The organism is Lysobacter sp. cf310 (assembly GCF_900114355.1).
Lineage (GTDB): Bacteria > Pseudomonadota > Gammaproteobacteria > Xanthomonadales > Xanthomonadaceae > Lysobacter.
The window spans coordinates 313,898-370,233 of record NZ_FOSS01000002.1 but is presented as its reverse complement, the minus strand read 5'-3'; the positions used below and the strand labels follow the sequence as shown (position 1 = coordinate 370,233).

The window sequence follows — 56,336 nt, the reverse complement described above, 5'->3', positions numbered from 1 at the left end:
GGGCGAGCCGGGCCTGCCGAATATTCGCGTGTCCGACGGCGTCGAGCTGGTCGTCAGCGACGCCCACGGCCACTACCATCTGCCCGCGATCGACGGCCGCACCAGCTTCGTGATCAAGCCGCCGGGCTACCGCGTCGGCCTTCGCGACAACGGGTTGCCCGATTTCAGCGTCAACGTGCAGCGCGAGCCGGGCCCCAAGCTCAAGTACGGCGGCATCCCCGCGACGTTCCCGAGCTGCCGCGACTACGCCCTGACCCGCGAGGCCACGCCCGCGAGCGCGCCGCTGGACGTGCTGGTGTTCGCCGATCCCCAGCCCAAGACCGCCACCGACGTCGACTACTACCGCCGCGACATCGTCGAGCCGCTGCTGGCGCAGCGCAAAGGCGCCGGCGCGATCGCCGACCTCGGCCTGAGCCTGGGCGACATCGTCCACGACGACCTCTCGCTGTACCCGGCCTTGAACCGCGCCACCGCCCAGCTCGGCGTGCCCTGGCTGCACGCGCCGGGCAATCACGATCTGGATTTCGACGCCGGCCGCGACGAAGACTCGCTGCTGAGCTATCGCCATGTGTTCGGCCCCGACACCTACGCCTGGGAAGAGCACGCGGCCTCGTTCGTGATGCTGGACGACGTGATCTATCAGCCCGGCCAAAAGCCGGACTACATCGGCGGCCTGCGCGAGGATCAGTTCGCCTTCCTCGAACGCTACCTGGCCGGCGCGCGCAAGGACCGCCTGCTGGTGATCGGCGTGCATATCCCGTTCTTCGACGCCGCGCCCGGCCGCGAGACCTTCCGCCACGCCGACCGCGAGCGTCTGTTCGCGCTGCTGCGCGAGTTCCCGCGCGTGCTGCTGCTCAGCGGCCACGGCCACATCCAGCGCCACGTCTATCACGACGCCCAGGACGGCTGGCACGGCGCCGCGCCGCTGCACGAATACAACGTCGGCGCCGCCTGCGGGGCGTTCTGGTCCGGCGTCAAGGACGCCCAGGGCATTCCCGCCGCGACCATGGCCGACGGCACCCCGAACGGTTACGCGCGCCTGGGCGTAAGCGCCGATGGCGCCTACCGCCTGAGCTGGCATCCCGCGCGCCTGCAGCCCGCGGCCGGGTCGACCCAGGCGATGTCGCTGCATGCGCCGCGCACGCTGCGCCGCGGCGCGTATCCGGCCTTCGGCGTGTACGCCAACGTCTACATGGGCCAGGACGACAGCCGGGTCGAGTTCCGCATCGACGACGGCGCCTGGGCGCCGATGCGGCGGCTTCCCAAGCAGGACCCGGCGCTGCTGGCCGAGAACGCGCGCGACGACGAGGCCGCGAACCTGCGCGGTTACGATCGCTCGCCCGAGGCCGAACCCTCCGCGCACCTGTGGCGCGGCACCTTGCCGACCGACCTGGCGGTGGGCGAGCACCGCATCGAAGTGCGCGCGCTCGACCCCTGGCAGGGCGAGCAGCGCGCGCACACCGTTTATCGCCTGCAGGACGCGAAGGAATAAGCGCATGGCCGTCGAACTGCCGACCGACTTGCCGATCGAACTGTTCGCCGACGCCGCGGCCTGGGAGCGCTGGTTGGAAGCGCACGCGGACGCGCCCGGGCTGTGGTTGAAGATCGCCAAGAAGAACCAGGGCGTGGTCTCGGTGTCGTATCCGCAGGCGCTGGACGTGGCGCTGTGCCACGGCTGGATCGACGGCCTCAAGCGCAGCTGCGACGAGCGCTATTTCCTGCAGCGCTTCACCCCGCGGCGGCCGCGCAGCATCTGGTCCAAGATCAACATCGGCAAGATCGAGGTCTTGACCGCGGCCGGGCGCATGCGCGCTGGCGGTCTGCGCGAAGTCGAGGCGGCGCAGGCCGACGGGCGCTGGCAGGGGGCCTACGAATCGGCGCGCAACATGGAGGTGCCCGAGGATCTGGAAAAGGCCTTGAAGAAGAACGCCAAGGCGCGGCGGTTCTTCGAGCAGCTCGACCGCACCAATCGCTATGCGGTGCTGTGGCGCATCGCGACCGCGAAGAAGCCCGAGACGCGCGCGGCGCGCATCGAGAAACTGGTGGCGATGCTGGAGCGCGGCGAAAAGATCCACGGCTGAGCCGTTGGGCTGAACGCGCGCCATCGGCGCGCGCGAATTTACGCGGCGGTTACGCCCGCGCCGCCGCCGCGGCATGGAGGCTTTACGCCGCCCGCGCCTACAGTGCCCGCAAGCGCGCCGCCCCGAGCGCGCAGTGAGCGACAACGTGTCCATCGTGATCTTGCGCGGTCCCGACTCCTCCCATGCCGGCGCCGGCACGCGCGTGCCCGACGTGGTGCGCGCGCGCCTGGCCGAGTCCGCCGCCGACGCCGGCAAGACCATCGCCTTGCGCAGCTGCCGCAGCGAGGCCGAACTGGTCGAGGGCTTGTGCGGCCTGCGTGCCGACGAAGTCGAACTGCTGCTGTTCGACCCCGGCGCCTGCGCGCCGGCCAGCGAACGCCTGCGTCGCGCGCTGGAGGCCTTGCGGACGCCCTACATCGAGGTCCACGACGACGACATGGACGCGCCCGAGCCGTCGCTGGCGGCCTGCGGCGGCGCCTGCCTGGCGCGTGTGCACGGCTATTCCGCACAGAGCTACACCCTGGCGCTGGCGATCGCGCTGGAGCACCTGGGTTGCGCCGAATGCGGGCATGGCGTGCACGTGGGCACCTGAGAGCAGCGCGTCGGCAACGCCCATGAGCGCGCATTACTACTACTTCGCCGATTACGAGATCCTGGTCGGCGGACGCTTCATCGTCTGGGGTCAGAGCACCCTGGACTACGTCCCGGCGACGCGGTTCGATCCCGCCGAAGTGCTGCAGCGCATCCGCCGCCAGGCGGCGGACGCGCACGGCGTGGAGAGCGCGGAAGTGCGCGTGCGCAACGTGAGCCGCCTATAACGCGACGACCCGCCTTTGGGGTAGGAGCGGCGTGAGCCGCGACCGCGAATCCGCGATTGCCGTCAAAGCCGAAATCGCCATTGATGCTGCGCTCACCCGCGTGCGCTCCAAGTCTCGCGCTCAGATACGGCGTTCGTCGTATTTGCGGCGACGCGGTCGCGGCTCACGCCGCTCCTACCCCAAAGCGGCGAGGCGGGATGGGCCCATGTAGGAGCGGCGCAAGCCGCGACCGCGAATCGGCAATCGCCTTCGACATCGCGGTAACCCGCGTGCACTCCAACCCTCGCGCTCGAAAGAGGCGTTCGTCGTGTTTGCGGTGGCGCGGTCGCGGCTCGCGCCGCTCCTACCCCAAAGCGGTGACGCGGCATGGGGGCATGTAGGAGCGGCGCAAGCCGTGACTGCGAATCAACGATCGCCTTCGACATCGCGGTAGCCCGAGTGCACTCCAATCCTCGCGCCCGCCCGCGTGGGCTCCAACCCTCGCGCCCCGAGGCGGCGTTCGTCGTGTTTGCGGTGGCGCGGTCGCGGCTTGCGCCGCTCCTACCCGGGGAGGGCGGGGTGGGTCGATAGGCGACGGGACGGTCGGATTGCCGGCGCCGTTGGAGAAATCGCGGCTTACGCCGCTCCCACAGGGGCAGGCAGGTCGGCGTTCGCGATCGTCATCGCCTGCACGGTCTTCACGCCGACGACATGCGCCTTGCGCCTCTGAAGACGCAGGGAGCTCTCGCAAAGATGTCCTTCGCTGGCTCGCGATCCCTGCGTTGGCGCAGCCGTTCGAGTATCGGCTGCAATCTGTCGCGCGCCGGCCTTCTGCGCGCTGGCTTTCTGTGGGAGCGGCGTAAGCCGCGATGCACGACCTGCGGGGCGCGCGATGGTCCCTCTCGCGCCATTCAGCAGCGCCGGCCCGGTAGCGCCGAATCGCGCCGCCTACACCTCGACCTGCGCGAACGAAGTCAGCCGCGCATGCCCATGCGCCGCCTCGCCCTCGCGCGGCTGCGGGTAGTCTTGCAGACGATCGATCAGCACCGTCGCCAGGCCGGCCTCGCGGGCGGCGTCGACTTCCTCGACCACGTCGGACAGGAACAGGATCTCGCCCGCCGGCAGGCCGATCGCCTCGGCGATGCGCGCGTAGCTGGCGGCTTCGCGCTTGCCGCCGATCTCGGTGTCGAACCAGCCCGAGATCAAGCCGGTCAGGTCGCCGTCGTCGCTGTGGCCGAAGAACAGCCGCTGCGCCGGCACGCTGCCGGAGGAATACACGTACAGCGGCAGGCCGGCCGCATGCCAGGCGCGCAGCGCGACGGCGGCGTCGGGATAGATGTGGGCGGTGAAGTCGGCGCCCTTGTAACCGTCGGCCCAGACCATGCCCTGCAGCGCCTTGAGCGCGGTGTGCTTGCGGTCCTCGTCGATCCAGCCCTGCAGCACCTCGACGATCATCTCGTCCTGGCACACGCCGCCGTTCTCGGTGGCCACCACGTCCAGCCACTTGCGCACCGCCGGCTCGCGACCGCGCGCGGCGACGAAGCCGGGCAGGGCGCGGCGCGCGTACGGGAACAGCACGTCCTTCACGAACGAGATGCTGCTGGTGGTGCCTTCGATGTCGGTGAGGATGGCGCGGATGGGCATGGCGGGGCGTCGCGGCGGGGACCTGGGATTGTCGCCTCCCGGCGCCGCCCAGGCAAAGGCGGCGGGCCGATGCGGCGGTTCACGCATCTCCGCCGGCGGCGTTCTAGCAGTTAGACGGGCCGTCCCGGACCCGATCGCGGAGCGCGCATGTCCATCGAATTCATCGTAGCGATCGCCGACAACACGGCCAACCGCACCATCGTGGAAGGCAACGATGTGCGCCTGAGCGGGGGCGGCGGCACCCTCAACGGCAAGGTGCTGATCCGGATCCTGCCGTCCGGGGTGGGCGCGGCCAACATCCGCCTGCACATCCGCAGCCCGGGCCCGTGGTGGGCGCTGGACGACGTACGCGACCTGCAGCGCTTCAGCCCCTTGGTCGAAACCGCGGTGCTCGCGGTCGAACGCTTGAGCTGAGCGCGGCGGCGCCCGGTTTCAGGCCGCCTGGCCCTTCTCGTAGCGGGGGAAGCGCTGGGCGATGTCGGTGCCGGTGAAATGGCCGACCCAGCCGTCCGGCTCGGTGAAGAAACGGATCGCGACGAAGCTGGGCTCCGGGCCCATGTCGAACCAGTGCAGGGTGCTGTCGGGCACCGAGATCAGGTCGCCTTGTTCGCACTTGATCTCGTACACGCCGCTGTCGACGTGCAGGGTGAACAGGCCGGAGCCGGCCACGAAGAAGCGGACTTCGTCTTCCTTGTGGTAGTGCTCGTCGAGGAACTTGAGGCGCATGGTCTCGCGCTGCGGGTTGTCCGGCGCGATGCTGACCACGTCCACGCTCTTGAAGCCGCGTTCGGCGACCAGGCGGTCGATGTCGGCGCGGTAGGCGTCCATGATCGCGTCCGGCGCATCGCCGGGCTGGACCGGGCGGCTGGCCTGCCACTGCTCGAAACCGACCCCGATCCTGCCCAGCTCGCGCGCCATCTCGGTGCGATCGCTGGTGCTCAGGCGCGGGCTGAGGGTGTCGTCTTCGTCGAATATGCGCAGGCGGCTCATCGCTGCAGTCTCCTCAATTCCAGTTCGCATCCGAGCAGGAACTCGAACGCCTCCAGATGGCGCCTCGCCTCGGGCATGTCGCGGCCCCAGGCGTACAGGCCGTGGCCGTCGATCAGGTAGCCCCACATCGCCTGTTGGTCGAGCAGAGCGTCGACCTGGGCGGCAAGGGTGTGCATGTCCTGGGTGTTGGGCAGCACCGGCAGTTCCAGGCTCATCTCGTGGGTGGTGTTGCCGGTGAAGGCCTTCAACAGCTCGTAGCCTTCCAGATGCACGTGGCCCATGCCGGCGTACAGGCGCGAGGCCACGGTCTGGGTCTGCGAATGGGTGTGCAGCACGCAGCCGATCTCGGGATAGCGCTTGTACAGCTGGGTGTGCAGCAGGGTCTCGGCCGAGGGCCGGTGGCTGGTCGCGACCGGCGCGCCCTCCAGGTCCACGACCATGATGTCGGCCTCGGTCAGGCGGCCCTTATCGCGGCCGGAAACCGTGATGGCGGCGTGCTGGGCGTCGATCCGGCGCGAGAAATTGCTGCTGGTCGCGGGCGTCCAGCCGCGCGCGGACAGCTCGCGCACGTTGACGATGATTTCGCCGGCGCAGTGGGCCAGGCGTTGCGGGTCGTAGGGCAGGGCGGTGCTCATGCCGCCAGTTTACAAATTCTGCGTGCCGGCGGCGTGTCCGCGGCCGGCGACGCAGCGTTCCGGTCGGGCGACGGGCGGCCGGGGCCGCCCGCCGAAACCGCGTCCGGGCTCAGCGCCCCGAGGCCGCGCGCAGGCGGCTGTGGCGGATGCCGTACAGGAAGTAGATCAGGAAGCCGATCGCGGTCCAGACCGCCATCAGGAACCAGTTGTGCGCGGTCATCGTCGACAGCAGCGCCAGGCAGCTGAAGATGCCGGCCAGGCAGATCGCCCAGGCGAACGGGATCTTGAACGGGCGCGGCAGGTCGGGCTGGGTGCGGCGCAGGATGAGCACGCCGGCGCAGACCGCGGCGAACGCGATCAGGGTGCCCATCGAGGTCAGCTCGCCCAGCACGTCCAGCGGGAACAACGCCGCCAGCAGGGCGATGCCGATGCCGGTGATCACAGTGTTGATGTGCGGGGTGCGGTAGACCGGATGGATCTTGGTGAACACCGGCGGCAGCAGGCCGTCGCGGCCCATGATCATGAAGATGCGCGGCTGGCCGATGATCATCACCAGCACCACCGAGGACAGGCCGATCAGCGCGCCGATCTCCACCACCACCCGCAGCCAGCCCAGTTGCGGGTGCGCGGCCACCGCGGTCACCACCGGCTCGTCGGTGCCCAGCAGGGTGTAGGGCACCAGGCCGGTCATGATCGCGGCCATGGCGATGTAGAGCACGGTGCAGATCGCCAGCGACAGCAGCATGCCGATCGGCAGGTCGCGCTGCGGCTTGTGCGATTCCTGCGCCGCCACCGACACCGCCTCGAAGCCGATGTAGGCGAAGAACACCAGCGCCGCGCCGCGCAGCACGCCTTCGAAGCCGTACTTGCCGGGGCCCTGGTTCTCGGGAATGAAGGGGTGCCAGTTGGCCGGGTCCACGTACTTCCAGCCGGCGACGATCACGAGCAGGATCAGGCCGGTCTTGAGCACGACCATGGCCATGTTCATCGCCGAGGACTTGCGGATGCCGACGTAGCACAGCCAGGTCAGCAGCAGCACGATGGCCGCGGCGGGCAGGTTGGCGATCGCGCCGGTCGGGCGCAGCTGCGCGTCCAGCGGCGCGCTGACCAGGGCGGTCGGCAGGTGTATCCCGAAATGATCGAGCAGGCTGAGGAAGTAGCCGGTCCAACTGACCGCCACCGCCGAGGCCGACACGCCGTACTCAAGCACCAGCATCCAGCCGATGAACCAGGCCGCCAGCTCGCCCAGGGTGGCGTAGGTGTAGGAATAGGCGCTGCCGGACACCGGCACCATCGCCGCGAACTCGGCGTAGGCCAGCGCGCAGAAGGTGCAGCACAGCGCCGCCAGCACGAACGAGAGCATGATCGCCGGGCCGGCGTGGTTGGCCGCGGCCTGGCCGGTGATCACGAAGATGCCGCCGCCGATCACCGCGCCGATGCCCAGCGCGGTCAGGCCCCAGGGGCCCAGCGTGCGGTGCAGGCTCAGGCCTTCGGCATCGGCGTGTACGGCGTGCGGGTGTTTGGTCGCCCAGAGTTGTTTCATCGGATCTTCCTGTCGCCGGGCCATGGCGCGTCCGGCGGAATCGGGCAGGCCCTGCGGCCTGAACTGTCGGTCCTGAAATGGACAAGGCCGGCGGGCTGTCTATAGCCTCCGCCGGCCTTGCGCATCTTGCTACGTTCAGCCCGCCTTGCGCAGCTTGCTGTTGCGGTAGCCGTAGAAGAAGTAGATCAGCATGCCCAGCGCGGTCCAGCCGGTCATGACCTTCCAGTGCTCGGCGAACGGCTTGGAGAACAGGTACAGGCAGATCAGCGCGCCCAGCGGGCAGACGATGACCGCCAGCGGCACCCGGAACGGACGCGGCAGGTCGGGGCGGGTGCTGCGCAGGATCAGCACGCCGACGCAGACGGTGGCGAAGGCGAGCAGGGTGCCCATCGAGACCATTTCGCCGAGCAGGCCGATCGGCAGGAAGCCGGCCAGCACCGCCGCGAACACGCCGACGATGACGGTGCCGACGTACGGGGTCTGGAACTTCGGGTGCACCTTGGCGAAGAACTTCGGCAGCAGGCCGTCGTGGGCCATGGTGTAGAAGATGCGCGGCTGGCCCATCAGCATGACCAGGATCACCGAGCTCAGGCCGGCGATCGCGCCCAGTTCGACCACCATCTTCAGCCAGCCCAGGGCCGGGTAGGTTTCCAGCGCGGTCGCCACCGGCTTGGGCGTGCCCAGTTCGGTGTAGGGCAGCAGGCCGGTCAGCACGCCGGCGACGATGATGTAGATGATGGTGCAGATCACCAGCGAGCCGAGGATGCCGATCGGCATGTCGCGCTGCGGGTTCTTGGCCTCGCCTGCGGCGGTGGAGACCGCGTCGAAGCCGATGTAGGCGAAGAACACCACCGAGGCGCCGCGGATCACGCCGTCGATGCCGTACTTGCCCGGGCCCTGGTTTTCCGGAATGAACGGCACCCAGTTGTCCGGGTTCACGTACTTGGCGGCGAAGGCCACGAACATCGCGATCACCACGATCTTGATCGCCACGATGATCGAGTTCACGAATGCCGACTGGGTGATGCCGACGTAGCACAGGCCGCTGATGGCGGCGATGATCGCCACCGCCGGCAGGTTGACCAGGCCGCCGGTGTAGACGATGGCGCCGTCGACCACGTTAAGTGGCGCGGCCGCTAGCGATGCGGGTAGTCCTAGCCCGAAGTGTTCGAGGAAGCTGTTGAGGTAGCCCGACCAGCCCACCGCCACGGTGGACGCGGCGAACATGTACTCCAGCACCAGGTTCCAGCCGATGAACCAGGCGACGAACTCGCCCAGGGTGGCGTAGGAATAGGAGTAGGCGCTGCCCGAGACCGGCAGCATGGCCGCGAACTCGGCGTAGCACAGACCGGCCAGGGCGCAGGCTACGCCGGCGATGACGAAGCTCAGCACCACCGCCGGACCGGCGTGGTTGGCCGCGGCGTGGCCGGAGAGCACGAAGATACCGGCGCCGATGACCGCGCCGATGCCCAGCATCACCAGTTGCGTCGAAGTCAGTGTCCGCTTGAGCGTGGCCTCGCCTTGCAGGCTGCCCTCTACCGGCTCCCCGGCGTCGACGTGCGGTGCAGCTTGCACCGGCTTGGTGATGAATAGGCCCTTAGACATCAGTATCCCCAGATGATGAGAGGTCGGCTGGCCGTACAAACGGCACACCCGGCGTATGGCGCAATGGCGGGCCACCATAACCCAGCGGGGAAAGGAGCGGCAAGCGGGACAAAGTCATGGTCTTTGCCGGCATAATCCGCCTCCGAATCAAGCCGCAGTGCAGCATTTGGGATGCTCGTGAGACATTCAGACCCGGACGCCGAGCTGCGTTCCAATCTCATCGACTATGCGCGGCGCTGGCCCGACGAGGCCGAGCGCGTACAGCCCTTCCTGGACCTGTTGGACGACGCCCAGGACCCGTTCCGGCGCGAACGGTTGGAGGGCCATTACACCGGCGGCTGCTGGCTGGTCGACCGCGCCGGCGAGCGCGTACTGCTGACCCACCACCGCAAGCTGGAACGCTGGTTGCAGCTGGGCGGCCACGCCGACGGCGACCGCGACCTGGCCCGGGTGACCCTGCGCGAGGCCGAGGAGGAGTCCGGGCTGTCCGACCTGAGCGTGGACCCGCAGCCTTTCGACCTGGACCGGCACTGGATTCCGGAGCGCCGCGACGTACCGGGTCACTGGCACTACGACGTGCGCTACGTGGTGCGTGCCAACGGCAGCGAGGACTACGTGGTCAGCGAGGAATCGCTGGACCTGGCCTGGCGCCGCATCGACGAGCTGCTGGACGACCCCGGCAGCGACGAGTCGATGCGTCGGATGGCGAGGAAGTGGTTGGCGCGCCAGTAATCTGTCCGGCCGCGTGGCCCGTGCTCGGGCCCCTCGCAGGATGCGGTGAGCCGAAGGCGAACCGCATCGCCGTGCCGCCTCGGCGATGACGACGGTGCGGTTACCACCGCACCCTACGGTTGCGCTGCGCAATCGCCGTGCTTCGAGCCCCCTCCTTTGTCAAAGGAGGGTTGGGGAGGATTTGCTCTTCATGCCGCCGAAGCGCCCCCGCTCGCAGGATGCGGTGAGCCGAAGGCGAACCGCATCGCCGCGCCGCCTCGGCGATGACGACGGTGCGGTTACCACCGCACCCTACGGCCGCGCTGCGCAATCGCCGCGCTTCGAGCCCCCTCCTTTGTCAAAGGAGGGTTGGGGAGGATTTGCTCTTCATGCCGCCGAAGCGCCCCCGCTCGTAGGATGCGGTGAGCCGAAGGCGAACCGCATCGCCGTGCCGCCTCGGCGATGACGACGGTGCGGTTACCACCGCACCCTACGGCCGCGCTGCGTAATCGCCGCGCTTCGAGCTCCCTCCTTTGTCAAAGGAGGGCTGAGGAGGATTTGCTCTTCATGCCGCCGAAGCGCCCCCGCTCACAACCATCAAGCTGCCCCGATCGCCGGATCGCTGACGCTAGCCCGCCCCGTCTCCACATGCCCCGCGAAGCGGCGCACATACGTCGCGTCGTGGTCCGAGCTCAGGCTCAGGTCGTACCAATGCGCGCTGGCCGCCAGCGGCCAGCTGTCGTCGACGCTGGCGCCGGGGGCGAGCGGATAGCTGCGCGGCGCGGCGCTGCTGTAGTGGTTCGGCCGCAGGGTCAGGCGGCAGGCGCCGGTGCCGGAGTTCGTGAAGCGCAGCAGCAGACGCTCGTTGACCAAGTCGTATTCGATGCGCAGTTCCGGATTCGCGCCGCCGCTCGCGGTCGCCTTCAGCAGATCGCCCTGGAACACGCGCAGGAACCCGTTCGGCCCGTGCGCGCTGAGGTCGTACTTGCCCTGCGTATAGGCCTTGGCGCTCCAGTAGTCCGATAGCTGCGTGCCCGGCGTGAGCGTGTAGTACCAAGGGCCGTCGCTGCGGTTGCGCGCGTACACATTGAAGCCGGCGCCGGCGACGCCGGTGTTGGCGAAGTCCAGCCAGTACCGCCCGCTGGAAGCCTCGATGCGGCCGTGCACGTGCAGCTGATACGGCAGCGCGCGCGCCGGGCGCTGGCCAGGCTCCTGGCGCGGCATCTTCGGTTGCTTGGGCGCGCTGGGCACCGGCAACTTGCAGGACTGATCCGCGCGCGTCATGTGCTCGCGCGTGTCCGGCAGCGTCGGCCAGACCGGGTCGGCGCCGGCGAAATCCAGGGCCGTGCTGAGGTCGCCGGCGACCGCGCGCCGCCACGCGCTGATGTTGGGTTCGGCCACGCCGAAGCGCGACTCCAGGAAGCGCAGCACCGAGGTGTGATCGAACACCTGCGAATTCACCCAGCCGCCCTTGCTCCACGGCGAGACCACGAACATCGGCACGCGGATGCCCAGGCCGACCGGCACGCCGTTGTAGTTCTCGGTGGCGGTATCGACGGTGCTCTTGCCGAGGCTGGAGGTGATCGCCGGCAGCGGCGGCGGAACGTGGTCGAAGAAGCCGCCGTTCTCGTCGTAGTTGATGATGAACACGGTCTTGGACCAGACCTCGGGGTTGGCCACCAGCGCCTCCAGCAGGCGCGCGGTCAGCGATTCGCCGTAGGCCGGGGTCGCGGCCGGGTGCTCGCTCATGATGTAGGGCGGCACGATCCACGACACCGCCGGCAACGTGTCTTCGCGCACGTCCTTGGCGAAGGCCGCGACCAGATGCTCGCCGCGCGAGGTGGCGGCATTGGCGGCGGTCGAGCCGTCCACCCAGGCGCGGCCGCGCTTGTACAGCTCGGAATTGCGGTCGAGGTTGCGGAAGTTGGCGAAGGACTGCAGCGAGTTGTCGCCGTAGTTGTCGTACTCCTGGTACACGCGCCAGCCGATGCCGGCGTTCTGCAGGCGCTCGGCGTAGGTGCTCCAGCGGTGACCGACGAAACTGGCCTTGTCCTTGGACATGTCCGCAGTCCAGTTGCCGTCGTCGGCGTTGTTCACCGCCTGCGCGCCGAGGTCGCCCACGGTCATGCCGCTGGTGCCGGTGAACAAATGCATGCGGTTCGGGTTGGTCGGGCCGTGGTGCGAGCAGTAGTAGGCGTCGCAGACCGTGAACGCGTCTGCCAGCGCGTAGTAGTAGGGGAGGTCGGCGCGGGTGAAGTGGCCCATGCACATCGGGCCCTTGGTCGAGACCCAGGCGTTGTAGTCCTTCCAGCGCGCGTGCGAGCCCTTCCAGCTGTGGTCGATGTCGGCCAGGCACTGCGAGGCGGTGCTGTCGGTGCTGAGCCGGAACGGCAGCACGGCCTGGCCGCCGCTCTTGGGCTGGCGCCACACCGGATCGCCGTTGGGCAGCGCGATCGGGCGCGGGTCGTCGAAACCGCGCACGCCGCGCAGGGCGCCCAGGTAGTGATCGAAGGAGCGGTTCTCCTGCATCAGGATCACCACGTGCTGCACGTCCTGAATGGTGCCGGTCACGCGCGCGGCGGGCGTGGCCAGCGCGTTGCGGATCGACGGCGGCAGCATCGCCAGGGTGGCGGCGGCGCCGGCGAACTTGAGGAAATCGCGACGGGTGTCGGAGACCATGGATCTTCCTTGCGAGCGGTGATGCGGGGGAAGGCGCGATGCTGGGCGAGGATGGTTGCAAGGGTATGGCAGGCAGCGCTCAGGGCCCGTGGACGAATTCCAGTTTCGACAACACGGCTGCGACCGCAGGCACGTTCTGGTAACGGCGTCGCAGTTCGGTCAGGCGGCGGTCGTTGCCCTTGCAGGCGCGGTTGGCGCCCTGGACGATCTCCTCGCTGCGTTGCCGGTCGCCTTGCGGCGCTTCCTCGCCGCGCCAATGCTCGCAGTCGTCGTAACGCTCCAGGAAGGCGCGCACCTCGTGCGGCTGCTCGCACCAGTTGGGATGGCGCTCCGGCGCCTCGCACAAGGAGCGCTCGCGCGGGCTGAGATAGCCGTTCGGGCGCGGGTCGTCGAGCTTGGGGGCGCGCGCCTGCGCGGCGGCGAACGGGATCAGGCAGAGCAGCAGCAGACCGCGGTGGCGCATGGGTCCTTCCTCGGGCCAAAGAGGGTGAACGTGACCGAGCGTAAACCTGGGCGCCGGCGCCCGATAGCGGGGCCGTTACTCAGCGCGCTAAGTGTGCCAAAAATGTGGCTATGTCGGCGTCAGGGCAAGGCGCGGCGCCGCCACGGCTTAGTCGCTCGCATCCAACCAGCGCGTCATCAGGCGCCGCGCATGCGCCGTATAGCCCGCGCGCTCGTAGATGCCGCGCGCGCGTTCGTTGTCGTCGTTGACCTCCAGCCGCAGCGCGAGCAGGCCTTCGGCACGGCACAGAGCCTCGGCCTCGGCCAACGCGCGCTTGGCCAGCCCGGCGCCGCGGTGCGCGGGCAGCACGAACAGCTCGTCGAGCAGGCCGTAGCGCCCGCCGAACTCCAGGCTGAAGCAGAAGCCGACCGCGAGATGGCCGGCGATCTCGTCGCCGTGCAGGATCAGGCGCAGGCGACCCGCGCCGGGGTCGGCGATCAGCACCGACAACGCCGCGCGCAGCGCCGGTTCGTTCCAGGGCAGGTGTTCGACCGCGTAGAACTCGCGCAGCACCGGCATCAGCCGCGGCAGGTCGGCTTCGGTGGCCGCCGCGAAGCGGTAGTCGTTATGGCTCATCTCAGGCCCGGTCCGGCCACTGACGGAAGTTCACGCACACCGTGGTCTTGTCCAGCATCGCGAACTCGCGCGAGCCCCAGGGTTTGAGCGCGACCTTGCTGGAATTGGGATGCAGCAGCTGCGGCGCACGCGCGGACAGTTCGCGGTACACCGCATCGACGTCGTCGGTGTCGATGCCCAGCTCCGGGCGATCCTTGGCCGCGTACTCCGGGCTCTCGACGAGGTAGGCCTTGGCGCCGTCGCGCGCGATCACGGCCATGTTCGCGTCCCGATACTGCACTTCGAATCCCAGCCCGTCGACGAAGAATTCGAGCCCGTCTTCGAGGCGGTCGTAGAAGATTTTGGGGATGAGGTTCTTGAACATGGGAACTCCCTGTGCTCTATCCGATCTTGCTATTGAGAAGATTGAGTGGTGGGCGATTGGCTGGAGACGCACTGAACGGTACCGAACAAGAGCCGATTCGGAGAGATGACAGACATCGTGCCTTCGTTGAGCAGATACATTTCGTCGAAACCAGATGGGTTCGTTTTGCTGGATACCTTGTAGTGGGGTGAGCCACAGAGCTCCATGGCTCGCTGGCGAAAGTACGAATCAAGTCGTTCGCCGCGCTGCCATTCGAAACCGTAGTACTCAAGCTCGTACGTGCTTTCACCAGTGCGTACTTCCCGGTAGCCAGCGCCCCAACCGAAGTCGTGCTCGGGTGCGGGACGGTAGGCATACACGCCGCCACCGCAAGAGGCGAGTGAGAGGCTGAAGGCGATAGCGAATAGGACTGCTCGCATGTGGGAGGGGCGATCGAACTAAATCAGATATGGGTGAATGACGCGCTGCCTTAGTCGTCGACCTGCGGCTTCCTGATATCGCGCCGCAAGGTGTCGTCGAAGGTGCCGAAGCTGCATAGCCAGCCGTATTGACTGAAGGAGAACAGGCCGACGCTGGCCGGGTCGCGCTCCAGACCCGCGGGCAGCGGGTGCGGATGGGTCTGTTTCAGGATGTGGCTGCGCACCAGGTAGTCGACCTGCCTGACCACGTAGCGGTAATCCATGCCCGGGCCGCTGGACGTGGCCAGAATCTGATGGATGACCAGCGCGCTGCCGGTGGTGGTGAAGTGCGCCAGGAAGGTCAGTGCGCCGGTCCAGCTGCGGCAGAAGTAGATCCGGTCGGCATAGAGGTAGATGTCCCACTTCTCTTCCATGCGCGAGGAGTGGAACAGCACGCCGTCGGCGGTCTCGCCCTCGAAGGGATACTCGAGCCGGCATTCCAGCGCCACCGCGCCGGACGGGACGAGCCCGATGTGTTCCTGCCCAAGGCTGGCGCGCAGTGCGGAGAAAGAGGTGGCAACGGCCGGGTCCTGGGTGGTCGACAGCATGGACCGTACGAAGGCCTGGCAGTCGTAGCCGTTCACGGTGAAGGGATTCTTCGGGTCGTCCTTTTCCAGCCATTGGACGGCCGGTTGCGACTCGTTGAGTACGGGCCCTGCTGCGGGCGCGGAGGCGTCGGCCCCCGAGGTCTTGCTGCCGAACATATTGCGGAAAAACTTGATCATGCGGGCTCCCCTTGGCCAGGCGCCCGAGTGATGCGGGATAGCGACGCAACCAGGCTCGAAGACAGGATCGAGCCGCAGTCGCGCCCACGGGCGGCTGCGCTTGCCTAGGATGTATCACATAGCGCGCTGCGATGCCCGTACGCGGCGAGCCGGTCCGCATGGTTTGCGCCTGACCGGTCGTGCCATCTACTACTGGAGACGCAACCGGTTGTGCCCGGAGGCGCCCTGTTCAGCGGGTGCCGCTTCGATGGTGTTGCCGGAAGCGATGGGAGCCTCGTGGTACTTGAACTTGGGCAGATCCATGCGGTGTCCTCAAGGTCGGCGCGCGCTCGCACAGCACAGCTGCGCGCGCGGATAGCGCTAGCGCTTGCCTGTCCGTGCCGCAAGCAAGCCCGCTGCCGCCGCAAAGATCAGCGCAAGCAACAGGTCGGCAGCGAAATAGGTCAGGTGGAAGTCGTAGTTGTCGCAAGGCGAGGGCGAGCAGTCGCCGCCGATTCTGTGAAAGGCGAACGGAAACCCGGCGACCTCCTGGCCGTCGCGCTGGTACGCATGACGGGTGAGCAAGTAGGGCAGCGCATTGGCCAGCGCGGCGATGCCAGCCGCCGCCAGAAACGCTGAGAGGAATCTGGCCTTGGCTTGCATGGGCGAGGTCCGACGTTCGGATCTGGGCCGGCCGCCCAGCGGCTTGGCTGCGGATGAAACGCATGCCGCTGCAGTATGCGGCCGGGTGGCGCCAGCGCCCAGGTTCTGTCCGCATCGGTGTTGCGTTTCCGTCACCGGTGCGGCCGATCGATTGCGTAGAGCCCGCATCGCACCGGCGACAAACGCGGGAGGTCCGCGTCTGTCGCCGACATGCGGGCATCGGCGGCCGTCAGGTTGACTACGTGCCGATCAGTCCGCGCGCCCGGCGAACTCGCCGGTGGCGGTGTTCACCAGCACGCGTTCGCCGTTGACGATGTACTCGGGGACCATGATCTCGATGCCGGTGGAGAGCTTGGCCGGCTTCGGGCGCTTGGTGGCGGTGCCGCCCTTGAGTTCCGGCGGGGTCTCGATGACTTCCATGGTCACGCTGGCCGGCAGCTGGATGGCGACCGGCTGGTCGTCGATGATCTGCACGTAGCAGCCCGACAGGTCGTCGACGATGTAGCCGGCGGCGTCGCCGATCACGTCGGCGTCCAGCGTGTACGGGGTGTAGTCCTCGTCGTCCAGGAACACGAAGGCGTCGCCGTCCTTGTACGAATAGGTCACCTGGCGGCGGCTGAGTTCGACTTCCTTGAGCTCGTCGTCGCCGCCGACGCTGAGGTCGAACTTGGTGCCGCCGGGAACCGAATACATGGTGAAACGGAACTTGACGTTGCCGCCGCGGCCCTGCGGCGAGCTGCGTTCGATGTCGCGCACCTGGTACACGGTGTTGTTGTGCTCGATTACGTTACCTTTCTTTACGTCGTAGGCTTTCATGATTTGGGGCCGGGAATAGGGAATAAGAAGTTGGGAATCGACATAGCAACGGCGTGAAGACTCGGGTGAGGGACGGAACCGCCTTTGCGATTCCCCATTCCCGATTCCCGCGATTTACTTCGGCGCCAAACGGGTCGCGCCGTCGAGACGGATGGTCTCGCCGTTGAGGTAGGTGTTGCCCAGGATGTAGGCGACCAGGTCGGCGAACTCCTGCGGGCGGCCCAGGCGCGAGGGGAAGGGGATGGACGCGCTCAGCGACTGCTGCACCGACTCGGGCATGCCGTCGACCATCGGGGTCCAGAAGATGCCCGGGGCGATGGTCATCACGCGGATGCCGAAGCGCGACAGTTCGCGCGCCATCGGCAGGGTCATGCCGACCACGCCGCCTTTGGAGGCAGAATACGCGGCCTGGCCGATCTGGCCCTCGTAGGCGGCGACCGAGGCGGTGTTGACGATTACGCCGCGCTCGCCGTCGGTGCCGGCTTCGTTGTGCTGCATCAGGTTGGCGGCGGCCTTGGCGACGTTGAAGCTGCCGACCAGGTTGACCATCACCGTGCCCTGGAACTGCGCCAGCGGCATCGGCGCGTCCTTGCCCAGCACGCGGCCGGCGCCGAGGATGCCGGCGCAGTTGATGGCGACGTTGAGGCCGCCGAGGAAGTCCTGGGCCGCGGCGACGTTGGCGACCACGCCGGCTTCGTCGGCGACGTCGGTGCGGAAGTAACGGGCCCGGTCGGCGCCGAGTTCGGCGACCGCGCTGGCGCCCTTGTCGTCGTTGAGATCGAACAGGGCGACCTTGCCGCCGTGGGCGACCAGGTGCTGGGCGACCGCGAGGCCGAGGCCGGAGACGCCGCCGGTGACGATGGCGCGCACGGTGTCGAGTTGCATAGGAAGGTCCGGGTCGGGGAAAACGGCGATTTTACCGGACTGGCTGGACCGCCGCTGGCGACGGCGCGAGCGGGTCGCGCCCCGGTTCGCGATGGACCACGCCCTCCTTCACCACCAGCACCGGCTGTTTCAGGGCCTCGATGTCCTGGCTGGGGTCGCCGGCGAAGGCGGCCAGGTCGGCGCGCAGCCCGGGCGCGATCCGGCCCAGGCGCTCGGACTGGCGCAGGATGCGCGCGGCCACCGCGGTGCAGGCGCGCAGGGCCTGGGCCGGGGACATGCCCAGCTTGGCCATCCAGACCGGCTCGCGGTAGTTGTCGCCATGGCGGAACACGCCGACGTCGCTGCCGCAGCCGATTGTGGTCTTTTCGGCCAACGCGGTACGGAAGGCGTGTTCGGCCTCGCGCAGCTTGGGCGTGGGCGGCGATTGCCCGGGGATATAGCCGGCGTAGTACTGCTCGGTGGATTCGACCGCGGTCAGGGTGGGCAGGTAGGCGACGCTGCGCTCGCGCATCAAGCGGAAGGTCGCGGCGCTGCCGCCGTAGCCGTGCTCGATGCTGTCCACGCCGGCTTCGATCGCCAGGCGCATGCCGGCATCGCTGGCCGCGTGCGCGGCGACCGGGCGGCCGCTGAGGTGGGCGGCGTCGACCAGGGCGCGCAGTTCGGCGGCGCTGAAGGTGGGCTGGGCGCTGCCGTCGGCGCCGATGCGGTAATCAGCGTAGACCTTGATCCAATCGGCGCCGTGGCCGGCCTGCTCGCGCACCGCGCGCACGGTCTCGTCGACGCCGCTGACTTCCTGCGCGCCGCCGGGCAGTTCGATATCGGGACGGAAGCCGCGCGGGCCGGGCCCGTAGCTGGCGGTGGCGACGATGGCGCGCGTGGCCACGAACAGGCGCGGGCCCGGGATCAGGCCTTCGTCGATCGCGCGCTTGAGCGAGAGGTCGGCGTAGCCGGCGCCTTCGGTGCCCAGGTCGCGCAGGGTGGTGTAGCCCGCGCGCAGGGTCGCGCTGGCGTGGCGCGCGGCGAGCAGGGTGCGGTAGGCCTCGGGCTCCTTGAGCACCTGATCGTTCCAGGCCGCTTCGTTGTAGGGGTGCAGGAACAGATGCGCGTGCAGGTCGATCAGGCCGGGCGTCAGGGTGGCGCCGGGGAGGTCGATACGGCGCGCGTCGGTGGGGACTTCGATGCGATCGGCGGGGCCGACCGCGGCGATGATGCCGTCGCGCACCACTACGGCCCAGCCGCTGTGAGCTGCGTCTTCGTCGCCGGTCCAGACGCGGTCGGGGCGCAGCAGCAGGGTTTCGCCGCGCGGGCTGGGCTTGGGGTCGGCGGCGTGAGCGGCGGTGCCGATGAGGGCGAGCAGCAGGCCCGACAGTGCAAGACGTAGGCGGTGCTTCATCGGGAGGCCTCGCGGAACATGGGGCGGCGCGGCGGCGCGCGTCGTTTCGCGAGCCCACGTCGGGGAGCGTGTCTTCGTCCTCAGCCCGGCAGCGCGAGCGGCGAGCGGTAGTACTGCTGCAGTTCGTCCGGCATCAGTCCGGGCGCGAACAAGAAGCCCTGGCCGACTTCGACGCCGAGCTTGAGCAGGAAGGCGCGCTGGCGTTCGGTTTCCACGCCCTCGGCGACCAGGCCCAGGCCCAGGCTGCTGGCGATTCCGGTCACTGCCTGGCAGACCGCGACGTCGGACTGGTTGTCGGGCACGCCCTGCACGAACAGCTGGCTGAGCTTGAGGCCGTGGATGGGCAGGCGGCGCAGGTAGTTGAGCGCGCTGTAGCCCTCGCCGAAATCGTCGATGGTCAGCATCACGCCCATCTCGCGCAGGGCATGGAAGGTGCGCATGGTGTCGGGCACGTCCTCGATCAGCACGCGCTCGGTGAATTCCAGTTCCAGCGCGGTGCCGGGCAGGCCGGATTCGGCCAGCGCCGCGGCCACGCTGCTGGCCAGGTCTTCGCCGAGGAACTGGCGGTAGGACACGTTGACCGCGACCCGTTGCACGTCCAGGCCGCGCTCGTGCCAGCGCCGCAGCTGCCGGCAGGCTTCCTTCAGCACCCAGCCGCCGATGCCGACGATGTCGCCGGTGGTTTCGGCGTGGTCGATGAAGCGGTCCGGGCGCATCTCGCCCAGCGATTGGTTGCGCCAGCGGATCAGCGCCTCGACCGCGACCACCGCGCCGTTGGCCAGGTTGACCTGCGGTTGATAGACCAGATGGAATTCGTCGTTGTGGACCGCGCGGCGCAGATGGGTTTCCAACTGCAGGCGGTGCAGCTGCTGCTCGGCCAGCTCCGGGGTGAAGCTCTGCCAGCCGTTGCGGCCGCGGCGCTTGCTGTCGTACATGGCGACGTCGGCGCTTTGGATCAGCTGCTGCGAACGCACGCCGTCGATCGGCGCCTGGGCGATGCCGATGCTGGCGGTGATGCTGAATTCCTCGCCGTCCAGGCGGAAGCTGTCGCCGAAGATCTCGAGGATGGAGTCGGCCAGGCGCTCCGGCCGCGCCGGGTCGTTGCCGGTTTCGCACACCACCAGGAACTCGTCGCCGCCGAAGCGTGCGATCAGGCCTTCATTGCCGACCGCGCGCTGGATGCGGCGCGCGGCCGAGGCCAGCAAGCGGTCGCCGGCGGCATGGCCAAGCACGTCGTTGACCACCTTGAAGCGGTCGAGGTCGATGTACAGCACCGCCAAGGCCGCGCGGTTGGGGTCGTCGAGCCGGCTCTCCAGCTCCGACAGCACGGCGTCGCGATTGAGCAGGCCGGTGAGCGGGTCGCTGCGTGCCTGGATGCGCAGGTTCTCTTCGTCGTGCTTGCGTTCGGTGATGTCCTGCAGGGTGCCGATCAGGCGCGCGTTGAGGGTGTCGGCGGCTTCGGCCTGGGCGATGGTGCGTACCCAGAAGCCGCGGCCGTCGGCGCGCATGCCCTGCAGTTCCAGATCGAGATTGCGGCCGAACGCGATCGCGTGATCGAGCGCGTCGCGCAGACGCTGGCGGTCGCCGGCACGCAGGCAGCCGAGCATCTCGCCCATGGTGGCCGGCACCGGGTCGTGGCCGAGGATGCGCTGCGCTTCTTCGGTGAGGTACAGCACGTCCGGGCCGGCTTCCCATTCCCAGCCGCCGATGTGGGCCAGGCTCTGGGCGCGGTCGAACAGGGCGCTGTCGCGCTTGATCGCGGTGACGTCGGTGAACATCGACAGCACCTGGTTCGGACGGTTGCCGCCGGCCGGGAATTGCGGCAGCGAGGTCACTGTCAGCCAGATCAGGTTGCGGCGCTCGCGGTGATACAGGCCCAGCACCACGCTGTCGACGCGCTTGCCAGTGTCGAGCGCGCGCTGGGCGGGGAATTCCTTCTGGTTCAGTTCGCGGCCGTGCTCGTCGATCACCATCCAGTGCTCGGAGCGCATTTCCTCGTCGGCGCTGTGCTGATGGCCCAGGCCCATGATGCGCATGGCCGCGCCGTTGGCGTAGATCACCCGGAAGTCGGGGTCGTGCACGACGATGCCGCGGTCGATGGTCTCCATCAGCTCGCGATAGCGCAGCTCGGCGTCGCGGCGGCCGCTGAGGTCGCGCGCGACCGCGACGATGCAGCGCCGGCCTTCGTGCTCGAAGCCCGCCGAATGCACTTCCACCGGGAAGCGGGTGCCGTCGCCGCGCATGTTGGTGACTTCGATGACGTAGGTCTCGCCGCGGTTCAGCGTTTCCCAGACCGGGTTGAGGTGGTCGCGCGGCAGTTCCGGGTTGAGCACGTGGATGGGCTGGCCGACGATCTGGTCGCGCGGCCGGCGGTAGGCGGCCATGCCGGCCTTGTTGAGGTCGAGCACGGTGCCAACTTCGTCGAGGATGCTGACCGGGTCGGGCACCGCATCGAACACGGCGCGGTAGCGCGTGTGGGCGACGTCGGCGTCGTCGCTGCTGCTGCGGATCGCCTCGGCGGCCTCCAGCAGCAGCGCGCGCGTGGCGTCCGACAGGCTGCTGTCGTGGCTGGCCAGCTCCAGCGCCGCCAGGGTCGAGGTCGCGTCCACCGGGGACGGCGACACGGTCGGTTCGTTCCCGGGCGGACGCTGGCTCATGCGGCCGCCAGCGCCTTGCCGACCTTGCTGCCGGTCTCGCGGCCAAGCAGGCCGGCCAGCCAGCGTCCGGTCTCGGCCAGCGCGTTCAAGTCCACGCCGGTTTCGATGCCCAGGCCGTGCAGCATGTAGACCACGTCCTCGCTGGCGACGTTGCCGCTGGCGCCCTTGGCGTAAGGGCAGCCGCCGGTGCCGGACACCGCCGAATCGACCACCGCCACGCCTTCTTCCAGGCAGGCCAGGATGTTGGACAGGGCCTGGCCGTAGGTGTCGTGGAAATGCACCGCCAGCGCCGCCATCGGTACTTCGGCCGCGACCGCCTTCAGCATCGCGCGCGCCTTGCCGGGCGTGCCGACGCCGATGGTGTCGCCCAGGGAAACCTCGTAACAGCCCATCGCGTGCAGGGCCTTGGCCACGCGCACCACGTCGGCCACCGGCACCGCGCCCTGGTAGGGGCAGCCCAGCACGGTCGAGACGTAGCCGCGCACCGCCACGCCATCGGCCTTGGCGCGCGCCAGCACCGGCGCGAAGCGCGCCAGCGATTCGTCGATGCTGGCGTTGATGTTCTTCTGATTGAAGGCCTCCGAGGCCGCGGTGAACACCGCGATCTCTTCCACGCCGACCGCGCGTGCGCGTTCGTAGCCTTGTTCGTTCGGCACCAGCACGGGGTAGTGCACGCCGGGCTTGCGATGGATGCCGGCGAAGACCTCGGCGGCGTCGGCCAGCTGCGGCACCCATTTGGGGCTCACGAAGCTGGTCGCCTCGATGCTGCGCAGGCCGGTCGCGGACAAGCGATCGATCAAAGCGATCTTGTCGGCGGTCGCGATCTGCGCCTTCTCGTTCTGCAGCCCGTCGCGCGGGCCGACTTCGACGATGCGGACCGAAGGGGTCATGGTGCGGCTCCAGGCGAGGTCGCCGCCAGCACGCTGCCGGCCACGCGTTGCAGTTGCAGTGCCGAGGCCTCGGGCTTGAGCGGGCCGAACACCGGTTCCGGGCCCTGCGCGAGCAGTCGGGCAATGCCGCGTGCGTTGCCTTGCACCAGCACCGAGGAGGCGTCGCCATTCTGAAGCGGTCGCCCGCGCGCCTTGCCGTCGCGGATCGCGGCGTTGACGCGGTCCGGATCGGGCAGCCAAGCCTGGAGGCGATCGCCTTCGATGCGATAAGCCACCATGAACACCGCGTGCCTGGGCACGCTGTCCTCGAGCTTGATTTGGCCTTCGCTGCCGAGCATGCGTTGGGCATGCTCGGGCGACAGCACCACGTAGCGGGTCGCGCCCTGGGTGTAGCCGCGCAGGCTGACCTCGACCGCGCGCTCGTGCACCGGCCACTGCGCCTCGCATTTCGCGTCGATCACGATCTCGCGGCCGGGGCCGGGCCCGTCGCGGTCGGCGTGCCAGCGCCCGACCAGGTCGGGGTCGCAAGCCAGCGTTTTCACGGGCGCGTGTTCGAACGCGACGCAGCCCGGCACCGACAGCGCGAGCAGGAACGCGGCGACGAGGGCGGGGCGCAGGTTCATGCTTCCAGCGCCACCAGCACCGCGTCGGCCTCGACGAATTCGCCGGCGGCGGCGCGCACTTCGGCGACCGTGCCGGCGCGCGGGGCCTTGAGGCTGAGTTCCATCTTCATCGCTTCGATCACCATGAGCTCCTGCCCGGCTTCGACCTGATCGCCGGCGGCGGCCTTGACCACCACCACCCGGCCCGGCATCGGCGCCACCACCTGGTTGCCCGTGCCGGCCGCCGCGGCCGATTCGTGACGATACATCGGGACCGGCAGCAGGCGCAGCCTGCGTTCGCCGTCGTGGACCACCACCCGGCGCTCATCCCCTAGCAACGCAAAACGGCGCGCGCGGCCGTCGATGCGCAGGCTCAGGCCCTCGGCGCCGTGGCGGGCGCCCTGGACCTGGCGGGTGCGGCCGGCCTGTTCGATGCGGTAATCGCCGGCGCTGCCCTGGGCGTGTAGCTCCAGGCGCTCCTCGCGGCGCAGGAAGGCCAGGCTGCGGCGGCCGCCGTGGCCCAGGCGCCAGCCGTCGGCGATCGCCCAGGGCGATTCCGGGTCGTTGGAGGCGGCGGCGCGGCGGCGGGTGTCGCGCTCCTGGGCCAGCAGCTCGGCCACGGTCGCGGCGATCAGCAGGTCGTCGGCTTCCTCGGCGTCGCTGCCGTCGGCGGCGGGCATGAACTCGTCGAGGTGGCGGTCCAGGTAGCCGGTGTCGATGCGGCCCTCGACCACGGCCGGATGACGCGCCAGGCGCTCCAGGAATTCGATGTTGGACTTGGGGCCGGCGATCTCGCACTCGGCCAGCGCCGCGCGCAGGCGGGCGAGGGCGCTGGGGCGGTCGACGTCGGCGACGATCAGCTTGGCGATCATCGGGTCGTAGAAGATCGTGACCGTGTCGCCCTCGATCACGCCCGAGTCGATGCGCACGTGGGCGTCGGGCGTGGGCAGGCGCAGGCGCTCGAGCTTGCCCGAGCCGGGCAGGAAGCCGGCCTCGGGGTCTTCGGCGTACAGACGCACTTCGATCGCGTGGCCGCGCTGCACGATCGCGTCCTGGGCCAGCGGCAGCGGCTCGCCGGAGGCTACGCGCAGCTGCCACTCGACCAGGTCCAGGCCGGTCACGTACTCGGTGACCGGGTGCTCGACCTGCAGGCGGGTGTTGATCTCCATGAAGTAGAAGCCACCGTCCTGGCCGACGATGAACTCGACCGTGCCGGCGTTGACGTAGTCGATCGCGTGACCGGCCTGGACCGCGGCCGCGCCCATGGCCTGGCGCAGTTCCGCGCTCAGGAACGAGGACGGCGATTCCTCCAGCACCTTCTGGTAGCGGCGCTGGGCCGAGCACTCGCGCTCGTTGAGGTGGATCACCTGGCCGTGGCGGTCGCCGAAGATCTGGATCTCGATGTGGCGCGGCTGTTCGACGTAGCGCTCCAGCAGCACGCGGTCGCGGCCGAAGGCGTTGCGCGCCTCGCGCTGGCAGCTCTCCAGATGGGCCAGGAACTCGTCGCTGGCGCGCACGATGCGCATACCCTTGCCGCCGCCGCCGTGCGCGGCCTTGATCATCAGCGGGTAGCCGATCGCGTCGGCTTCGCGATGCAGCACGTCCGGCGTCTGGTCGGCGCCGGTGTAGCCGGGCACCACCGGCACGCCGGCGGCCTGCATCAATTCCTTGGCACCGGCCTTGCTGCCCATCTTGCGCATCGAGCTACCGGCCGGACCGATGAAGGCCAGGCCCGCGGCCGCGACCGCGTCGGCGAAGTCGGCGTTCTCGCTGAGGAAACCGTAGCCCGGGTGCACGGCCTGGGCGCCGCTGCGCAGCGCGACCTCGATGATGGCGTCGCCGCGCAGGTAGCTGTCGGCCGGACGCGGCCCGCCGATCGGATAGGCCTCGTCGGCCTGGCGCACGTGCTGGGCGTCGGCGTCGGCGTCGGAGTACACCGCGACCGTGCGGATGCCGAGGCGACGGCAGGTGCGGATCACGCGGCAGGCGATTTCGCCGCGATTGGCGATCAGGATCTTGCTGAACATGCGGGGCTATCCTTCCCGGTCAGGGATGGGCGAGACGAGGGGCCGACGGTTCATGCCGGCGGCCGATGGCAGACCGCTTCGATGTTGTGCCCGTCGGGGTCCAACACAAACGCGGCGTAGTAATGCGGGTGGTAGCGCGGCCGCAGACCCGGCGCGCCGTTGTCGCGGCCGCCGGCGGCGAGCGCGGCCCGATGGAAGGCGTCGACCTGCGCGCGCGTGTCCGCGCTGAAGGCCACGTGCAGCCGGCCGGACAGGCTGTCGCCGCGGCCGATCCAGAACAGCGGCCGCCCGGGTGGGCCGTAGCCGGTGCCTTCGTGGCCGTCGTCGTCGCGCGCGATCTCCAGCACCGGCGCCATCCCCAGCGGCGCCAGCGCAGGCGTGTAGAAGGCGCGGCTGCGCGCCAGGTCGGAAACCGCGAAGTCGATGTGGTCGAGCATGCTGCTACCTACGGCCTCCGTGCGGATCGCGATTAGGGACGCTAGTGAACGCGGCGGCGCCGCGCGCGGTCAACTGCGCGCGAGCCGCATGCACCGTTTCTGTGGAGCCGGTGTATCAAGCCGGTGGCAGGTGGCAAACCGCCTCGATGTTGTTGCCGTCCAGATCGTAGGCGTAGGCGCCGTAGTAATTGGGGTGGTAGTGGGCGCGGATGCCGGGCGCGCCGTTGTCGCGCGCGCCTTGCGCCAGGGCGGCGGCGTGGAAGGCGTCGACCTGGGCGCGCGAGCCGGCGTTGAAGCAGATGTGCACGCCGCCGCCGTGCGCCGGGCCGGTACCGACCCAAAACTTGGGTTGCTGCGGCGGACCGAAGCCGCAGCCTTCGTAGCCGCCGCTTTGCTCCTTCGTCACCGCCATCACCTCGGCGTAGCCCAGCGTCGCCAGCACCTGGCTGTAGAAAGCGCGACTGCGCGGGTAGTCGGCGACGTTGATACCCATATGGTCGATCACGGTACGGCTCCTTGTAGCGGTCGGGGGCGGTGCGGCGGTGCGTTCGGCTCAGGGAATCCAGGCCGGCTTGCGTTTGTCCAGGAACGCGCCCAGGCCTTCCTGGCCCTCGGGCGAGACGCGCAGGCGCGCGATCAGGTCGGCGTTGTCGGCGTCGTGGCGGTCGCGGTCGCCGTGCGCGGCGACCCGGCGCACCAGCGCCTTGGCCTGGGCCGCGGCCACCGGGCCGGCCTTCAGCAGCAGCTCGATCTGGCGCTGCACCGCGGCGTCGAGCTGGTCGGCCGGCACCACCGCATGCAGCAGGCCGATCGCCAGGGCGGTGTCGGCGTCGAAGATTTCCGCGGTCGCGAACCAGCGCCGCGCCTGGCGCGCGCCGATCGCCTCGATCACGTAGGGCGAGATCACCGCCGGCAGCAGGCCGAGCTTGCTCTCGGTCAGGCCGAACTTGGCCTCGGGCGCGCCGATGGCGATGTCGCAGCAGGCCACCAGGCCGACCCCGCCGCCGAAGGCCGCGCCGTGCACGCGCGCCAGGGTCGGCTTGGGCAGCTCGTCCAGGGTCCGCATCAGCCGCGCCAGGGCCAGGGCGTCGTCGCGGTTGGCGGCCTCGCTGGCCGCGGCCATGCCGCGCATCCAGTTGAGGTCGGCGCCGGCCGAAAACGAGGCGCCGTCGCCTTCCAGCACCACCACCCGCACGCTGTCGTCGTGGGCCACCGCTTCTAGGGCGCCGGTCAGCGCCGCGATCAGGACCGCGTCGAAGGCGTTGTGCAGGGCGGGGCGGTTCAGGCGCAGCCGGGCCACGGGGCCCTCGCGCAAACTCAGCAACGGATGGTTCATCGCGGGCGGGGGGCTGGCTGTGTGGAGTCTGGCGAATGATACGCGGCGCCCGCCGCGATCCGCCCCGGTACGGCCGGCGATGCTAGAATGAGAACAATTCCTATTTGTGATGCCCGGTCGGAAACCGCCGCGCCCATTGGTGAAGCCTTGAAATTGTCCGAATTGCCGCGTCGCGTCGCGGCCACGGTCGAATCCGTCGAAGACCAGGCCCCGAACGACGCGATCGCGCGGCGTCTGCGCGAACTGGGTTTCGTCAAGGGCGAGCGGGTCGAGGTGATGGCGTCCGGGCCGATCTCGGCCGAGCCCTTGCTGATCCAGATCGGCTACACCCGTTTCGCCCTGCGCCGCAGCGAGGCGGCGCGGATCCAGGTCCAGCCCGAGGCTGGCGGGAGCGACACATGAGTCACGCCGCAACCATGGCCACCGCCGCCACGCCCGGGATCCCGCGCGTGGCCCTGGTCGGCAGCCCGAACTGCGGCAAGACCGCGCTGTTCAACCTGCTTACCGGCAGCCGCCAGAAGGTCGCCAACTACGCCGGCGTGACCGTCGAGCGCAAGGAAGGCCGCCTGCACGCGCCCTCCGGCCGCAGTTACGCCGTGCTCGATCTGCCCGGCGCCTACAGCCTGCACGCGGCCAGCCTGGACGAAGCGGTCACGCGCGATCTCTGCCGCGGCTTCTACCCCGGCGAGCCCGCGCCCGACGTGCTGGTCTGCGTGGTCGACGCCACCAACCTGCGCCTGCACCTGCGCTTCGCGCTGGAACTGCGCGAGCTCGGCCGGCCGATGGTGCTGGCGGTCAACATGATGGACGCGGCCAAGCGCCGCGGCATCGACGTCGATCTGGCCGTGCTCGAACGCGAGCTGGGCGTGCCGGTGGTGCCGACGGTGGCGGTGCATCGCAACGGCGCGCGCGAACTGGTGGCGATGCTGGACCGCGTGTCCGAACTCGCGCATGCGCCGCACGGTACGCCGACCGAAGGCCTGCAACCGGACGATCTGCACGCCGAGACCCGCCGCCTGCTCGCGCTGGCGGTGACGATGCCGCGCCGCACCGCCGAGATCGACGACACGCTCGACCGCTGGCTGCTGCATCCGGTGCTGGGCCTGCTGTCGCTGGCGGTGGTGATGTTCCTGATCTTCCAGGCGGTGTACGCCTGGGCCACGCCGCTGATGGACCTGATCGAGGCCGGCACGGCCTGGTTCGGCACCTTCGTCGGCGGGGTCATGCCCGAAGGACCGCTCAAGAGCCTGATGGTCGACGGCATCATCGCCGGCCTCGGCGGCGTGATCGTGTTCCTGCCGCAGATCCTGATCCTGTTCGCCTTCATCCTGGCGCTGGAGGAATCCGGCTATCTGCCGCGCGCGGCCTTCCTGCTCGATCGCATGATGGCCGGCGCCGGCCTGTCCGGGCGCTCCTTCATTCCGCTGCTGTCGAGCTTCGCCTGCGCGATCCCCGGCATCATGGCCACGCGCTCCATCCAGGACCCGCGCGACCGCCTGGCCACCATCCTGGTCGCGCCGCTGATGACCTGCTCGGCGCGCCTGCCGGTGTACGCGCTGCTGATCGGCGCCTTCATCCCGCAGCAGAAGGTGCTGGGCGTGCTCAACCTGCAGGGCCTGGTGCTGTTCGCGCTGTACGCGGCCGGCATCCTCAGCGCGCTGATGGTGTCGTGGGTGATGAAGAAGTGGCGCCGCGACAAGGGCGAGCACGCCTTGCTGCTGGAGCTGCCCTCGTACCGCCTGCCGCATCCGCGCGATCTGCTGATCGGCCTGTGGGAGCGCGCCTGGATCTTCCTGCGTCGGGTCGGCGGCATCATCCTGGCTCTGACCATCCTGCTGTGGTTCCTGCTCAACTTCCCGGCCGCGCCCGCCGACGCGACCCTGCCGGCGATCGACTACAGCCTGGCCGGCCGCATCGGCCACGCCATGACCGCGGTGTTCGCGCCGATCGGCTTCAACTGGCAGATCTGCATCGCCCTGATCCCGGGCCTGGCCGCGCGCGAAGTCGCGGTGTCCTCGCTGGCCACGGTGTACGCGCTGTCGGCCGCCGACGACGACGCGGCCGCGCAGGCGCTGTCGCCCATCATCACCGACGGCTGGTCGCTGGCGACCGCGCTGTCGCTGCTGGTGTGGTTCATCTACGCGCCGCAATGCATCTCCACCCTGGCCACGATCCGGCGCGAGACCAACTCCTGGAAGCAGGTCGCGATCAGCGCCGGCTACCTGTTCGCGCTGGCCTACCTGGCCTCGTTCGTGACCTATCAGGTCGCCGTGGCCCTGGGCGCGGGCTGAGCATGGACGCCGGCCTGCTCGCGCAATACTTGGTGATCGCGCTGGCGGTGATCGTCAGTGCGGCCGTGGTCGCGAAGAAGCAGTTCCCCGGCGGCGTGCGCCGCCTGCGCATCGCCCTGGCGCTGCCGCTGGTGCGCGACGGCCGGCCGGATTGGATGCGCCGGCTGGGCCGTGCGATCGCGCCGGTGCCGAGCGCCTCCGGCCCCAACTGCGCGGGTTGCGACAACTGCGGGCCGTCGGACTGAGCGTCCGATAGCGCTCCGCTCTTTGGCAGTTCTCCCTTTTGCAGTTCCCCGCTTTGAAAAAGGGAGGCAAGAGGGAATTTGCTCTTCTCTGCCAAAGCCAAAGCAAATCCCCCTCAATCCCCCTTTTTCAAAGGGGGAAGACAAGCAAAGGCGGGCGGATGGAAAAAGAAGCCCCGCGATTGCGGGACTGCAGTTCCCCCCTTTGAAAAAGGGGGGCTAGGGGGGATTTGCTCTTCCCCGCCAAAGCCAAAGCAAATCCCCCTCAGTCCCCCTTTTCCAAAGGGGGAAGACAAGCAAAGGCGGGCGGCTGGAAAAAAGAAACCCCGCGATTGCGGGGCTTGCGTTGCTGCTGCCAAGGCGCAGCGCTTAAAGCTTCGAGCGCGGCGCCTGCGGCGGTTCCTGCCCGGGCGGCGGCATCTGCCCTTGCTGTTGCTGCTGCGCTTGCGCCACCGCCGGTGCGGCCACATGCGCGGTCGGCGGATGTTTGCCGTCAGCTCCGAACGCGTAGCCGATCTCGACCTGGGCACCGCGATGCTCGGGGCGGGTCAGGGCGGCGTAGTCGCCGGGCGGGGCGAGGCTGCGGTCGTGCACCACCAGTTTGCCGCTGCCGCTCTCGTGGCCGGGCACGTACTGCATCACGTGGCTGTCGGTGGTCTTGGCGACCAGGCCCTTGTAGCTCAGGCCGCGGCCGATGTCGGCGTCGACCATGATCGAGGACGCGCCGGGGCGGGTCGCCTCGACCGAGGTCGCCAACTCGGCACGCGACTTCTCGCGTTGCTCCAGCGGCTTCTGCAGGCGTTCGACCACCCATTCCGGGGTCTTGTCGCCCAGCGGATAGCTCATATGGCCGTCGGGATGCTTCTGCGCGACCAGCATCGGCGCCTTGCCGGTGTTGTCGTAGATGCGCGCGGTGTCGGCTTTCTCCACCGCTGCCGGCAGCAGGCCCATCGCGCGCTCGTAGCGCTCGACGATCTTGTCGCCATCGACCGAGTGTCCGCCCAGCTTGGCGCGGTTCTCGACCCGCACCTTGTTGATCTGCGCGCTCTCGGTGGTTACGAACACCAGGTCCACACCGAAGCCCTTGGTGTGCGCCTCGTCGAACAAGGCCAGTTTGCCGGGCGTGGACATCACCGTCTCGAACGCGAACGGCTTGCCGCCGACCACCGCCGCCTTGCGCTGGTCCTCGGCCATGTTGGCGGCCACCAGGTTGCGCCGGTTCTCGTCGGGAACATCGGCCTTCAGCGAAACCGCGATGTCGTCGGCGTTGATGTAGTTCTTCGGGAACTGCGCCTCGCCGCGCAGGGCATTGGTGATGGTGCTCTTGCCGGACCCGTTCGGGCCGGCCAGCACCACCATCAGCGGTGCGTCTTCACCGGTCGGCATGGGAAGCCTCCCCATCGATCGGCTCGATCCGACCGTCCGGGTAGCGCTTGCGCCACACTCCATCGATCTTCACGGCCTCGGGCAGGCCGTGCGCTTGTGCCTCGGCGACGGCGTCGGCCACCGCCTTCTCTATCAGTTGATCGGCGCGTTCGCGCCCGATCTGGTCGATCAGCGATTTGCTCATGGGCTACGTCTCCTTGTAGGTATCGTCCGTTGCGTCGCGGGGCGACCGGCGCGGCTTGTGCCGCGCAGGTGCCGACGATGTGGCATTCGCATGCTAACGCGCGCCCGGCGGCGCAACAAACGCCGGGGCCGGGCAACACCCGGAAGCGTGATAGGGATAGCGGATCAGCGCTTGCGCTTGACCGCCTTGTAGCCGGTCGCGGCGACTGCCTCGACGGCTAGGGTGAACGTGCGTTGCTCGCCCGGAAACATGGCGCCCACGCCGACCACCTGGCGGGTGACCTCATGGCCGTCCTCGTCGCGGATCGACAGCAGCATGGTGTACTCCCACGCGCCCTCGGCGGGCGCGTGGATCGTGCCTTCGACATGCAGCGGCGAAAACTTCGCCGCCGCGTGTTGCAGCGCCTCGGGGTCGAACTTGAGATGGTGCTTGCAGGCGGGGCAGACGTTCGCGCTGTCGAGGATGGTCGTCTTGCAGTGCGGACAGGTGCGCGTCGCCCCGGGCAGGCCCGGGCGTGCGGCGTTCATGCGCCGGCGCCGTTCTCCGACTTGCCGGCGGCGTCGGACTTGCCGCCCTTGTCGCCGCTGGATTTGCTGTCCTTGTCGTCGAAGCCGAACTCGACCTGGCCGCGCATGCGCGAACCCGGTGCGACGGTGACCACGCCGGCCTTGACGTCGCCGACCATGCTGCCGCTTTCCAGCAGCTCGACGCGCTGCGCCGCGTTGATGTTGCCTTCGAGCTCGCCCGCGATCACGACCTTGCGCGCGCTCACGCCGCCGTTCAACTTGGCGCCGACTTCGATGGTGAGATCGCCGTCGACCTGCACGTCGCCCTTGAAGCGGCCGGCGATGCGGATATGGCCCGAGCCCTGGATCTTGCCTTCGATCGACAGGTCGGACGCGATCAGCGATTCCTTGCCGCCTTCGCGCTCGGCCGGCTTGGCCGCGTAAGAGGGCGAAGGCGCGGTGTTGGCGAACGGCGCGGGTGCCGGCGTCGAAGCCTGGCCGAAGTTGATCTCGTTGGCCGTGTCCGGCTCGCGCTTGAGTGCGGTCTCCGGCTGCAGCGGCGGAAGCGTCTCACGCTTGGGCGGGTTGGGCTGATTGAAAATGGCCATGACGCGGCGTCCTCTAGTTCGGGGGAACGTTCGGGTGAAGAACGGGTAACAGCGAGGTTGAGCTTTGGAGCCTAACACGCTGATACAACGCGACCGATGTGATGCGCCTCACCAATCCGCACAGCGAAAACGCACATCGCGGATTCAGTTTCGGCGCCGATTGCGCACCGCCAACAACAACGCGGATTTGCACGCTTCGTACCGCAGCTTTGCATCCGGTGCGAGGCCAGAATGGTTCAGAAATTTTTCAGGACGATGAATAGGGCAGCGCCAATGTTCGTGGGCGCGACGCATTCAGGGCGCGTAGATCGAGATCACTATCAACGCGGCCAACGCCAGGCCAAACAGCGGCCACAACCAGGCCGAACGGCGGCGGACTTCGTCCAATGGGACGCGACGCAGCGCCGCGTACAGGATATCGGTGGCGATCGGCATCGCTGCGCCCATTGCGACCGCTATGGCAGGGTGATCGGTCGTGCTCAGCGTGGGCAGCACGGCCACGCCGCAGAACAGGCCGGCCAGCACCATCTCGCGCCGTGTCCCGGGCATGCGTGCGCTGGTCCAGCCGATCAGCACCATGCCCGACAGCAGCATCGAGACTTCCGGTTGCGCCGATTGCAGCGCCAAGGCCGCGGTCAGGCAGGGCAGTGCCAGCGTCAACGGCCCGTCCCAGCCGGTGCCCCGTTCGATCGCCGCTACCAGTCGGCGCGTGCCGACGTTGCCCGATATCCACAGCAACCAGATCGCGGTGACGATAGCGCTTTCGCGCAAGGCCAGGCCCAGGAAATCGCGATCGCCCCGCAACACCGCGATCAGGCTCACCAGCAGTAGGCAGTACAAAGCGACCCGCACGCACCCGATAAGCGCCCGGCGCCAGTCCAGACGCGTGCGGTCGGTCGCGCCGTCCCAGAAGGCGATCGCTTTCGGATCCAGGCGCTCTTCCGCGAGGTCGGCGCCTATCGCGGACAGGTGACGCCACCAGGCCAGCGTGCGCGATGGCAGGCCGGGGATCAGCGCGATGAACACGCGGCGCAGCCAATGCGTCGGACCTTCGAGCTCGCGCACCAGGAGGCGATCGACGAAGGTCGTGTGTTCGCCGCGCAGACATGCGATCTCGTAGTCGTAGTCCTCCACGGCTTGCGCGCGCCGCAGCACATACGCCGCCTGCGCGTACAGCCAGGTGTCGCTGGGCGAGACCATGTCCAAGCCGAAGAACGCCACCACGACGCGCGCGTTGGTGGCGCGCGGCGGCGGATCGGCCTGCGACATCTCCAGCGCCACCGGCCCGCGCAGCGCCGATTTGAGGTTCAGGGCGTACAGCGCCGGCAGCTCGCGCAGCCAGTGTTCGATGCTGCTTTTGGAATCGTGCTGGGCGCGTCGGATCAGCTCGGCCAGAAAGCCTTCCGCATCGAAACGTTCGATCTCGTCGGGTTTCAGGGTTTCCTGGGCGTCCGCAGACGGCGCGCCGGTCGTGGCCAGCAGGGCGTCGTAGCCCAGGGTGGTGTTGAAACGATCGGTATCGACGAGCGCGTCTCCGTTAGGAGCGTCGTCTTCGTCTTCCCATTCCGTTAGCACCGCCGCTATTTCCAAACAACGCCGGTAGGCCTCGTTCAAAGCCTGGAAAGCAGCCGGGTCGTCGTCCGGCCGCGTCAGGCGCAGGCGCTGCGCGTACGCGCGCTTGATCGCGCGCTCGTCGGCGTCGCGATCCAGGCCCAGTACGGCGAAAGGATCGCGCATCAGTGCAGTACCGCCGAGCCGCAACGGACCAGGCCGACGACGAGCATGATGCCGACCCAGATCGTCCAGAACATCGGGCGACCGCCGTCGTCGTCGATGGGCTTGGGTTGGCCGAACAGCTCGTTGGCCGCCGCCGTGTGCTCGGGTGTGAGGCGGGCGCGCTGTTGCAAGGCGGCGATCTGCGGTGTCAGCCAGTCGCGCGCGTGTCCTACCTCGTCCAGGCCGAAGAAGTGGAGCAGGGCGGCCAGGTGGCGCGGCGGCAGGTCGGGCGCATCGATCAGCGCGTTCAGCACCGCAGGCGCCAGCGCCTCGCGCGCGCCGACGGCGTAGAAGGCCGGATGCGCCTGCAGCCAGCGATGCACGTCGGCGCCGCTGCCGACGCTGGAGACTTCGAACAGTTCGGCGATGAAAGCCTCGGCGTCGAAGCCGGCTTCGACGCCCACCGCAGGCGCCATCGCGCGCGCTTCGGTCTCGTCTGCTTCGGCTAACTGACGGTCCAGCGCCAAAGCGGCGGCCAGGGCTTCGGGCGGCACCTGCGTAGGCGCGTCGGCGGAGGCCGCTTCGGGGCGCGGCGACTCGGCGGCTTCGTCGTCGACTTCGTCGGTCCAGTCTTCCTCGTCCCAGTCCTCACCGCCGCTGGCGCGCCATGCGGCGTACTCCAGACACTGGCGATAGGCTTGGTGGAGTTCCTGGAACGCGACCGGGTTTTCGTCGGGCCGGGCGCCGCGCAGCTCGCGCGCGTAGGCGCGCCGGATCTGCGCTTCGTCGGCGTCGCGCTCCAGCCCCAGGCGCTCGAACGCGATCACGCGTAGCCCTGGGCCTCGACGTGGTCGAGGAAGGCGGCCAGCTCGATGCGGTGCTCGGCGATATCGCGCAGGTCCTGGGCGTCGAGCACGGCGCGGAAGCGCACCAAGGCCGACTGCAGCTGCTCGCGCGCCCACAGCAGTTCCTCGTACAGGCGCTCGGCGCGCGCGATCAGGGCGATGTTCTCCTGCTGGTCGCGCGGATGCACCTTGAGCGCCTCCAGCACCGCCAGGCGCGCGCGGATCTCGTCGGGGCTGAGCACGCCGGGGTTCTTCTCCAGCACCACTTCACGGGTCAGGCCGGTCGACAGCGCGGTGGCCTCGACCTGCAGCAGCCCGTTGATGTCGTAGGTGAAGCGGATGTCGACCGGGTTCTCGTTGCGGCGCTTGGGCGGGATGTCGATCGCGACGCTGCCCAGGCGCACGTTGTTTTCCACCCGCGGGCTTTCGCCCTGGTAGATCTCGAATTCGACCTGGCGCTGGCCGTCGCGCAACGGGTAGTAGCGCTCGACCCGGCTCACCGGCACCGTGCTGTTGCGGTGGATGATCGGCGAGAAGATGCCGTTGGCGAGCTGGCCGTTGCCGGTTTCCTCGGAGGTGTTCACGCCCAGGGTGTGCGGACAGACGTCGGTGAGGATGATCTCCTCCAGCGATTCGTCGCGCGCCTTCATGCCGGCCGCCACGCAGGCGCCCATCGCGATGGCCTCGTCCGGATTGACGTGGCGCAGCGGCAGGCGCCCGAACATGCGCGAGACCAGACGCGCGGCCAGCGGCATGCGCGAGGCGCCGCCGACTAGCACGATCTCGTCGAGCTGGTCCGGACGCAGCTTGGCGTCGCGCATGGCGCGCTCCAGCGGCGCGCGCAAGCGCTGCACCAGCGGGTCGCAGAGCTGGGCGAAGGCGTGCTCGTCCATGCGCCAGCGCCGCGGCTGGCCGCGCAGCACCAGCTCGACCTCGGCCTGATGGCCGTGCGCCAGCTCGCGCTTGGCCAGCTCCAGGCGGCGCTCCAGCTGCGCCAGTTCGGCCAGCGTCAGGGCGTCCAGGCCGAGCTCGTTGTCGCGCAAGAAGGCGTCGCGCATGCAGCGCGAGAAGTCCTCGCCGCCGAGGAAGTTGTCGCCGGCGCTGGCGTGGACCTCCATCACCCCGTCGTACATTTCCAGGATCGACACGTCGAAGGTGCCGCCGCCGAGGTCGAACACCAGGTAGCGGCCCTCGCTGCGCTGCTGCAGGCCGTAGGCCAGCGCGGCCGCGGTGGGTTCGTTGATCAGGCGTTCGACCCGGATTCCGGCCAGCTCGCCGGCGATGCGCGTGGCCTTGCGCTGGCTGTCGGAGAAGTAGGCCGGCACGCTGATCACTGCCTCCTCGATCTTGCGGCCCAGCTGCGCCTCGGCGTCGGCCAGCAGCGACTTCAGGATCAGCGCCGACAGCTCCTCGGGCCGGAACGCATGTTTGCCCAGCGCGGTGCGACGGTCGGTGCCCATCCAGCGCTTGAACGCGCCGACGCTGCGCTGCGGGTGCGAGACCATGCGCTCCTGGGCGGCGCGGCCGACGATGATGGCGCCGTCGTCGTCCACGCTGACCACCGACGGCGTGAGCAGCTCGCCCAGGGCGTTCGGGATCAGGCGCGGGCCGTCCGGGCCGTAGCTGCCGATCAGGGAATGGGTGGTGCCGAGGTCGATGCCGACGATCATGGGCGGGCGCGCGGGTCAGGGTTAGTCGGGACTTGGCTCGCAGGCGTCGCGTCCGCCGACCACGGGCGGTCGGGACATCGCGCCTCCTGCGCGCGGTTCGAGTAGATACAGCGCCGCGCGCTCGCGCAACTGCGCGCGGCGCGGCCACGGACCGCGCCCGCGCCGAAGCTCGCCCGTCGGCCGCGGTTCGACCGGGCCGCAACCCGGCCGGCGCTGGCGTCGGCTGCGCGGCGGCCCCACGGGGTTACATCCGGAACACGCCGAAGCGCGTGCGGTCCTCGATAGGCGCGTTGAGGCTGGCCGACAGGCCCAGGCCGAGCACGCGCCGGGTGTCGGCCGGGTCGATGATGCCGTCGTCCCACAGGCGCGCGCTGGCGTAGTAGGGGTTGCCCTGCGATTCGTACTGATCGCGGATCGGCGCCTTGAAGGCTTCTTCCTCGTCCGGCGTCCACACCTTGCCGGCGGCCTCGATGCCGTCGCGGCGAACCGTGGCCAGCACCGAGGCGGCCTGTTCGCCGCCCATCACGCTGATGCGCGCGTTCGGCCACATCCACAGGAAGCGCGCCCCGTAGGCGCGGCCGCACATGGCGTAGTTGCCGGCGCCGAAGCTGCCGCCGATCACCACGGTGAACTTGGGCACGTGCGAGCAGGCCACCGCGGTCACCATCTTGGCCCCGTCCTTGGCGATGCCCGCGTTCTCGTACTTCTTGCCGACCATGAAGCCGGTGATGTTCTGCAGGAACACCAGCGGGATGCCGCGCTGGTTGCACAGTTCGATGAAGTGCGCGCCCTTGAGCGCGCTCTCGGCGAACAGGATGCCGTTGTTGGCGACGATGCCGACCGGGTAGCCGTGCACGTGGGCGAAACCGGTCACCAGGGTCTTGGCGTAGCGCGCCTTGAACTCGTGCAGGTCGCTGCCGTCGACGATGCGCGCGATCACCTCGCGGATGTCGAACGGGCGGCGGGTGTCCTTGGGCACGATGCCGTACAGCTCTTCGGCCGCGTACAGCGGCTCGCGCGCGGCCTGCACGGTCACCGGCAGGGTCTTGCGGCGGTTGAGGTTGCCGACGATCTCGCGCGCGATCTGCAGCGCGTGGCGGTCGTCCTGGGCGAAGTGGTCGGCCACGCCGGACACGCTGGTGTGGACCTCGGCGCCGCCCAAGGCCTCGGCATCGACGACTTCGCCGGTCGCGGCCTTCACCAGCGGCGGACCGCCGAGGAAGATCGTGCCCTGTTCCTTGACGATGATCGACTCGTCGCACATCGCCGGCACGTAGGCGCCGCCGGCGGTGCAGCTGCCCATGACCACGGCGATCTGCGGGATGTTCTCCGCGCTCAGACGGGCCTGGTTGTAGAAGATGCGGCCGAAGTGCTCCTTGTCCGGAAACACCTCGTCCTGCAGCGGCAGGAAGGCGCCGCCGGAGTCGACCAGGTAGATGCAGGGCAGGCGGTTCTCGCGCGCCACTTCCTGCGCGCGCAGGTGCTTCTTCACCGTCATCGGGAAGTAGGTGCCGCCCTTGACCGTGGCGTCGTTGGCCACGATCACCACTTCCTGGCCCTGGACCCGGCCGATGCCGGCGACCATGCCCGCGGCCGGCGCGGCGCCGTCGTACATGCCCTCGGCGGCCAGCGGCGCGATCTCCAGGAACGGCGAGCCCGGGTCCAGCAGCGCGGCGATGCGGTCGCGCGCAAGCAGCTTGCCGCGTTCGGTGTGCTTGTCGCGGGCCTTGTCGCCGCCGCCGTGCGCGGCGCGGGCGAGGCGGGCGTCGAGTTCCTCGACCAGGGCCTGGTGATAGGCCGCGTTGTCGCGGAAATCCTGCGAGCGCGGGTCGAGCTGGGAGGTGATCGCGGGCATCGATGCGGGCTGTTCGAAAGACGCGGCATCAAACCACAAAGCGTAGGCGCCGGCCAATGACGCTTTCGCCGGCGCGCGACCGGGCGCCGGCGTACGGAGCAGGGCGGCGCATACCTGGGGCACAAAAAGAAAGGCCCGCTTGCGCGGGCCTCTCGGTATTGCGCGGAAGCGTGAAGAATTACTTCTTCGCTTCTTCCTTCTTCGCTTCGGTCGCAGCGGCGTCGGCCTTGTCGGCGACCTTCTGAGCGGCGTCGGCGGTGGCGTTGGCAGCGTCGGCGGTCGCAGCGGCGGCGCCGGCAGCGGCGTCGGCGGCAGCGGCGCCAGCGGCGTCGGCAGCGTTGTTCACAGCGGCACCGGCTTCGGCAGCGGCTTCGCCGGTGGCGGCAGCGGCGGCGTCGGCGCCTTCGGCGACGGCGGTGCCGGCAGCGTCAGCGGCCTGAGCGGCGGCGTCGCCAGCCTGCTCGGCGGCGGTCGCGGCCTGAGCGGCCTCGTCCTTCGCAGCGTCGGTGTTGTTGGTGCAAGCCGACAGAGCCAGGACGGCGACGGCGAGGAGGACGTGGAGCTTGGTGTTCATGGTTGTCTCCGGAGGAGTTGTCTGAAAAATCGGATGTACATCAGGCAACGCCAGTGCGCGCAGCGACCCGGGCTGTGCCGGTTCTATCGTTCACTGACCACTGTTCAGCTACGGAAAAGCCGCCGGTAAACCGGCGGCTCTTCCAGACTTGCATACCCGTTCGGTTCTAGCGAACCGAGGTGGGCATTACTTCTTCGGCTCTTCCTTAGCAGCGTCGGTCGCCTGGGTGGCGGCCGAAGCGGCGTCGGCGGCAGCGTCAGCAGCCTTGCCAGCGGCGTCGGCAGCGGCGTCAGCAGCGGCCGGGGTAGCGGCAGCGGCGGTCGCGTCGGCCGAGGTGGCGGCGGCGTCGGCAGCGGTAGCGGCCGTGTCGGCAGCAGCCTGAGCAGCGTCGGCAGCGGCGGCGTCGCCGGTAGCGGCAGCGGCGTCGGCGGTGGCCTGGGCTTCGGTCGAAGCAGCGGCGGCATCAGCAGCAGCGTCATCAGCCTGCTTCTGGTTCGAGCAAGCGGCCAGGGCCAGGCCCAGAGCCAGGGCGAGCAGCGCCTTGTTGAAAGTCATGATTCGGTTTCCTCGTCGATTAGTTAGGCAACGCGCAGTTGCGCGCCGATAACATGATGACAAGCCAGTGACGCGTGTCAAGCGGCTGGCCGGTTTTTTTTGCACAACGCGTTTTTAACTTTTTACAGGAGCTCGACCGCGATCGCCGTCGCCTCGCCACCGCCGATGCACAGCGAGGCCACGCCGCGCTTGCCGCCGCGGGCGCGCAGGGCGTTCAGCAGGGTGACCACCAGACGCGCGCCGCTGGCGCCGATCGGGTGGCCCAGGGCGACCGCGCCGCCGTTGACGTTGAGCTTCTCGTGCGGGATGCCGAGGTCCTTCATGGGCGCCATGGCGACCACCGAGAACGCTTCATTGACCTCGAACAGGTCGACATCGGCGACCGTCCAGCCGGCCTTTTCGAGCACGTTTGAAATCGCTTTCACCGGGGCGGTGGTGAACCATTCCGGGGCCTGGGCATGGCCGGCGTGGGCGACGATGCGCGCCAGCGGCTTGAGCCCGCGCGCGGCGGCGTCGTCGGCCGACATCAGCACCGCGGCGGCGGCGCCGTCGGAAATCTTCGAGGAGGCGGCGGCGGTGAGCACGCCGTCCTTGCCGAAGGCCGGGCGTAGGCCCGGGATCTTGCTGACGTCGATCTTGCCCGGCTCTTCGTCGCTGTCGACCACGACATCGCCCTTGCGGCCCTTGACCGTGACCGGGACGATCTCGTCCTTGAAGGCGCCGCTGGCGATCGCGGCCTGGGCGCGCTTGACGCTCTCCTCGGAGTAGGCGTCGATCGCGGCGCGGTCGTAGCCGTAGGAAGCGCAGGTGGCGTCGCCGAACACGCCCATGGCCTTGCCGTCATAGGGATTGGTCAGACCGTCCCAGGCCATGTGGTCGAGCATCTCGGTGCTGCCGTAGCGGATGCCGGTGCGCGAGTTGTTGAGCAGGTGCGGGGCATTGGTCATCGACTCCATGCCGCCGGCCACCACGACCTTGGCCGAGCCGGCCTTGATCAGGTCGTGGCCCAGCATGATCGCCTTCATGCCCGAGCCGCAGACCTTGTTGATGGTGGTACAGCCCGCCGCGGTCGGCAGGTTGGCGCCCAGGGCGGCCTGGCGCGCCGGCGCCTGGCCGAGGCCGGCGGGCAGCACGCAGCCCATGATCACCTCGTCGACCTGGTCGGCGGCCACGCCGGCCTGCTCGAGCGCGGCCGAGATCGCGGCGCTGCCCAGGGTCGGGGTCGGGACGCCGGTGAATTGGCCGAGGAAGGAACCGATGGCGGTGCGCTTGGCACCGACGATGACGATGTCGCTCATGGCGGACTCCGGAATAGTGCGGCCGGCGCGGGGGCCGGAACTTTCCGATTATGCGACCCGATGCTGCACTGCCGCAAATGCCGGAAAGGGCCCGGTTCGGGTGGGTCGAAGCCCGGCCCGGCACGGGTCGGGCGAGGCATCGAAACTGTGGATTGCGTCGCAGGGGCCGCTGAGAGCGAACTAACGAAACCTTCGCAATCCCGCTCAGCTTGGTGTACGCCAACGAAACGCCCACGAAGGTAACTGCGCCCGAATGCGCCGGCCTTGGGGCGGCCGGCCGGTACCGCCGGGCTGTCCCGACGTCTCGAGGTAGGAGCGGCGCCAGCCGCGACCGCGCCACTTCGACTACGACGCGAGCTCGGAGACCAGGTCGCGGCTCACGCCGCTCCTACCCCAAAGCCAAGCATCTTCCCAGCCACTCCCTGTAGGAGCGGCGCAAGCCGCGACCACGAGACCCCACACACCGGCGCCACCCTGCGCCCCCAGCTTCCTGTGGGAGCGGCGTAAGCCGCGATTGCTCAGGCATGGTTGGCGCCGCGATTCCGACGCAAGCCAAGCATCTTTCCAGCCACTCTCTGTAGGAGCGGCGCAAGCCGCGACCATGAGACCCCACACACCGACGCCACCCTGCGCCCCCCAGCTTCCTGTGGGAGCGGCGTAAGCCGCGATTGCTCAGGCATGGTTGGCGCCGCGATTCCGACGCAAGCCAAGCATCTTCCCAGCCAGTCCCTGTAGGAGCGGCGCAAGCCGCGACCGCGCCCCTTCGACTACGACGCGAGTTCGGAGATCAGATCGCGGCTCACGCCGCTCCTACCCCAAAGCCAAGCGCCCTTCGCAGCCACTCCCTGTAGGAGCGGCGCAAGCCGCGACCGCGAGACCCCACACACCAGCGCAACCCTGCGCCCCCAGCTTCCTGTGGGAGCGGCGTAAGCCGCGATTGCTCAGGCATGGTTGGCGCCGCGATTCCGACGCTGTGCGCGATCGCGGCCTATGACCGAAGGAAATCCCTGTGGAATGCGGTTCCCACAGAGACCGGGCCCCACAGAAAGCAGGCAGCCCGATGCATCAAAGCCGCGGCGAGCAAATCGCACCGCCGCGGCCACCACAACCCACGCCCACCCCGGCATCCCGAAGCGGGCGCGCTCTACCTCACGACTTGCCGTCGAACAACTCGCGCCCGATCAACATGCGCCGGATCTCGTTCGTGCCCGCGCCGATCGCGTACAGCTTGGCGTCGCGCAGGATACGGCCGGTCGGGTACTCGTTGATGTAGCCGTTGCCGCCCAGGGTCTGGATCGCTTCCAGCGCCACCTGCACCGCGCTGTCGGACGCGTGCAGCAGGCACGAGGCCGCATCCACGCGGCTCTTGTGGCCGGCGTCGTAATCGCGCGCGACCTGGTAGGCGAACGCGCGGCTGGACTGCAGCGCGGTGTACATGTCGGCGATCTTGCCCTGCATCAGGCCGAAGGTGCCGATCGCCGCGTCGAACTGCTTGCGCTCGCGCACGTAGGGCAGGGCGCTGTCCATCGCCGCCTGCATCAGGCCCAGCGGACCGCCGCTGAGCACCAGGCGCTCGGTGTTCAAGCCGCTCATCAGCACCTTGACGCCCTGGTTGACCTCGCCCAGCACGTTGGCCACCGGGATCTCGCAGTTCTCGAACACCAGCTCGCAGGTGTTGGAGCCGCGCATGCCCAGCTTGTCCAACTTCTGCGCCGTGCTGAAGCCCGGCATGCCCTTCTCGACGATGAAGGCGGTCATGCAGCGGCTGCCGCTGTCCTTGCCGGCGGTGCGCATGTAGACGATCAGCACGTCGGCCTCGGGGCCGTTGGTGATCCACATCTTGTTGCCGTTGGCGACCCAGACCTCGCCCTTGAGTTCGGCGCGGCAGCTCATCGAGCCGACCACGTCGGAACCCGCGCCCGGTTCGCTCATCGCCAGCGCGCCCTTCCACTCGCCGGTGCACAGCTTGGGCAGGTACTTCTGGCGCTGCGCCTCGTTGGCGTTGGCGTACAGATTGGACACGCACAGGTTGGAATGGGCGCCGTAGGACAGGCCGACCGAACCGGAGGCGCGCGAAATCTCCTCCATCGCGACCAGGTGGGCCAGGTAACCCATTTCGCTGCCGCCGTACTCGCCCGGCACGGTCATGCCCAGCAGGCCCATCTCGCCCAGCTTGGGCCACAGGTCCTGCGGGAACGCGTTGTCGTGGTCGATCTGCGCGGCGCGCGGCGCGATCTCGGCTTCGGCGAAGCGGCGCACGGCCTCGCGCAGCGCATCGATCTCTTCACCCAGGGGGAACGGACGCATCGGAACTCCTGTCGATCTGATCTGGTTGCACAAAATGTGTGTGTAGCGCCCAAACAGCGACGGGGCCTTGCGGCCCCGTCGTCGTCGAATCGCTTAGTGGCCGCCGCGGATTCGACCCCGGAAGCTCGGGGCCGAGCGGCCCATCGGCAGCTTGAGCTTGCCGATCGCGTCGATGCGCTCTTCGGCGAGGCGGTCGGCGGCCTTGTAGGTCGGGATCGCGTCGCGCTCGGCGATTTCGAAGATGCGGCCGAGGTTGTGGTAGATCGTGCGCATCATGCGCATGGCGCGCTCGCGGTTGTAGCCGTCGAGTTCCAGCGCCACGTTCATCACGCCGCCCGCGTTCACCGCGTAGTCCGGCGCGTACAGGATGCCGCGCTTGGACACTTCGTCGCCGATCGCGTTGTTGGCCAGCTGGTTGTTGGCCGCGCCGCAGATGATCTTGGCCTTCAGGCGGGGCAGGGTCTGCTCGTTGATCGTGCCGCCCAGCGCGCAGGGCGAGTACACGTCGGCGTTGACGTCGTAGATCTCGTCCAGGCCCACCGCTTCGGCGCCGTACTCGCTCACGGCCTTGTCGATCAGGCCCTTGTTGATGTCGGTGACGAAGATCTTGGCGCCGCGTTCCTTCAGCAGCTTCACGAACTCCATGCCGACGTGGCCCAGGCCCTGCACGGCATAGCTGTACTTGCCGACTTCCTCGTCGCCGAAACGCTTGTTCAGCGCGGCCATCAGACCCTGCAGGGTGCCGTAGGCGGTGAACGGCGAGGGGTCGCCGGAACCGCCGTGGACCTGGTGCACGCCGGTGACGTACTCGGTCTCGCGGTAGACGTATTCCATGTCGTTGACGTCGATGCCGACGTCCTCGGCGGTGATGTAGCGGCCGCCCAGCGAATCGACGAACTTGCCGAACGCGCGGAACAGCGCCTCGGACTTGTCGGCGGCCGGATCGCCGATGATCACCGCCTTGCCGCCGCCGATGTTCAGGCCTGCGACCGCGTTCTTGTAGGTCATGCCGCGGCTCAGACGCAGCACGTCGTTGAGCGCGTCCTGCTCGGTCTTGTACGGCCACATGCGCAGGCCGCCCAGGGCCGGGCCCAGCACCGTGTTGTGGATCGCGATGATGGCCTTCAGGCCGGCGTCCTTGTTGTGGCAGAACACGACCTGCTCATGGCCGAAGGTGTCGAGGGTTTCGAAAATCATCGGGTGCTCCGAAACGGCGTGGATCGCGCGTTGCGCTTAACGCCAGGAATGTCTGGTAAGTCGGTGAAAAAGAAGGAATTCGCCTGCGCGGAGCCCGCACTACCGGCGCCGCAGGGGCGACAGTCTAAAGCAATCGGGGGATACGGCTACGTATGCGTGCCGAACCGCCAGAACCGGCCCCGGTCCGGCGCGAAGATGAATGCGCCCGCGGCCGCCCCCCGCCAGCTCGGCAACCCTGTCGCGGCTCACGCCGCTCCTACCCCAAAGCCGAAGCGCCCTGTGGCCGCTCACTGTAGGAGCGGCACACGCCGCGACCGCGCCACCGCACGCGCCGGCGCCACGCCCCGGTGGCTACCGAATCGCGGCTCACGCCGCTCCCACAAGAAGCGCGCGGCAGTCACGGAGCCTGCGACAGTCCTGCCTCGGCGCAGCGCCCTGCCTTCTGTGGGAGCGGCGTAAGCCGCGATCGCGCTATCGCAACAACGGCGCCAGCTCGGGAACCCTGTCGCGGCTCACGCCGCTCCTACCCCAAAGCAGCACGCGCGCAGGCGTTGCCGAATACCTAACCGCCCCTCAAAACAACCGATACGGCCGCTCCCGCAGCCACAGCGTCGCCAACCACTTCTCCCCGCGCTGCACCGGCAAACCCGCGTGCAGCGAATCCGGATCCGGCCGCCCGTCCGCGTGCAGGTTGTCGAAGATCACCGCGCGCCCCGGCAGCGGCGCCACGCGCAGGCCGGCGACCGGGAACTCGGTCTCGCCTCCGGCCTCGACCGCGTTGAGGTAGACGCAGATCGTGCGCAGCCGGTTGCCGGCCTCGGGCCGGTCGCGCTCCAGCGATCCCGGCGGGCGGTAGTCGCGATGCGGGCGGTACTCCTCGCCGGGCGCGTAACGCAGCACGGTCAGGTGCTCGGCCTGCGGCAGCGCCACCCCGGCCGCATGCGCCATGCGCAACTGCACCACGCGCAGGGCGAGGTCCTCGACGATGGGATCCAGCGCCGAATCGCTGCTGGTGCGCTGCTCGTGCGGCATCGGTTCGCCGGTGTCCGGATGGATGGTCTGCGAACGCTGCAGCGCCGGCTGCGCGGTGGCGATCAGCAATCGGCATTCGTCCGCCGACAGCAGGCCGTCGACCGTGGCCACGCGCGGCGCCGACGAGCGCGGCGTGAGCGCGAGTGGTTGCAGCGCTTCCTCCAGGGCCAGAGTGCCCGGCGCGATCGGTGCCTGCAGCGTCGGCGGCGGCGGTGTGCTGGCCGGCAGGCGCGTCACGCCGTGCGCGGCCAGCTGCTGCAGAATTTCCTGGGCGGCGCGCGGCTGCGCCGGGCAGCCTTCGCCGCGCGCCAGGCGTTCGGCCAGCAATCGCGCGGCGACCACGTCGCCGCGTCCCGCGCCGCGTTCCAGCAGTTGCAGGCACAGGGCCTGGTCGCGCTCGTTGCCGCGCCGGCCGAAGTGGATCGCGGCCGCACGCAAGGCCGGCGGGTAGTCGGCCTGGATCGCGGCCAGCAAGCGCTCGTTGGTGCGCCCGTCGTGCGGCAGCGCCATGCCGCCCAGGGCGATCAGGGCCAGGAAGTAGCCGGCGATCGGGCTGCCCACCGACTCCGCGCGCAGCAGCCATTCCACCGCGTGCTCGGGATCGGCCTCGGTGCCCACCCCGAACATCAGCATGCGCGCGTACTCGATCTGCGCATTCGCCAGCCCGGCCTCGGCCGCGCGCCGGTGCAACATGCAGGCCTCGTCCAGGCGATGGCGCACCACCAATGCGGTCGCCAACCGGTACAGGGCTTGCGGCGAACCGTGCTCGGCGTCCAGGCGCAGGCGGGTGAGGTCGGGGTCGTCGGTCATCGCCGGAGCGTAACCGAGCCGCGCGCCGCTGGGCAGCTGTCGCGGGCGTTACGTTTTCGCAACGCCCGCGATGGACTCAGCGTCGCGCCCAGTGGCCGTCGTTGAAGCGCCAGCCAGGCCCGTGCCGGTACCAGCGCGGCGCCACATAGGCGTAGCCCGGGCGCACCCGCACGTAGTGCCCGCCGACCCAGACGTGGTGGCGCCCGGTCCAGCGCCAGTAGCCCGGCGCCCACACATAACCCGGCCGCACCCGCACCCGTTCGTAGCGCACCGGCGGCGGCGCCACCCGCACGCTCACATCCACGTAGCCGCGTGCCTGCGCCGGCGGCGCGTGCACCGTACCCAGCGCGGCCACCGCGACCGCCGCCGCCAATACCCAAGGACGCATCGTCATGTTCCTGCTCCGCTACCGGCGCCATCCGCCGTCAGCCCAGACAACGCCCGCGTCGCGCGCGCTGTTGACGCCGCGTCCGCGCCGGTTCAGTGCCACGCCAGCTAGCTGAAGCCCAGCTCGCTGCGCGTGAGCGGCTCTGGCTGTGGCGCGGGCTCCGGCTCTCTGTGGGAGCGGCATGAGCCGCGATCGGTGTGCGGTGTCGCAGCCAATCGCCACGCGGCGCCGGCGTGTGCGGTGGCGGACCGCGGCTCACGCCGCTCCCACAGAAAGCAGAAAGCTCAAGGGCGGCCGCCTGGTCCAGCGCCCCATACCCGCCCGCACGTCCCCAGGCTCCAGCCCCGACACCCCCGCGCGCTACAATGCGCGCTATCCGTTTTTCGTATTGAGCGCCCCATGAGCACTCCCGTTGCCGTAGTCCCCGCCGCCCAGGCCGACGCCACCCCGTTGCGCTTCGTCACCGCCGCCAGTCTGTTCGACGGCCACGACGCGGCGATCAACATCATGCGGCGCCTGATCCAGGGGCAGGGCGCGGAAGTGGTCCATCTGGGCCATAACCGCTCGGTCGAGGACGTGGTGCGCGCCGCCCTGCAGGAAGACGCCGACGGCATCGCGCTGTCCAGCTACCAGGGCGGCCACGTCGAGTACTTCAAGTACATGGTCGACATGCTCAAGGAGCGTGGCGCCGGCCACATCCGCGTGTTCGGCGGCGGCGGCGGCACCATCACGCCCGAGGAAATCCGCGAGCTGCAGGCCTACGGCGTCGAGCGCATCTACCACCCCAACGACGGTATGCACATGGGGCTGGTGGCGATGATCGAGGACGTGATCCGGCGCGCCAACGACGGCCGCATCGCCGACACCGCGCCCGACAAGCCGGCCGCCATCGACGACGAGATCACCATCGGCAAGACCCTGTCGGCGATCGAAGAGGGCCTGCTCGACGAAACCCAGCTCGCCCACCTGCGCAAGCAGTGGCAGCTGTCCGGCGGCAAGACCCCGGTGGTCGGCATCACCGGCACCGGCGGCGCCGGCAAGTCCTCGGTCACCGACGAACTGCTCAACCGCTTCCTGGCCAATTTCCCCGAGATGCGCATCGCGGTGATCTCGGTCGACCCGACCCGCCGCCGCACCGGCGGCGCTTTGCTCGGCGACCGCATCCGCATGAACTCGCTGCGCAGCCCGCGCGTCTACATGCGCTCCATGGCCACCCGCCGCCAGCACGTGGCCACCAACGCCGTGCTCAAGGACTGCATCGCTTTCCTCAAGGGGCTGGGCTACGACCTGGTCATCGTCGAGACCGCCGGCATCGGCCAGAGCGACTCGGAGATCGTCGACCTGGTCGACTTCCCCATGTACGTCATGACCAGCGACTTCGGCGCGCCCAGCCAGCTGGAAAAGATCGACATGCTCGACTACGCCGAGCTGGTCGTGCTCAACAAGTTCGACAAGCGCGGCGCCGAAGACGCCCTGCGCGACGTGCGCAAGCAGTGGAAGCGCAACCGCGTCGCTTTCACCACCAAGGACGAAGACATCCCGGTCTACCCGACCATCGCCAGCCAGTTCAACGACCCCGGCATCAGCTGGATGTTCGCCAACCTGTGCCGCCTGCTGCGCGAGAAGCTGTCGCTGCCGGCCGAGCGCTGGACCCCGGACGTCAACACCGACCTCAAGGAACCGCGCGCCACCGTGCTGATCCCGGGTGCGCGCGTGCGCTACCTGGCCGAGATCGCCGAACAGGGCAGGGCGATCAACCGCCAGATCGAAACGCAAGCGGAGATCGCCGACCGCGCGCAGTCGTATTGGCAGTCGCTGCACGACCTGGGCGACGAAGCCCTGCCCAAGCAATTGGATCTCTACGCAGCCGATGCCCTTCTCCCGCCTGCGGGAGAAGGTGCCCGCAGGGCGGATGAGGGCGCTCTTGCCGTCGACCGCACCCTGCTGACCCTGCGCCAGCGCTACAACGACGCCGTCCAATCGCTGACCTCCGAAGCCCTCAAGCTCCTGCGCGACTGGCCCGCGCGCCTGAAGTCGATCACCGACGAAGTCAACGAGTACAAGGTCCGCGACAAGACCATCCGCGTCGAGAACTACCGCGACTCGCTCAGCCACCAGAAGATCCCCAAGATCGCCGCGCCCACCTACAAGAGCTGGGGCGAGCTGCTGACCTTCCTGCAGAAGGAAAACCTGCCGGGCTACTACCCCTACACCGGCGGCGTGTACCCCTACCGCCGCACCGGCGAAGACCCGATCCGCATGTTCGCCGGCGAAGGCACGCCCGAGCGCACCAACCGCCGCTTCCATTACCTGTCGGTCGGCCAGCCGGCCGCGCGCCTGTCCACCGCCTTCGACAGCGTCACCCTGTACGGCGAAGACCCGGCGATACGCCCGGACATCTACGGCAAGATCGGCAACTCCGGCGTCAACATCGCCTCGCTGGACGACATGAAGAAGCTGTACTCCGGCTTCGACCTGTGCGCCCCGACCACCTCGGTGTCGATGACCATCAACGGCCCCGCGCCGATGCTGCTGGCGATGTTCATGAACACCGCCATCGACCAGCAGGTCGAGAAGTACCTGCGCGAGGACGGCGCGCGCTGGGACGCCGCCCACGACACCATCGAAAAGCTCTACGAAGGCAAGCAGCGCCCGCAGTACGGCGGCCTGCTGCCGGAAACCAACGACGGCCTCGGCCTGGGCCTGCTCGGCATCACCGGCGACCAGGTCGTCGACCCCGAGACCTACCAGCGCATCAAGGACCACACCCTGGCCACCGTGCGCGGCACTGTCCAGGCCGACATCCTCAAGGAAGATCAGGCCCAGAACACCTGCATCTTCAGCACCGAGTTCGCCCTGCGCATGATGGGCGACATCCAGCAGTACTTCGTCGACAAGAACGTCCGCAACTTCTACTCGGTGTCGATCTCGGGCTACCACATCGCCGAAGCCGGCGCGAACCCGATCAGCCAGCTCGCCTTCACCCTGAGCAACGGCTTCACCATCGTCGAGTACTACCTCGCGCGCGGCATGAAGATCGACGACTTCGCGCCCAACCTGTCGTTCTTCTTCAGCAACGGCATGGACCCGGAGTACACCGTGATCGGCCGCGTCGCCCGCCGCATCTGGGCCCGCGCCATGCGCGAGCGCTACGGCGCCGATCCGCGCAGCCAGATGATGAAGTACCACATCCAGACCTCGGGCCGCTCGCTGCACGCCCAGGAAATCCAGTTCAACGACATCCGCACCACGCTGCAGGCCCTGTACGCGCTGTTCGACAACTGCAACAGCCTGCACACCAACGCCTACGACGAAGCCATCACCACGCCCACCGAGGAATCGGTGCGTCGCGCCGTGGCGATCCAGATGATCATCAACAAAGAGCTGGGCCTGAACTTCAACGAGAACCCCTGGCAGGGCAGCTTCGCCGTCGACTACCTCACCGACATCGTCGAAGAGGCCGTGTACAAGGAGTTCGAGGCCATCAGCGAGCGCGGCGGCGTGCTCGGCGCCATGGACACCATGTACCAGCGCGGCAAGATCCAGGAAGAGTCGCTGTACTACGAACACAAGAAGCACGACGGCAGCCTGCCGCTGGTCGGCGTCAACACCTTCCTGCCCAAGGACCACGGCGGCGACATCGTCACCGAGATCGAACTGATCCGTTCCACCGAAGGCGAGAAGGGCCAGCAGATCGACAACGTGCTGGCCTACCAGACCGGCCGCAACGCCTACGCCGCCGACGGCCTCAAGGGCCTGCAGGCCGCCGCGCGCGAGCGCAAGAACGTGTTCGCGAGCCTGATGGAAGCGGTCAAGACCCACAGCCTGGGTCAGATCAGCCACGCGTTGTACGACGTGGGTGGCGAGTACCGGCGCAATATGTGAATGCGGAAAGGCAAGTGGGCATATGGCTCACTTGCCGCATTGCTCTTAGGGGAGAGTATTTTGCGAAACCGAATGCGTAAGTTGGCCGCCGCCGCCTTGTTGTTGGTCGCAACCGGTGCCCTCGGGCTGGGCTTGTACGACCTGTACTTCCCAGAAGATGCGGCCGCTTTCGATGATCGCACGTCCGATCGGGAAGTCATCGTCGTGCGCGGCGCCGCTAGGTCGGCATATCCGGCGTCTCCGGCTGCGCCCGATAAGGCCGGTGCAACGGAGGTTTCTCAGGGCCACGCCTTGCCCTTGTTCTCGCGCTACGGCTACCTGAAGACTGCGGCGCAATCGTCGCAGGCGGGGCAGGGCTTGCAATACACCTTCCCCGTTCGTTATCCGCTGACCAACGCAGTGGGCGCCGTCGTTATCGGTGACCTGGACGGCGATCGCCAGAACGATGTGGCGGTGGCTTATGTCGGCTCGGATAACCGCGGCAAGGTCACGGTTTTTCACCGCGGTGCGACAGGCCTCGTCCGCGGACAAACCTACGATCTGAACACCGGCTACAACTCTATTTTCAGCGGGATGGCCGTCGGCGACTTGAATCACGATGGCAAGGACGACCTGGCCGTTGCCACCGAAATCGGCGTTTGCCTGATCGTCAGCGGCCCCGCCGGCCATGCACCCACGATGATCCCTAGCGACATGGCGGTCCGACAGATCGGAATGATGGACATCAACCGTGATGGCCATTTGGACGTCATCGGCATGCATTGGGGCGACTTCATGGGCTCCTACATGCCCAATGCCAGTCGTATGTACTTTGGCGACGGCGCCGGCGGTATCGCACGCATCCAGGACCTGGCGACACCGCAACGTGGGCACAATGACCTGAAAATAGGCGATGTGACGTCCGATGGAATCCCAGACCTGGTAATCGCATCCAGGCAGGCATTCCATGCGTGGGTGATTCCTCATAACGGCGTTGACGGCTTTAAGCAGCCTGTGGCCTACCCCAATCCTTCCCCTCGGGAAAATGCGGGAGTCGCGATTGCGGACGTCAATTCCGACGGCGCGAATGATGTGGTCGTGGCCGTGTACGCCAATGTTCCGGTGTCGTCGTTATGGGTCTACTTGCAGCTTGATGGGGCGTTGGCGGCGCCGTTCCGAATGGAATCGCTGGATTTGCCCGGCACCATGATCGGTCACGACCTTAACGGGGACGGTCGCCAGGATATAGCGGTATTGCACGAAGGGTGGGGCGAGATGGGCGTGTATCTGCAGAATGCCGAACGCAACCTGCAACCTGAGGTATACGCAAGCATCGTGCCTCCAACGACCAGTGGCGCCGACATGTACAACCGCCAAGGCATGGCCATCGGCGATATCACGGGCGATAACTGCCCGGATGTCGCGATTGGCGACTACAACTGGGGCTTGATAGTCCTTGAAGGCCGGAACTGCGTGTCCAAGCCGAGACACAAGAGCGGCCCGATGCAGGCTGAACTCGCGAACTGAAGGGCCACGCTGGGTTGTATCGCGATGAGTGCCGGGTAGTGTGGTATCGGCAGTCGTCGCACCATCGCGCGTCGGTGCGGTCCGCTTACGGTTACCGCACTCAGCCGCCTTCGCTTACGCGATAAGGCTCACCAATCCGTCGGCGCGTAGTCCTTCAGGAACTGCCCCCACACGTGCTCGCCGGTGTTGAACCCATGAATGATCGGGTCGACGATCCGCGCGGCGCCATCGACGATGTCCAGCGGGGGATGAAAGCGTTCCTCGACGATTTTGCGCGCGGCGATTTCGACCGGATCCTCGTCGGTCACCCAGCCGGTGTCGACGCTGTTCATGTGGATGCCGTCGCCGTGATAGTCGGCGGCCGCGGTGCGCGTCATCATGTTGAGCGCAGCCTTGGCCATGTTGGTGTGCGGGTGCTTGGTGGTCTTGAAGTTGCGGTAGAACTGGCCTTCGACAGCCGAGACGTTGACGATGTGCTTGTCGCGCGCGGGCTGTGCGCCCTCGGGTTCGCGCAGCATCAGCGGCTTCAGGCGCGCGTTGACGATGAAGGGCGCCACCGCGTTGACCAGTTGCGTCTCCAGCAACTCCACCGACGGCACTTCGTCCATCTGCAGGCGCCATGAATTGCGCCCGCGCAGATCGACCTGCTGCAAATCCTGGTCGAGTCGGCCTTCGGGGAACAGGTGGGTCTGACCGAGCAGCTCATCGGGCAGCAGCGGTACTTGCGAGAGCTCGGCGGCACGGGCGAGGCCCATCGCGCCCAGGTCGGAGCGGTTGGCTTGCAGCGCGGTCGCCTCGGCGCCTGGCAACAAGTCGCTGCTGCGCAGGCCCTGGTACTGGCCGATCAACTTGCGCACGTGCTCGGGCAGGGTCTGCAGGGCGGCGGTCTCGCCGGCCATCATGTGCGCATAGAACGCCGGTGGGCGGCGCACGGTCTGGCAGGCATTGTTGATGATGAAGTCCAGGCGCTCGCGCGTGGCCAACAGTTGCGTGCAGAACGCTTCCACGCTGGGGGTGTGGCGCAGGTCCAGTCCGAACACTTCCAGCCGATCGCCCCATTCACCGAAATCCGGCTCGGCGGCGTAGCGCGCGGCCGAATCGCGCGGGAAGCGGGTGGTTACGATCAGGGACGCGCCCGCGCGCAGCAATTTCAAACCGGCCTGGTAGCCGATCTTGACGCGCCCGCCGGTCAGCAGCGCCACGCGTCCGCGCAGGTCGGCGGTTTCGGTGCGCTTGAAGAAATTCAGTTCCGCGCAGGGCGGGCACAGCTGATCGTAGAAGTGATGGATGCGCGTGTACTTCTTTTTGCACACATAGCAATGCAGCAGTTCCGGCGACTCGTTATGGCCCACCGGATCGGTCGCACGGTTGCTGGGGTCGTGCAGGCCGGGCGCCTGCGGCGGGAAATAGTTGGGCGTGGTGAACACCGGCTTGCGGCGCAGGGTGCGGATGCCTGTCTGATCCAGCAGCGCCTCGGTCGCGCGGGCTTTCTCCTGCGCCCGTTCGCGCGCCTGATCTTTGGACTTGCGTCGCCGCGCCCGCGGCTCGGGATGGTGAACCAGCGCGATCGCCTGCATCAGGCGCTCGCGTTCGTCCGCGGGCAGCGCATCGAGCAGGCTACGGTCGGCGATGATCGCTTCCAGCAGCGCCAGGGTGGCCCGCAGACGATCGCCGGACAGGGCGGCTTCGGTGTCGCAGACCGGCGAGAGGGGCGGGGTAGGTGCGGCGTCGGTGTTCAAGGACAGATCCGTGTTGCATGCATAAACGGTGGGAAAGGTTACGGGAAAAGCGGGGTTGCGGTGATTTATTCGCCAAAATGGTGCGGCAGCCGGGTCCTGAACGCGCTCGCTCGGCCGGAGTGCGATTCCAGCGCTGCGTCAGCGCTCCGAGCGGATCTCAGCGCAGCACGGCGGCCGCCAGTCGCCCGGGTTCCCGGCGCGTCCCTGGCCCCAGCTACCCGATAATGCGCCCATGACCATCGTCCTCACCGACTTCGCCCGCCCGCGCCTGTTCCCGCGCGAACCGCGCCGCAACACCATCCAGGACTGCACGCCCGAGCAGTTCGAGCGCCACCTCAACGAGGTCGCGCCGCTGCAGGTGCTCGACGGCTACGCGCCGTTCTGCAAACTGCACGTGCATCGCAACTGGACCTCGACGCGCTGCCTGGCCGTGCCCATCACCGAGGCCAACCGCCACCTGCTGCGCACCGACTACGACGCGCGCACCAAGGACGAGCTGCCCGTGCTGGTGCGCTGGTTCGAGGGTCTGGACCCGCCCGTGGCCGACTACCTCATCGTCATCCTCTACAGCCGCGAACAACTGGCGAAAGAGGGCACCCATACCGACGCCGACTGGGGCGTGGTCGGCTGCATGTACACCGCCGAGCCCATCGAAACCCCGATGGCGCCCATCACCATGATGCGCAACGCCCTCGGCGTGGAAGAGGGCGGCTCCGGCGTAACGCTGGACCGCGCCGCCTACCAACGCAGCGTCGAGTTCTGGCGCGCCCACGCCAACTGGCGCGGCTAAGCACAGCCCCAAACTGTCCTCCCCAACCCAGTCTCCCCCTTTGAAAAAGGGGGATTAAGGGGGATTTGCTCTTGCTCCACCCGCAGAGCCACACAGCCCCCTATCGCCCTCCCACACCAACGCAAGCCCCCATCCCGCGTTCTGCAACCCAACCCACAAATCCGCAACCCCCACCGCCGCCCCTGTCATATCCCCGCCTGTCCTCCCGTCTGAGGAAACAGCACGCCGCAATGACTGCGGCGTCTGCCCACCAAGGAATCCAGGCAACCCATGAACAAGCTCAAGCCGCGCCTGCTGGCGTCCCTGCTGCTGTCCGCGCTCTCCCTGCCGGCCCTCGCATTGGAGCCCTGCAACCCCTGCAACCCGGTCGACCCGCCCAAGGTCTACGCCGTCGGCACCGCCTACACCCCGAACTGGCAAGCCGCGATGTGGGTGGACGGCGTGCGCACCGATCTGCCGCCGTTGGTCAACGCCTACAACACCGGCGCCAAGGAGGCCAACGACGTGGTCGTGGTCGACAACTTCATGACCGGCGAGCCCGACATCTACGTGGCCGGCACCGCCAACATCACCACCAACAACGCCGCCGCCGCCGACTCCTCGGCCATGGTCTGGAAGAACGGCGAGATCCACAGCCAGATCCCCAGCATCTCCAGCACCTACGTCAACCAGTTCGCCGGCGCCAAGGGCTTGTTCATCGACAACGGCAATATCTACACCGCCGGCTACACCGATGCGAAGTTCAGCAGCATCGCCGGTCCGCAGCCCAACTTCGCCGACATGAAGCCGGTGTACTGGAAGAACGGCCAGATGACGCTGCTGCCGATCAACCCCAGCGCTTACCGCGGCATGGGCACGCGTATGACCGTGCGCAACGGCAATACCTACGTCATCGGCACCCATGCGTTCACCCTGGAGGGCCACCCGGCAACCCCGGGCGTGTTCGGAAGTGGGGCCTTGTGGGTCAACGGCACCGAGGTGCAGTACACACCGATGCCGTACCCCGAGACCGTCACCACCACCACCACCCAGCTCTACGTCGGCGGCGCGCTCGCGCCCTACGCGAACGAAACGGTCTACCGCGCCGGGTACATCTACCGTGCCCTGTCGCTGGGCTCGGTCTCCGCGGGCACCGGCTCGCCGGGCATCTTCTACGGCGTGATCCTGGGCAAGGCGGGCATGACCTCGCGCGTGACCGACATGCAGATCGTCGGTACCCGCATCTACGCCGTCGGCTGGGAGCTGCGCCCCAGCGGCAAGTACGTGGCCAAGCTGTGGATCAACCAGTCCGGCGTCGACTTGTCGGAAGAGAGCGAAAGCGCCATCGCCACCTCGGTGTTCGTGCATGGCAACGACGTCTACGTCGGCGGCAGCACCAACAACATCCTCAACCAGTACGCCAAGGCGGTGATCTGGAAGAACGGCGCGATGACCAGTATCAACGGCACCGCGTTGGGCTCGCACATCACCTCGATCTACGTGAAGTAACCCACGCATCGCACCCGGGACGCTCGTGAGCGAGCGTCCCGGCATCCGCGATACTCCGCTGTGGGGTAGGAGCGGCGTAAGCCGCGACTGCGCCCCCACACATGCCGGCGCAACCGTGCCTGCCAGTTTCCTGCGGGAGCGACGTAAGCCGTGATTGGCTGGCACGTGGTTGGCGCCGCGATTCCGAGTCCACGCGATCGCAGCTTATTGGCCGAAGGAAATCGCTAGCGGACGCCGCTCCTATCCCGACGAGTCCGACTACCAGGTCACCGTCAAATGCACGCGGAACCGATGCAACGCATCGCCCGAGATCGACCCGCTGCGCATCTCCACCGTGTACCCGCAGCCGCCGGACGGCATCGTGCCGGTGTAGCGGTAGGCATGGGGCTCGAACGGGCCGTAGTCCACGCCCAACCGCTCCCATTGCTTGCTGTCGTTAATCAGCGCAACGTAATCGCGTCGCAGCGCG

Annotated in this window: 51 protein-coding genes (2 of these 51 running past the window's edge); 13 read left to right on the top strand and 38 right to left on the bottom strand. The window is 68.5% G+C overall.

Annotated features, from left to right (window positions below; genetic code table 11):
• From BMZ45_RS08340 to BMZ45_RS08325, 4 genes are all read left to right on the top strand, one after another.
• Positions 1–1,492, top strand: the 3' portion of a protein-coding gene (locus tag BMZ45_RS08340) for a calcineurin-like phosphoesterase C-terminal domain-containing protein (RefSeq protein WP_091634986.1). The gene continues 131 nt to the left of window position 1, outside the view; 1,492 of the gene's 1,623 nt are visible here — the last part of the coding sequence; its start codon lies beyond the left edge, outside the window; it ends in the stop codon at positions 1,490–1,492.
• A gap of 4 nt (positions 1,493–1,496) precedes the next feature.
• On the top strand, positions 1,497–2,081 hold the full coding sequence (locus BMZ45_RS08335) for a YdeI/OmpD-associated family protein (protein ID WP_091634984.1): 585 nt from the start codon (positions 1,497–1,499) through the stop codon (positions 2,079–2,081).
• A 133-nt stretch (positions 2,082–2,214) separates the two neighbouring features.
• Positions 2,215–2,673 carry a type II 3-dehydroquinate dehydratase gene (locus tag BMZ45_RS08330; protein ID WP_254776581.1) on the top strand — a complete coding sequence of 153 codons (459 nt, stop codon included), beginning with the start codon at positions 2,215–2,217 and terminating at the stop codon, positions 2,671–2,673.
• A gap of 22 nt (positions 2,674–2,695) precedes the next feature.
• A complete protein-coding gene (locus tag BMZ45_RS08325; RefSeq protein WP_091634981.1) occupies positions 2,696–2,899 on the top strand; it encodes a hypothetical protein in 204 nt (67 codons plus the stop codon).
• A gap of 927 nt (positions 2,900–3,826) precedes the next feature.
• Here BMZ45_RS08325 and mtnC read toward each other — a convergent pair.
• Entirely contained in the window at positions 3,827–4,522 is a 696-nt protein-coding gene (mtnC, locus tag BMZ45_RS08320; protein WP_091634978.1) for an acireductone synthase, read from the bottom strand.
• A 147-nt stretch (positions 4,523–4,669) separates the two neighbouring features.
• Here mtnC and BMZ45_RS08315 point away from each other — a divergent pair, with 147 nt between their 5' ends.
• Entirely contained in the window at positions 4,670–4,936 is a 267-nt protein-coding gene (locus BMZ45_RS08315; RefSeq protein WP_056173816.1) for a hypothetical protein, read from the top strand.
• 18 nt (positions 4,937–4,954) lie between these two features.
• On the opposite strand, the gene BMZ45_RS08310 is transcribed toward BMZ45_RS08315, so the two are convergent.
• From BMZ45_RS08310 to BMZ45_RS08295, 4 genes are all read right to left on the bottom strand, one after another.
• Complete coding sequence (locus BMZ45_RS08310; RefSeq protein ID WP_091634976.1) at positions 4,955–5,512, bottom strand: 1,2-dihydroxy-3-keto-5-methylthiopentene dioxygenase; 558 nt, start codon at positions 5,510–5,512, stop codon at positions 4,955–4,957.
• A complete protein-coding gene (locus tag BMZ45_RS08305) occupies positions 5,509–6,147 on the bottom strand; it encodes a methylthioribulose 1-phosphate dehydratase (protein WP_091634973.1) in 639 nt (212 codons plus the stop codon). Before BMZ45_RS08305 ends, BMZ45_RS08310 begins: the two co-directional genes overlap by 4 nt.
• 109 nt (positions 6,148–6,256) lie before the next feature.
• Positions 6,257–7,690 carry an amino acid permease gene (locus BMZ45_RS08300; protein WP_091634970.1) on the bottom strand — a complete coding sequence of 478 codons (1,434 nt, stop codon included), beginning with the start codon at positions 7,688–7,690 and terminating at the stop codon, positions 6,257–6,259.
• Positions 7,691–7,825: 135 nt separating this feature from the next.
• Positions 7,826–9,295 (bottom strand): amino acid permease, encoded by a 1,470-nt coding sequence (locus BMZ45_RS08295; RefSeq protein WP_091634967.1) that lies wholly within the window; start codon positions 9,293–9,295, stop codon positions 7,826–7,828.
• A gap of 219 nt (positions 9,296–9,514) precedes the next feature.
• On the opposite strand from BMZ45_RS08295, the gene BMZ45_RS08290 reads away from it, so the two are divergent.
• The gene (locus BMZ45_RS08290) at positions 9,515–10,027 is read left to right on the top strand and encodes an NUDIX hydrolase (protein WP_254776602.1); all 513 of its coding nucleotides are present in this window, start codon (positions 9,515–9,517) and stop codon (positions 10,025–10,027) included.
• A 576-nt stretch (positions 10,028–10,603) separates the two neighbouring features.
• Here the strand turns inward: BMZ45_RS08290 and BMZ45_RS08285 are convergent.
• The 16 genes from BMZ45_RS08285 to BMZ45_RS08210 all read right to left on the bottom strand — a co-directional run bounded on the left by BMZ45_RS08285 (position 10,604) and on the right by BMZ45_RS08210 (position 26,995).
• Positions 10,604–12,685: a phosphocholine-specific phospholipase C gene (locus BMZ45_RS08285; RefSeq protein WP_091634961.1), complete on the bottom strand. Its 2,082-nt coding sequence runs from the start codon at positions 12,683–12,685 to the stop codon at positions 10,604–10,606.
• 79 nt (positions 12,686–12,764) lie between these two features.
• Positions 12,765–13,148, bottom strand: coding sequence for a hypothetical protein (locus BMZ45_RS08280; protein WP_091634958.1), 384 nt, complete (start codon positions 13,146–13,148; stop codon positions 12,765–12,767).
• A gap of 147 nt (positions 13,149–13,295) precedes the next feature.
• A complete protein-coding gene (locus BMZ45_RS08275) occupies positions 13,296–13,763 on the bottom strand; it encodes a GNAT family N-acetyltransferase (RefSeq protein WP_091634955.1) in 468 nt (155 codons plus the stop codon).
• Position 13,764: 1 nt separating this feature from the next.
• Positions 13,765–14,127 carry a hypothetical protein gene (locus tag BMZ45_RS08270; protein WP_091634953.1) on the bottom strand — a complete coding sequence of 121 codons (363 nt, stop codon included), beginning with the start codon at positions 14,125–14,127 and terminating at the stop codon, positions 13,765–13,767.
• Between the two features lie 469 nt (positions 14,128–14,596).
• Positions 14,597–15,310, bottom strand: a complete 714-nt coding sequence (locus BMZ45_RS08265) for a hypothetical protein (RefSeq protein ID WP_091634950.1) — start codon at positions 15,308–15,310, stop codon at positions 14,597–14,599.
• Between the two features lie 360 nt (positions 15,311–15,670).
• Positions 15,671–15,952, bottom strand: a complete 282-nt coding sequence (locus tag BMZ45_RS08260) for a hypothetical protein (protein WP_091634947.1) — start codon at positions 15,950–15,952, stop codon at positions 15,671–15,673.
• Positions 15,953–16,201: 249 nt separating this feature from the next.
• Positions 16,202–16,768: an elongation factor P-like protein YeiP gene (gene yeiP, locus BMZ45_RS08255; protein ID WP_091634944.1), complete on the bottom strand. Its 567-nt coding sequence runs from the start codon at positions 16,766–16,768 to the stop codon at positions 16,202–16,204.
• Between the two features lie 114 nt (positions 16,769–16,882).
• On the bottom strand, positions 16,883–17,653 hold the full coding sequence (locus BMZ45_RS08250) for an SDR family NAD(P)-dependent oxidoreductase (RefSeq protein WP_091634942.1): 771 nt from the start codon (positions 17,651–17,653) through the stop codon (positions 16,883–16,885).
• A 31-nt stretch (positions 17,654–17,684) separates the two neighbouring features.
• Positions 17,685–19,046: a metal-dependent hydrolase family protein gene (locus tag BMZ45_RS08245; protein ID WP_091634939.1), complete on the bottom strand. Its 1,362-nt coding sequence runs from the start codon at positions 19,044–19,046 to the stop codon at positions 17,685–17,687.
• Between the two features lie 80 nt (positions 19,047–19,126).
• Positions 19,127–21,670 (bottom strand): sensor domain-containing protein, encoded by a 2,544-nt coding sequence (locus BMZ45_RS08240; RefSeq protein WP_254776580.1) that lies wholly within the window; start codon positions 21,668–21,670, stop codon positions 19,127–19,129.
• 29 nt (positions 21,671–21,699) lie between these two features.
• Positions 21,700–22,593, bottom strand: a complete 894-nt coding sequence (locus BMZ45_RS08235; RefSeq protein WP_091634934.1) for a hydroxymethylglutaryl-CoA lyase — start codon at positions 22,591–22,593, stop codon at positions 21,700–21,702.
• On the bottom strand, positions 22,590–23,216 hold the full coding sequence (locus BMZ45_RS08230) for a hypothetical protein (protein ID WP_091634931.1): 627 nt from the start codon (positions 23,214–23,216) through the stop codon (positions 22,590–22,592). Before BMZ45_RS08230 ends, BMZ45_RS08235 begins: the two co-directional genes overlap by 4 nt.
• Positions 23,213–25,222, bottom strand: coding sequence for an acetyl/propionyl/methylcrotonyl-CoA carboxylase subunit alpha (locus BMZ45_RS08225; RefSeq protein ID WP_091634928.1), 2,010 nt, complete (start codon positions 25,220–25,222; stop codon positions 23,213–23,215). The genes BMZ45_RS08230 and BMZ45_RS08225 overlap by 4 nt, the downstream gene beginning before the upstream one ends.
• 50 nt (positions 25,223–25,272) lie before the next feature.
• Positions 25,273–25,659 carry a VOC family protein gene (locus BMZ45_RS08220; protein WP_091634926.1) on the bottom strand — a complete coding sequence of 129 codons (387 nt, stop codon included), beginning with the start codon at positions 25,657–25,659 and terminating at the stop codon, positions 25,273–25,275.
• A gap of 115 nt (positions 25,660–25,774) precedes the next feature.
• Entirely contained in the window at positions 25,775–26,164 is a 390-nt protein-coding gene (locus tag BMZ45_RS08215; protein WP_057162930.1) for a VOC family protein, read from the bottom strand.
• A 48-nt stretch (positions 26,165–26,212) separates the two neighbouring features.
• Positions 26,213–26,995 (bottom strand): enoyl-CoA hydratase-related protein, encoded by a 783-nt coding sequence (locus BMZ45_RS08210; RefSeq protein WP_091634923.1) that lies wholly within the window; start codon positions 26,993–26,995, stop codon positions 26,213–26,215.
• Positions 26,996–27,142: 147 nt separating this feature from the next.
• Here BMZ45_RS08210 and BMZ45_RS08205 point away from each other — a divergent pair, with 147 nt between their 5' ends.
• The 3 genes from BMZ45_RS08205 to BMZ45_RS08195 are packed head-to-tail and all read left to right on the top strand — an operon-like array spanning position 27,143 to position 29,531.
• Entirely contained in the window at positions 27,143–27,397 is a 255-nt protein-coding gene (locus BMZ45_RS08205) for a FeoA family protein (RefSeq protein WP_175488995.1), read from the top strand.
• Positions 27,398–27,411: 14 nt separating this feature from the next.
• Positions 27,412–29,286 (top strand): ferrous iron transporter B, encoded by a 1,875-nt coding sequence (locus tag BMZ45_RS08200; RefSeq protein WP_091636342.1) that lies wholly within the window; start codon positions 27,412–27,414, stop codon positions 29,284–29,286.
• 2 nt (positions 29,287–29,288) lie between these two features.
• Positions 29,289–29,531, top strand: coding sequence for a DUF6587 family protein (locus BMZ45_RS08195; RefSeq protein WP_091634917.1), 243 nt, complete (start codon positions 29,289–29,291; stop codon positions 29,529–29,531).
• 366 nt (positions 29,532–29,897) lie between these two features.
• Here the strand turns inward: BMZ45_RS08195 and BMZ45_RS08190 are convergent, their stop codons facing one another.
• The 15 genes from BMZ45_RS08190 to BMZ45_RS08120 all read right to left on the bottom strand — a co-directional run bounded on the left by BMZ45_RS08190 (position 29,898) and on the right by BMZ45_RS08120 (position 46,465).
• Positions 29,898–30,914: a zeta toxin family protein gene (locus tag BMZ45_RS08190; protein ID WP_091634915.1), complete on the bottom strand. Its 1,017-nt coding sequence runs from the start codon at positions 30,912–30,914 to the stop codon at positions 29,898–29,900.
• Entirely contained in the window at positions 30,901–31,098 is a 198-nt protein-coding gene (locus BMZ45_RS08185; protein WP_091634912.1) for a hypothetical protein, read from the bottom strand. Before BMZ45_RS08185 ends, BMZ45_RS08190 begins: the two co-directional genes overlap by 14 nt.
• Positions 31,099–31,262: 164 nt before the next feature.
• Positions 31,263–31,625, bottom strand: coding sequence for a hypothetical protein (locus tag BMZ45_RS08180; RefSeq protein WP_091634910.1), 363 nt, complete (start codon positions 31,623–31,625; stop codon positions 31,263–31,265).
• Positions 31,622–32,212 carry a bactofilin family protein gene (locus tag BMZ45_RS08175; RefSeq protein ID WP_091634907.1) on the bottom strand — a complete coding sequence of 197 codons (591 nt, stop codon included), beginning with the start codon at positions 32,210–32,212 and terminating at the stop codon, positions 31,622–31,624. Before BMZ45_RS08175 ends, BMZ45_RS08180 begins: the two co-directional genes overlap by 4 nt.
• Positions 32,213–32,506: 294 nt before the next feature.
• On the bottom strand, positions 32,507–33,949 hold the full coding sequence (locus tag BMZ45_RS21970; RefSeq protein WP_091634904.1) for a J domain-containing protein: 1,443 nt from the start codon (positions 33,947–33,949) through the stop codon (positions 32,507–32,509).
• The gene (locus tag BMZ45_RS08165) at positions 33,949–34,755 is read right to left on the bottom strand and encodes a J domain-containing protein (RefSeq protein ID WP_091634900.1); all 807 of its coding nucleotides are present in this window, start codon (positions 34,753–34,755) and stop codon (positions 33,949–33,951) included. Before BMZ45_RS08165 ends, BMZ45_RS21970 begins: the two co-directional genes overlap by 1 nt.
• Positions 34,752–36,443: a molecular chaperone HscC gene (locus BMZ45_RS08160; RefSeq protein ID WP_091634897.1), complete on the bottom strand. Its 1,692-nt coding sequence runs from the start codon at positions 36,441–36,443 to the stop codon at positions 34,752–34,754. The genes BMZ45_RS08165 and BMZ45_RS08160 overlap by 4 nt, the downstream gene beginning before the upstream one ends.
• Positions 36,444–36,687: 244 nt before the next feature.
• Positions 36,688–38,298 (bottom strand): carboxyl transferase domain-containing protein, encoded by a 1,611-nt coding sequence (locus tag BMZ45_RS08155; protein ID WP_091634894.1) that lies wholly within the window; start codon positions 38,296–38,298, stop codon positions 36,688–36,690.
• A gap of 178 nt (positions 38,299–38,476) precedes the next feature.
• Positions 38,477–38,872, bottom strand: a complete 396-nt coding sequence (locus tag BMZ45_RS08150) for a hypothetical protein (protein WP_091634891.1) — start codon at positions 38,870–38,872, stop codon at positions 38,477–38,479.
• A 186-nt stretch (positions 38,873–39,058) separates the two neighbouring features.
• Positions 39,059–39,427, bottom strand: a complete 369-nt coding sequence (locus BMZ45_RS08145; RefSeq protein WP_091634888.1) for a hypothetical protein — start codon at positions 39,425–39,427, stop codon at positions 39,059–39,061.
• A gap of 122 nt (positions 39,428–39,549) precedes the next feature.
• Positions 39,550–40,725: a thiolase family protein gene (locus BMZ45_RS08140; protein ID WP_091634886.1), complete on the bottom strand. Its 1,176-nt coding sequence runs from the start codon at positions 40,723–40,725 to the stop codon at positions 39,550–39,552.
• A gap of 1,149 nt (positions 40,726–41,874) precedes the next feature.
• Complete coding sequence (locus BMZ45_RS08135) at positions 41,875–43,032, bottom strand: isovaleryl-CoA dehydrogenase (RefSeq protein WP_091634883.1); 1,158 nt, start codon at positions 43,030–43,032, stop codon at positions 41,875–41,877.
• A 93-nt stretch (positions 43,033–43,125) separates the two neighbouring features.
• A complete protein-coding gene (locus BMZ45_RS08130; RefSeq protein ID WP_056173918.1) occupies positions 43,126–44,229 on the bottom strand; it encodes a Glu/Leu/Phe/Val dehydrogenase dimerization domain-containing protein in 1,104 nt (367 codons plus the stop codon).
• A gap of 573 nt (positions 44,230–44,802) precedes the next feature.
• Entirely contained in the window at positions 44,803–46,071 is a 1,269-nt protein-coding gene (locus BMZ45_RS08125) for a 2OG-Fe(II) oxygenase (RefSeq protein WP_091634880.1), read from the bottom strand.
• A 76-nt stretch (positions 46,072–46,147) separates the two neighbouring features.
• Entirely contained in the window at positions 46,148–46,465 is a 318-nt protein-coding gene (locus BMZ45_RS08120) for a YXWGXW repeat-containing protein (RefSeq protein WP_091634876.1), read from the bottom strand.
• Between the two features lie 393 nt (positions 46,466–46,858).
• Between BMZ45_RS08120 and BMZ45_RS08115 the strand changes: the two genes are divergently transcribed.
• Both BMZ45_RS08115 and BMZ45_RS08110 read left to right on the top strand, forming a co-directional pair.
• A complete protein-coding gene (locus tag BMZ45_RS08115; RefSeq protein WP_091634874.1) occupies positions 46,859–50,344 on the top strand; it encodes a methylmalonyl-CoA mutase family protein in 3,486 nt (1,161 codons plus the stop codon).
• A gap of 72 nt (positions 50,345–50,416) precedes the next feature.
• Positions 50,417–51,850, top strand: coding sequence for an FG-GAP repeat domain-containing protein (locus BMZ45_RS08110; protein ID WP_175488994.1), 1,434 nt, complete (start codon positions 50,417–50,419; stop codon positions 51,848–51,850).
• Between the two features lie 128 nt (positions 51,851–51,978).
• Here the strand turns inward: BMZ45_RS08110 and BMZ45_RS08105 are convergent, their stop codons facing one another.
• Positions 51,979–53,529 (bottom strand): SDR family NAD(P)-dependent oxidoreductase, encoded by a 1,551-nt coding sequence (locus BMZ45_RS08105; protein ID WP_091636339.1) that lies wholly within the window; start codon positions 53,527–53,529, stop codon positions 51,979–51,981.
• 292 nt (positions 53,530–53,821) lie between these two features.
• Here BMZ45_RS08105 and BMZ45_RS08100 point away from each other — a divergent pair, with 292 nt between their 5' ends.
• Positions 53,822–54,379, top strand: a complete 558-nt coding sequence (locus tag BMZ45_RS08100) for a DUF3228 family protein (RefSeq protein WP_091634868.1) — start codon at positions 53,822–53,824, stop codon at positions 54,377–54,379.
• A 270-nt stretch (positions 54,380–54,649) separates the two neighbouring features.
• Complete coding sequence (locus BMZ45_RS08095; protein WP_091634866.1) at positions 54,650–55,867, top strand: hypothetical protein; 1,218 nt, start codon at positions 54,650–54,652, stop codon at positions 55,865–55,867.
• Between the two features lie 258 nt (positions 55,868–56,125).
• Here the strand turns inward: BMZ45_RS08095 and BMZ45_RS08090 are convergent, their stop codons facing one another.
• A protein-coding gene (locus BMZ45_RS08090; RefSeq protein WP_139215440.1) for a hypothetical protein crosses the window boundary here: on the bottom strand, positions 56,126–56,336 show its final stretch. The gene runs 275 nt beyond the window's last position; the window shows 211 of its 486 coding nt (coding positions 276–486); its start codon lies off the right edge, out of view; the stop codon is at positions 56,126–56,128.

Excerpts from the sequence above, each read along its gene's own strand:
- BMZ45_RS08200 (WP_091636342.1), top strand. The coding sequence starts at position 27,412 with ATGGCCACCGCCGCCACGCCCGGGATCCCGCGCGTGGCCCTGGTCGGC.
- BMZ45_RS08225 (WP_091634928.1), bottom strand. The coding sequence starts at position 25,222 with ATGTTCAGCAAGATCCTGATCGCCAATCGCGGCGAAATCGCCTGCCGC.
- BMZ45_RS08285 (WP_091634961.1), bottom strand. The coding sequence starts at position 12,685 with ATGGTCTCCGACACCCGTCGCGATTTCCTCAAGTTCGCCGGCGCCGCC.
- BMZ45_RS08335 (WP_091634984.1), top strand. The coding sequence starts at position 1,497 with ATGGCCGTCGAACTGCCGACCGACTTGCCGATCGAACTGTTCGCCGAC.
- BMZ45_RS08315 (WP_056173816.1), top strand. The coding sequence starts at position 4,670 with ATGTCCATCGAATTCATCGTAGCGATCGCCGACAACACGGCCAACCGC.
- BMZ45_RS08300 (WP_091634970.1), bottom strand. The coding sequence starts at position 7,690 with ATGAAACAACTCTGGGCGACCAAACACCCGCACGCCGTACACGCCGAT.
- BMZ45_RS08100 (WP_091634868.1), top strand. The coding sequence starts at position 53,822 with ATGACCATCGTCCTCACCGACTTCGCCCGCCCGCGCCTGTTCCCGCGC.
- BMZ45_RS08185 (WP_091634912.1), bottom strand. The coding sequence starts at position 31,098 with ATGAGCAAATCGCTGATCGACCAGATCGGGCGCGAACGCGCCGATCAA.
- BMZ45_RS08220 (WP_091634926.1), bottom strand. The coding sequence starts at position 25,659 with ATGCTCGACCACATCGACTTCGCGGTTTCCGACCTGGCGCGCAGCCGC.
- BMZ45_RS08150 (WP_091634891.1), bottom strand. The coding sequence starts at position 38,872 with ATGAACACCAAGCTCCACGTCCTCCTCGCCGTCGCCGTCCTGGCTCTG.
- BMZ45_RS08260 (WP_091634947.1), bottom strand. The coding sequence starts at position 15,952 with ATGCAAGCCAAGGCCAGATTCCTCTCAGCGTTTCTGGCGGCGGCTGGC.
- BMZ45_RS08210 (WP_091634923.1), bottom strand. The coding sequence starts at position 26,995 with ATGAACCATCCGTTGCTGAGTTTGCGCGAGGGCCCCGTGGCCCGGCTG.
- BMZ45_RS08310 (WP_091634976.1), bottom strand. The coding sequence starts at position 5,512 with ATGAGCCGCCTGCGCATATTCGACGAAGACGACACCCTCAGCCCGCGC.
- BMZ45_RS08265 (WP_091634950.1), bottom strand. The coding sequence starts at position 15,310 with ATGATCAAGTTTTTCCGCAATATGTTCGGCAGCAAGACCTCGGGGGCC.
- BMZ45_RS08235 (WP_091634934.1), bottom strand. The coding sequence starts at position 22,593 with ATGACCCCTTCGGTCCGCATCGTCGAAGTCGGCCCGCGCGACGGGCTG.
- BMZ45_RS08125 (WP_091634880.1), bottom strand. The coding sequence starts at position 46,071 with ATGACCGACGACCCCGACCTCACCCGCCTGCGCCTGGACGCCGAGCAC.
- BMZ45_RS08155 (WP_091634894.1), bottom strand. The coding sequence starts at position 38,298 with ATGCCCGCGATCACCTCCCAGCTCGACCCGCGCTCGCAGGATTTCCGC.
- BMZ45_RS08115 (WP_091634874.1), top strand. The coding sequence starts at position 46,859 with ATGAGCACTCCCGTTGCCGTAGTCCCCGCCGCCCAGGCCGACGCCACC.
- BMZ45_RS08175 (WP_091634907.1), bottom strand. The coding sequence starts at position 32,212 with ATGGCCATTTTCAATCAGCCCAACCCGCCCAAGCGTGAGACGCTTCCG.
- BMZ45_RS08190 (WP_091634915.1), bottom strand. The coding sequence starts at position 30,914 with ATGCCGACCGGTGAAGACGCACCGCTGATGGTGGTGCTGGCCGGCCCG.
- BMZ45_RS08130 (WP_056173918.1), bottom strand. The coding sequence starts at position 44,229 with ATGATTTTCGAAACCCTCGACACCTTCGGCCATGAGCAGGTCGTGTTC.
- BMZ45_RS08140 (WP_091634886.1), bottom strand. The coding sequence starts at position 40,725 with ATGAGCGACATCGTCATCGTCGGTGCCAAGCGCACCGCCATCGGTTCC.
- BMZ45_RS08110 (WP_175488994.1), top strand. The coding sequence starts at position 50,417 with ATGCGTAAGTTGGCCGCCGCCGCCTTGTTGTTGGTCGCAACCGGTGCC.
- BMZ45_RS08230 (WP_091634931.1), bottom strand. The coding sequence starts at position 23,216 with ATGAACCTGCGCCCCGCCCTCGTCGCCGCGTTCCTGCTCGCGCTGTCG.
- BMZ45_RS08095 (WP_091634866.1), top strand. The coding sequence starts at position 54,650 with ATGAACAAGCTCAAGCCGCGCCTGCTGGCGTCCCTGCTGCTGTCCGCG.
- BMZ45_RS08135 (WP_091634883.1), bottom strand. The coding sequence starts at position 43,032 with ATGCGTCCGTTCCCCCTGGGTGAAGAGATCGATGCGCTGCGCGAGGCC.
- BMZ45_RS08120 (WP_091634876.1), bottom strand. The coding sequence starts at position 46,465 with ATGACGATGCGTCCTTGGGTATTGGCGGCGGCGGTCGCGGTGGCCGCG.
- BMZ45_RS08280 (WP_091634958.1), bottom strand. The coding sequence starts at position 13,148 with ATGCGCCACCGCGGTCTGCTGCTGCTCTGCCTGATCCCGTTCGCCGCC.
- yeiP (WP_091634944.1), bottom strand. The coding sequence starts at position 16,768 with ATGAAAGCCTACGACGTAAAGAAAGGTAACGTAATCGAGCACAACAAC.
- BMZ45_RS08270 (WP_091634953.1), bottom strand. The coding sequence starts at position 14,127 with ATGTTCAAGAACCTCATCCCCAAAATCTTCTACGACCGCCTCGAAGAC.
- BMZ45_RS08295 (WP_091634967.1), bottom strand. The coding sequence starts at position 9,295 with ATGTCTAAGGGCCTATTCATCACCAAGCCGGTGCAAGCTGCACCGCAC.
- BMZ45_RS21970 (WP_091634904.1), bottom strand. The coding sequence starts at position 33,949 with ATGCGCGATCCTTTCGCCGTACTGGGCCTGGATCGCGACGCCGACGAG.
- BMZ45_RS08145 (WP_091634888.1), bottom strand. The coding sequence starts at position 39,427 with ATGACTTTCAACAAGGCGCTGCTCGCCCTGGCTCTGGGCCTGGCCCTG.
- BMZ45_RS08245 (WP_091634939.1), bottom strand. The coding sequence starts at position 19,046 with ATGAAGCACCGCCTACGTCTTGCACTGTCGGGCCTGCTGCTCGCCCTC.
- BMZ45_RS08195 (WP_091634917.1), top strand. The coding sequence starts at position 29,289 with ATGGACGCCGGCCTGCTCGCGCAATACTTGGTGATCGCGCTGGCGGTG.
- BMZ45_RS08180 (WP_091634910.1), bottom strand. The coding sequence starts at position 31,625 with ATGAACGCCGCACGCCCGGGCCTGCCCGGGGCGACGCGCACCTGTCCG.
- BMZ45_RS08250 (WP_091634942.1), bottom strand. The coding sequence starts at position 17,653 with ATGCAACTCGACACCGTGCGCGCCATCGTCACCGGCGGCGTCTCCGGC.
- BMZ45_RS08160 (WP_091634897.1), bottom strand. The coding sequence starts at position 36,443 with ATGATCGTCGGCATCGACCTCGGCACCACCCATTCCCTGATCGGCAGC.
- BMZ45_RS08325 (WP_091634981.1), top strand. The coding sequence starts at position 2,696 with ATGAGCGCGCATTACTACTACTTCGCCGATTACGAGATCCTGGTCGGC.
- mtnC (WP_091634978.1), bottom strand. The coding sequence starts at position 4,522 with ATGCCCATCCGCGCCATCCTCACCGACATCGAAGGCACCACCAGCAGC.
- BMZ45_RS08305 (WP_091634973.1), bottom strand. The coding sequence starts at position 6,147 with ATGAGCACCGCCCTGCCCTACGACCCGCAACGCCTGGCCCACTGCGCC.
- BMZ45_RS08275 (WP_091634955.1), bottom strand. The coding sequence starts at position 13,763 with ATGAGCCATAACGACTACCGCTTCGCGGCGGCCACCGAAGCCGACCTG.